We start from the raw sequence: 55,665 nt of genomic DNA, 5'->3' as shown, positions 1-55,665 counted from the left end.
CGGTGAAGTCGGCGCACCCCGGGACCGGGACGGCACGGAGGCGGGGGACGCGGACGGGGTGAACGCGGTGGGCCCGGCGGACGGCCGTCCGCTCTCGGCGCTCGCGCGTGCTGCCCTCGCCGGATTCGACGTGGAGGCCGCCGCGGCGGCCCAGCACCCGGCCTGCGCCCTGCTGCCCGCGGAGGCCGACGCGCACGGTGTCGCCACCTTCGTCTGGCGCCGGCACCGGCCGTTCCACCCGGAGCGGCTGTACGCGGCGCTGGAGGACGTGACCTGCGCCGCCGCCCGCAGCCGGGGACGGTTCTGGCTCGCCGACCGTCCCGACACGTTGCTGCACTGGGACGCGGCGGGCGGGGCCCTGTGCGTGGAGAGCACGGGGCCCTGGCTGGCCGCACTGCCCGACGCCGCCTGGGACATGATCCCGCCGGTGCGCCGTGCCGCCGCCGCGCTGGACTGGCACCCGGAGCACGGCGACCGCTGCCAGCACCTCGTCTTCACCTCCCCCGGACTCGACCGCGACGGACTGGCGCGGCTGCTGGAGTCCTGCCTGCTGACCGACGCCGAGTACGCCGCCGGGCGCGACGCCTGGAAGCGGCTGCCGCCCGCCTTCGACACCCTCCTGGAGGTCTGAACCGCCGTGCCCCGCAAGAGTGAGCGCAAGCCCGTCAAGAACCGGCCCAACCCGCTGGAGCAGGCCGGGATCGAGTACATCGACTACAAGGACACCGATCTGCTGCGCAGGTTCATCTCGGACCGCGGCAAGATCCGCAGCCGGCGTGTCACGCACGTCACCGTGCAGCAGCAGCGGCTCCTGGCCCGTGCGATCAAGAACGCCCGGGAGATGGCCCTGCTGCCCTACTCCAGCCGCTGAGAGTGCCCCCGGGTGCTGTGAGGCGCCCCACACAAACAGGTAGGAGGTTCCCTACGTTTGACGCGTAGGGAACCTCCTACCTATGGTCGGGCGCATGACCATCACACACGCCTCGTTCGTCACACTCCCCGTCGCCGACCAGGCCCGTGCCCTGCGCTTCTATACCGATGTGCTCGGTTTCCGGGTCACCGCCGACCTCGACACGCCCCAGGGCCGATGGCTCCAGGTCGCCCCCGAGGGTGCACAGACCGTCTTCACGCTCTCCGGGCCGGGGATGGGCGATTTCGAACCCGGTTCGAGCCGGGGGATCATGTTGGTGACGACCGATGTCGACGCCGACTGCGCGCGGCTCGCCGAGGCGGGCACCGCCGTGCAGGGCCCGGACGAGTTCCCGTGGGGCCGGATGGCCTCCTTCCGGGACCCGGACGGCAACGGTCTGATGCTGCTCACGGAGGCTCGGCACTAGGACTTGTCCGGCCGATGTCCTAGGCGGGAAGGAACGCATGACGACGACCTGGGCCCACGAGGACGCCGAGGACCGCGTCTTCGCCGCGCTCGCCAACGCCACCCGGCGCGAGGTGTTGCGGCTCCTGCGCGACGGCGGGCCGCAGCCCGTCCAGGCCCTGGCCGATCACTTCGCGATGCGGCGCCCCAGCCTCTCGGAGCACCTCAAGGTGCTCCGGGCGGCCGGCCTCGTCTCCGAGCAGCGCTCCGGTCGGCAGCGCATCTACCGCCTGGAGGCGGCGCCGCTCGCCGAGTTGCAGGACTGGCTCCATCCGTACGAGCGGTTCTGGCGCGACCGTCTGAAAGGGCTCGGCGAACTGCTCGACCGCATGCCCGACGATGACCGCTCATGAGCACCCACCCCCCAGAAGGCGACGCAGGCGACGCGGGCGGCCTCACCACCATCCGCGTCGACCAGTTCCTCCCGCATCCGCCCGCCAAGGTCTGGCGTGCCCTCACCGAGCCCGACCTGCTCGCGCAGTGGCAGATGCCCGGCGCGGAGCAGTTCCGGCTCAAGGTCGGCCACCGGTACCGGATGACCTCGGTCCCGCGTCCCAACTCCCGCTTCTCCGGCGTCGTCGACGTGCAGGTTCTCGCCTACGACGCCGAGCGGACGCTGTCGGTCCGGTGGGCGGACGCCGATCCGGCCAATCCCGCGGACTGGACCATCACGTGGACACTGGAACAGGAAGGGCGCGGCACGCGTCTGTTCCTAGTGCACGAGGGATTCGATCCGGACGACCCCGCACAGATGATGGCGTGGAAGATCATGGACGGGGGTTGGCGTACGCATGTCATGCCAAGCCTGGGGCAGACGCTTGAAGGGCTTCGGTAAAAGGGTCGTCAAAGCTGTAACCGGAGGAACACCCCGCGTGCACGTGCATCTGCCCATGCATCTGCACATGGACAGGGTTATGATCCCGATCAGTTGACCACTGCATCAATGGCCACACCAGCCAGTGCACCAGCGGGGAGCAACCTGTGAACCTCGACGTTGACGGCGGGTACGGGGGGTACGACGTGTACAACGGCATGGCTGCCACGCAGCTGGCCGGCGTGGCCTGGCAGAAGAGCCGGTACAGCAACTCCCAGGGCTCCTGCGTGGAGTTCGCCCGGCTGCCCGGCGGAGACGTGGCCGTCCGCAACTCCCGCTACCCCGACGGACCCGCGCTCGTCTACACGCGCGCGGAGATCGAGGCGATGCTGCTCGGGATCAAGGACGGCGAGTTCGACCACCTGATAACGAGCTGACGCCGACGCCCCGGGCAGGCGTCGGCGCGCCACCCCACGAGGCCGGGGGGACGCGCGTAGAACGCCGGCGTCGGACGGTGCCGTGCCGCGTCAGACGCCCGGCGGGAGCCGGAACAGGGCCCAGACGACCTTGCCGCTGAGGGTGCCCGCGAGCGGGTGCCAGCCCCAGCTGTCGCTGAAGGAGTCGACGAGGAACAGCCCGCGCCCCGACTCCGCGACATGGTCCTCGGCGGCATGGGCGACCGGGGTCTCGTGGCTGGGGTCGCGCACCGCGCACACCAGCCGCTCGGCCCAGCGCATCAGGTGCAGCCGCACCGCCGCGGACGGGTCGACGCCGCCGTCGCCCGGCAGCGCGTGCCGCAGGGCGTTGGTGACGAGTTCCGAGACGACCAGGCATATGTCGTCGAAGCGGTCGCCGACGTCCCACAGGTCGAGGGTGCCGCGGGTGAACCGCCGGGCCTCGCGCACCGCCTCGTACCGGGCGGGCAGGGCGCAGGAGGCGGCGCTGGACACGGCCGCGGGGTCCAGTGGCGGAAGGCCCTGCCGTAACGGCTTGAGCATGGTCGATCCATTCGTCCCCATGCGAGGCACTCCCGGGAATTCGCGGTCGTTGCGATGCAGCGGTGGCGCGGGACCATGGTTTCGGATGCGCACAGCAGATGCAAGGGCAGATGCACGTGCACGAGGCCGAATTGCTCCCTCCCGTACCACTTCTTGGTCATTTTTTCCGCCAACCTCGCGCCCGTGGCTCGCCGGTTCCCTGCTCCTTCCTGGCTCCTTCCTGCGGGAGAACTTTGGCGTCTTTCCGTTTCCGTAACCGGACGAGTACTGCTCGAAGTGTTTTAGTGGCAGACTTCGGCCCTTGAAGACGGTTGGGGAGGCTGGCGAACGTGAGCGCGGGAGAGCCCGGATCGGTGGTGCGACGCATGCTGCTCGGCTCGCAACTCAGGCGACTGCGTGAGTCTCGCGGCATCACGCGCGAGGCCGCGGGTTACTCGATCCGTGCCTCGGAGTCGAAGATCAGCCGGATGGAGCTGGGCCGGGTGAGCTTCAAGACGCGGGACGTGGAAGACCTGTTGACGCTGTACGGCATCACGGACGAGGCGGAGCGCGAGTCGCTGCTCTCGCTCGCCCGGGAGGCGAACGTGGCCGGCTGGTGGCACAGCTACTCCGACGTACTGCCCAGTTGGTTCCCCACCTATGTGGGCCTGGAAGGCGCCGCCTCCCTCATCAGGGTGTACGAGGTGCAGTTCGTGCATGGTCTGCTGCAGACCGAGGAGTACGCCCGTGCGGTCGTGCGGCGCGGCATGAAGGGCGCGAGCGTCGCCGACGTGGAGCGGCGCGTCACGCTGCGCCTCGAACGGCAGAAGTACCTCGTCGCCGAGAACGCACCCGAGTTCCACATCGTCCTGGACGAGGCCGCCCTGCGCCGCCCCTACGGCGACCGGGAAGTGATGCGCGGCCAGCTCCAGCACCTGATCGAGATCTCCGAGCGGCCCAACGTGCGGTTGCAGATCATGCCGTTCGGCTTCGGCGGGCACTCCGGAGAGAGCGGCGCCTTCACCATCCTCAGCTTCCCCGAGTCCGATCTGTCCGATGTGGTCTACCTGGAGCAGCTCACCAGCGCGCTGTATCTGGACAAACGCGAGGACGTCGCCCAGTACGAGCACGCGCTGAAGGAGTTGCAGCAGGACAGCCCCGGTCCTGACGAGAGCCGTGATCTGCTGCGGGGGCTGCTCCAGCTGTCCTGATCGCGCCCCTGTCCGGCGGGGCGGATCCGCGCCCACGGACATTCGTATCCCCAGGTGACACCCCAACTCACCGCCGACACAAGTACGATGACGCCTGATCAGCGTGATGAGACCGTGAGCGTGATCAGCCGTGAAGTTGATCGGGTTTCTGGCTGGCTGCCTCGGCAGCAAGGGGATCGAGGGATCACATGTCGTCCTGCTTCACCGACCTGGCCCAGCAGTACATCGACGGTGAGTGGCGCCCGGGCACCGGTTCCTGGGACATCATCGACTTCAACCCGTACGACGGCGAGAAACTGGCCTCGATCACCATAGCCACCGTCGACGAGGTCGATCTGGCCTACCGGGCCGCGGCCCGCGCCCAGCGCGAGTGGGCCGAGACCAATCCCTACGCCCGCCGCCTCCTGTTCGAGCGGGTCCTGCGCCTGGTCGAGGAGCGGGAACAGCAGATCACCGACATGATCGTCGCGGAACTGGGCGGCACACTCCTGAAGGCCCGCTTCGAGATCCACCTCGCCAAGGAGTTCCTGCGCGAGGCGGCCCAGTTGGCGCTGCGCTGCGAGGGCAGGCTCCTGCCGTCCCCGAGCGACAGCAAGGAGAACCGGGTCTACCGCGTCCCGGTCGGCGTGATCGGTGTCATCAGCGCCTTCAACTTCCCCTTCCTGCTGTCGATCAAGCCGGTCGCCTCGGCGCTCGCCCTGGGCAACGCCGTCGTCCTCAAGCCCCACCAGGACACCCCGATCTGCGGCGGCACGCTGCTCGCCCGGCTCTTCGAGGACGCGGGACTGCCGGCCGGGCTGCTGAACGTGGTGCTCACCGACATCGCCGAGATCGGTGACGCCTTCATCGAGCACCCGGTCCCCAACGTGATCTCCTTCACCGGTTCCGAGAAGGTGGGCCGGCACGTCGCCACCGTCTGCGCCGGCCAGCTCAAGCGGACGGTGCTGGAACTCGCCGGCAACAGCGCCCTGGTGGTCCTCGACGACGCCGACCTCGACTACGCGGTCGACGCGGCCGTCTTCAGCCGGTACGTCGACCAGGGCCAGGTCTGCATGGCCGCCAACCGGGTCCTGGTGGACCGTTCGGTCGCGGACGAGTTCACCGAGAAGTTCGTGGCCAAGGTCAGGACGCTGAAGACGGGCGACCCGAGCGACCCGCAGACGGTCATCGGGCCGGTCATCAACTCCCTCCAGGCGAACGCCATCTCGGCCGCCATCGAGCAGGCCGAGGCCGAGGGTGCCACCGTCCTGGTGCGCGGCACGACGACCGACAACCTGGTCGAGCCCTCCGTCCTGACGGACGTACCGCCCCGCTCCCCGCTGTTGCGCAAGGAGATTTTCGGCCCGGTCGCCCTGCTCGTACCGTTCGACGGCGAGGAGGAGGCGGTCCGCATCGTCAACGACACCCCGTACGGGCTGAGCGGCGCGGTGCACACGGCCGACATCGAACGGGGCGTGGCGTTCGCCAAGCGGGTCGACACGGGGATGTTCCACGTCAACGACGGCACGGTCCACGACGAGCCGCTGGTGCCCTTCGGCGGCGAGAAGCACTCCGGGATCGGCCGCCTGAACGGCGAGACGACGCTGGCCGCGTTCACGACCCTGAAGTGGATCTCGGTACAGCACGGCCGAACTTCTTTCCCGTTCTAGCGGCCCCGGAGAACGGCGATTCCCGAAGGGGCGGGGGCTCCTCCGGGGGCACTTCGGCGGCTGCCGGTGTCTGCGAGCGGGCGCCTCTCATGGGCGGGCGGCTTTGGCGGGTTGGCGGTGCCCGCACGCGGGGCGGTTTCTGTGCGTGGGGCGGTTTCTGTATGCGGGGCGCGTGGCCTGGTGATCTGGGGGTCATAACCTGGTTCGCATGTCAGCGATCCGTCTTCTCGTGTTGGGCGCCGTCCGCCAGCACGGGCGGGCCCACGGGTATCAGGTGCGCAACGACCTGGAGTACTGGGGCGCGCACGAGTGGTCCAACGCCAAGCCAGGCTCGATCTACCACGCCCTGAAGCAGATGGCCAAGCAGGGCCTGCTGCGCGCGCACGAGATCGCGCCGTCCACCGCCGGCGGCCCGCCGCGCACGGAGTACGAGATTACCGAGGCGGGCACCGAGGAGTACTTCCGGCTGGTGCGCGAGGCGCTGACCTCGTACGACCAGCGGATGGACGTCAAGTCGGCCGCCATCGGCTTCATCGTCGACCTGCCGCGGACCGAGGCGGTGGCGCTGCTGAAGGAGCGGATCCGGCGGATCGAGGAGTGGCGCTCCGCCGTCACCGAGGACTATGTGCCCGAGGAGGGTCCGGGGCAGTACGGACACATCGGCGAGATCATGAACCTCTGGCTCCACACGGCCGACGCGGAGGCCGAGTGGACGCGGGGGCTGATCGAGCGCATCGAGGCGGGCGCGTACACGTTCGCGGGGGAGGGCGCCCAGTTCATCGGGGTGCTCGGGGACGGCGAGCGGAACCCGTACGCGACGGGTGAGCCGCATCCCGGGGACAACCGCTAATCAAGTTTGACCAATCGGGTGGGGAGGAGTTAACTTCGGGTCTAGTAGTCAAGTTTGACTAACGAGGGAGCGGCAGTGACCGAAGCGGCGATCAGCGTCGACGCGGCACGCAAGACATACGGCGGCAGACCCGCGCTGGACGGGCTCGACCTCACGGTCGCCCGCGGCACGGTGCACGGGATCCTCGGCCCCAACGGCGCGGGCAAGACGACCCTGGTCCGGATCCTGTCCACCCTGCTCAGGCCCGACGGCGGCCGGATCGAGGTGGCCGGGCACGACGTGCTGACCCGGGCCCCAGCGGTGCGCCGCCGGATCGGGCTGCTGGGCCAGCACGCGGCCCTCGACGAGGAGCTGAGCGGCCGGCAGAACCTGGAGATGTTCGGCCGCCTCCACCACCTGGGCGCCCGCCACGCGCGCGTGCGTGCCGGCGAACTCCTGGAGCGATTCGGCCTCGCCGACACCGGCCGCCGGCCGGTCCGCGCCTACAGCGGCGGCATGCGCCGCCGTCTCGACCTCGCCGCCTCCCTGATCACCGAGCCCGACGTGCTGTTCCTGGACGAGCCGACCACCGGCCTCGACCCGCGGGGCCGGACCGAGGTGTGGACCTCGGTCCGCTCCCTGGTCGGCGGCGGTACGACGGTCCTGCTCACCACCCAGTACCTGGAGGAGGCCGACCAACTCGCCGACCGCATCTCGGTCGTCGACCACGGCCGGGTCGTCGCCGACGGCACCGCCGACGAACTGAAGGCACTCACCGGCGGCGACCGCATCGACGTCGTGCTGCGCGACGCCGGCCAACTGGACGCGGCGCTCGCCCTGTTGCCGCTGCGCGCCGCGGACGTCACCGTCGACACCGACCGCCGGCTGCTCAGCGCCCCGGTCACCGACCGGATGGCGGCGCTCTCCGGGGTCGTACGGGCCCTTGAGGGCTCGGGTATCGAGGCGGCGGACATCGCCTTGCGCCGGCCGACCCTGGACGAGGTGTTCCTGCACCTGACGGGGCGCAAGGACCGTACCGACCGGACCAAGGAGACCGTGTGAGCAGCCACGCCCTGACCGACTCATGGGCCATGACCCGCCGCGAACTCGCCCACTGGGCACGGCAGCCCGGGTCGTTGCTCGTCGCCCTGCTCTTCCCCGTGATGCTGCTGCTGATGTTCGGCTACCTGGTCGGCGGCGGCCGGGGCGTGCGCGGCGACTACGTCGACTACCTGGTGCCCGGCATGCTCGCGCTCACCATGGCCTTCGGGCTTGAGGGCACGATGCTTGCCGTCACCCAGGACCTCAACAAGGGCGTCATCGACCGCTTCCGCGCCATGCCGATGGCCAACGGGGCGGTGCTGGTGGGCCGTTCGGCCGCCGACATGCTCCAGTCGGCGGCCGGGCTCGTGCTGATGGCCGGGGTGGCCGGCGCGGTGGGCTGGCGGCCGCACGGCGGGGCGGGGGCCTTCCTCGCGGCCTTCGGCCTGTTGCTGCTCTTCCGCTTCGCGATGCTGTGGATCGGCATCTACCTCGCCCTGGTCGCCGGCCGGCCGGAGCTGGTCCAGGCCGTGCAGATCCTCGTCTGGCCGGTCGGCTTCCTGTCCAACGCCTTCGCCACGCCCGACGCCATGCCCGGCTGGCTGGGCACGGCCGTCCAGTGGAACCCGCTGTCCCACACCGCCACCGCCGTACGGGAGTTGCTCGGCGGGCAGGGGGGAGCGGGCGGGCAGATCTGGGCCGCGGTGATCTGGCCGGTCGCGCTGCTCGCGGTGTTCTTTCCGCTGGCGGTGCGGAAGTTCGCCCGCTAGGGCTCCGCCGGGTTGGCCGGTTTTCGTCTGCGGCGCCGTTGGGGCTTGGGGTGTGGTGGGTTGTCGGTTGGCTGCGGGTTTGTTGTGGCTGGTCGCGCAGTTCCCCGCGCCCCTTCGGGGCACGGTCCCCGTTGTGGCTGGGCGCGCCCGCGTGGCGGAGCCGCATGTTGATTCCGCCCCGCGCCCCTTCGGGGCGCTAGTGGTGGAAGCCGGTGGCTGCTTGTTTGTCCTGGGTCAGGGGGTGCGGCTGGCGGCGTAGTTCTGGCAGGAGGCGGGTCAGGTCTTCGACGAACAGGTCGGCGAGGTCGGTGGAGAAGCCGTTGCGGCACACGATCCGCAGTACGGACAGGTCCTCACGGTGCGGCGGGAAGGTGTACGCGGGAACCAGCCAGCCGCCCTCGCGCAGCCGCCGGGAGACGTCGAAGACGTCGAACGACGTCACGTCCGGTGCCGTGGTGAAGGCGAACACCGGCAGCTGGTCGCCCCGGGTCAGCAGCCGGAAGTCGCCGAGCGTCCCGATCCGTTCGGCGAGGGCGCGCGCCACGTCCCGGGTGGACTGCTGCACGGCCCGGTAGCCCTCGCGGCCCAGCCGCAGGAACGTGTAGTACTGCGCGACCACCTGCGCGCCGGGCCGGGAGAAGTTCAGCGCGAAGGTCGGCATGTCGCCGCCCAGGTAGTTGACCCGGAAGACCAGCTCTTCGGGCAGCGCCTCCTTGTCCCGCCACAGTGCCCAGCCGACACCGGGATAGACCAGGCCGTACTTGTGCCCCGAGGCGTTGATCGACGCCACTCGCGGGAGGCGGAAGTCCCACGCCAGGTCCTCGTCGAGGAACGGCGCGACCATGCCGCCCGACGCGCCGTCCACGTGCACCGGCACATCCAGGCCGGTGCGGTCCTGGAGGTCGTCCAGGGCCGCGCACAGGTCGGCGATCGGTTCGTACGATCCGTCGAAGGTGGAGCCGAGGATGCCGACGACCCCGATGGTGTTCTCGTCGCACAGCTCGGCCGCCGCCTGCGGGTCGAGGTGGTAGCGGTCGCCCTCCATCGGCACCTGGCGGGCCTCGACCTCCCAGAAGTTGCAGAACTTCTCCCAGCAGACCTGGACGTTCACGCCCATGACGAGGTTGGGGCGGACCCCGCTGGACGGGTAGCGGTCGGGGTTGCGGTGCATCCACCGCCGCTTGAGCGCCATCCCGGCCAGCATGCACGCCTCGCTTGACCCGGTCGTCGAACAGCCCACGGCGGCCGACGGGTCCGGCGCGTTCCACAGGTCGGCGAGCATCGCCACACAGCGCCGCTCCAGTTCGGCCGTGCGCGGGTACTCGTCCTTGTCGATCATGTTCTTGTCCTGGCACTCGGCCATCAGGACACCGGCCTGCGGTTCCATCCAGGTGGTGACGAAGGTGGCCAGGTTGAGCCGGGAGTTGCCGTCCAGCATCAGCTCGTCGTGCACCAGCTGGTACGCGGTCGACGGCGCGAGGGGTGCGCTCGGCAGCCGGTGGGTGGGCGGGGCCTCGGTCATGCCGCCGACCGGATTGGCCTCCCCGAAGAACGGGTTGACGGACAGCCGCCGGTGTTCGTGTTTCTGCGGACCTTCGTGCAGTGCCATGGAGGTGCCTTCCTGGGGGTCGGGGTGGCCGGCCGGTCAGCGCATCGCCGTACCGTCCGCACGCAACAGCATCTGCGGTCGCCCGGTCACCAGCAGCCAGGCCGGCAGTGAGGCGATGCACAGCAGGGCGAGGGCCGCGGGCGACGCCACGAGTACCGCGGCGGTGAACAGGCTCACCCAGGCCTGCCGGGTGATGGCCAGGAGCATGCCCAGCACGCCTGCGGCCACGCCCACCGCCGGCTGCACGGCGGGCACCAGGGCGTGGGCGCACAGGCCGAGGGCGGCGCCCACGAAGACGGTCGGGAAGATCCGGCCGCCCCGGAACCCGCAGGACGCGGCGACGAGCAGCGCGGCCAGCTTCACCACCGCCATCCCGGCGAACTGCCCGGCCGTCCAGCCCTCGGGACGGCGCGCCAGCTCACCGACCTCGTCGAGCCCCTTGAACAGCGTCAGATGGCCGCCCAGTGCGCCCAGTGCGCCCAGGACGACCCCGCCCGCCGGCAGCATCAGCATCGGGTGCCGCAGCCGTCGGAAGGCCCCGTGGACGTACGGGAAGCCGTATACGGCGCACAGGCCGAGCAGCGCGCCCGCGGCCGCGACGACGAGCGACGCGAGCACGTCGGCCAAGGCCGGGCGGCCGATCGGCGGCAGCCGCAGGTCGAAGGTCGGGTGGGCCACCAGGGTGGTCGTCAGGGCGCCCGCAGCGCCCGCCGTGAGCGGTGCGAAGACGTTGTCCCACAGCCGCCCCCTGATCGGCCGTCCGGCCAGTGCCTCCGAGATCACCAGGGCCGCCGCCACCGGCGTGCCGAACAGCGCGCCGATCGTCGCCGACTCCGCGAGCGCCGGCCACAGGCCGCCCGGCAGCCCCGGCGCCAGCCGGGTGCCCAGCCACAGCGCCAGCCCCACGTTCGCGGCGATGATCGGGTTCTCCGGGCCGAGGCTCGGCCCGCCCGCGAGCATCAGCGCGGTCGCCAGCAGCAGGCCCGGCAGCACCACCGGCGGCAGCGTGGGCGCGTCCAGGCCCAGGGTGGCCGGATCGGGCCCGGCGTGCCCCGGCACCTTCCACACCACGAGGCCGACGGCGATCCCGGTCGCGGTGAGCATGATGAAGATCCACGCCACGGAGTAACGGCCGATCCCCAGTGCGTCGGGCAGGTCCGTCCAGAGCACGCCCTGGAGCCGCTCGGCCGCCACGCTCACCCCGACGAAGAGCAGACTGGCCAGCACGCCCACCACGAGCGCGGGCAGCACCAAGGGCAGCAGGGCGCGTGCCGGGGTCGCCGGAGCGGTGGGCGCCTGCCGCGCCGTGTCCTGGGCCACGGGCTCACGATAAACGGACATAAGCGGGCGAACATCCCGAGGGATATGGGCTTGCACCTCACGTCACGTGAGGGGAGATCGTGGAGCGCGTACCGAGAGAAGGAGCGGAAGTGAGCTACTCCGTGGGACAGGTCGCCGGGTTCGCCGGGGTCACAGTGCGCACCCTGCACCACTACGACGAGATCGGCCTGCTCGTCCCGGGCGGGCGCAGCCAGGCGGGCCACCGGCGGTACAGCGACGCCGACCTCGACCGGCTGCAGCGGATCCTGTTCTACCGGGAGCTCGGCTTTCCGCTCGACGAGGTCGCGGTCCTGCTCGACGACCCGGACGCGGACCCGCGCGCGCACCTGCGCCGCCGGCATGAACTGCTGACCGCCCGGATCGAGAGGTTGCGGCGGATGGCCGAGGCCGTGGAGCACGCCATGGAGGCACGCAGAATGGGCATCAACCTCACGCCGGAGGAACGGTTCGAGGTCTTCGGGGACAAGGATCCCGAGCAGTACGCCGAGGAGGCGGAGGCGCGCTGGGGCGGCACGGACGCGTACGCCGAGTCGCAGCGCCGCGCCGCCCGCTACACCAAGGAGGACTGGAAGCGGCTGCAGGCCGAGGTCGACGACTGGAGCGAGCGGTACGGGGCGCTGGTGGACACGGGCGCGCCCCCGGCGGGCGAGCCGGCCATGGACATGGCCGAGGAGCACCGGCGGCACATCTCCCGGTGGTTCTACGAGTGCCCGCACGGCATGCACCGCTGCCTCGGTGAGATGTACGTCGCCGACGAGCGCTTCAAGGCCTTCTACGACGCGATGCGGCCGGGCCTGGCCGAGCATCTGAAGGAGGCGATCCTGGCCAACGCCGCCCGGCACACCGCGTAGACCGCACAGGGCGTCGGGGTCCGTCCGCCGGGGGCGGCGAGGCTCACCGGTTCGTCCCTTCGTACCGGCGGCGCGGCCCGGAGCCACCGGTGGAACCCGGGGCGGTCGCCTGGCGTTGATAGCTTTGTGCGGCCGCACCAGGACGCCCCCCGCCGCCCTCACCCCTCAGGAGCCCGGAACCGTGACGACGATTGCCCTCGGACCGAGCTGGCTGGACCCCAATTACCTGCTGGACACGTACAGCATCTGGGGCCTGCTCCTCATCGTCTTCGCCGAGTCCGGTCTGCTCATCGGCTTCTTCCTGCCGGGTGACTCGTTGCTGTTCACGGCCGGACTGCTGATCACCTCCGGTCAGCTGGACTTCCCGCTGTGGGGGGCCATCGCCCTGATCTGCGTCGCCGCGATCCTCGGCGACCAGGCGGGCTACATGTTCGGCAAGAAGGTCGGCCCGAGCCTCTTCAACCGCCCGGACTCCCGCCTCTTCAAGCAGGAGAACGTCACCAAGGCACACGAGTTCTTCGAGAAGTACGGCCCGAAGTCCCTGGTCCTGGCCCGCTTCGTGCCCATCGTGCGTACGTTCACGCCGATCATCGCCGGCGTCAGCGGCATGAAGTACCGCTCGTTCCTGGTCTTCAACGTCGTCGGCGGCGTCCTGTGGGGCGCGGGCGTCACGCTGCTCGGTTCCTGGCTGGGCAACATCGACTTCGTGAATGAGCACATCGAGATGATCCTCATCCTGATCGTCCTGATCTCGGTCGTGCCGATCATCATCGAGTTCCTGCGGGCCCGCTCCAAGAGCAAGGCCAACCCGCCCGCCGAGTCCACCCCGCAGCAGCCCTTCCAGCAGCAGCCCCCGGCCATGGACGACGCCACGACCCGGCTGCGCCGCATCGAGCCGGCCTACGAGCCGCAGGCCCAGCAGCAGCCCCAGCAGGCGCAGCAGCCCCAGGACCCCTACGGCAACTGGAACCAGGGCCAGGACGGCCGGGGCTACGACGACCAGGGTTACGGGAACCAGGGCTACGACAACCAGGGTTACGGGAACCAGGGTTACGGCGACCAGAACTACGGCGACCAGAACTACGGCGACGGTGGCGGCTACGGCCGGCAGCAGTACCCGTACGACTCCCGCCAGGGCAACTACCGTCCCTGACCTACGCGACGACCAGGGGTCCCGAGCCGCCGCCCGCTCGTACGGCCGCTCAAAAGCCCCTGGTCCGCTTGGCCGCCCGCCGCTTCCCGGCGGAGCCCACCCGCAGGAACAGCCGTGAGATCTCCGCGCCGAGGTTGACCCCGATCGCGATGGCCATGGCCAGGGACGCGGCCTTCGCCAGCGACACCAGCCCCTTGTCCACCTCGTTCTGCGCGATGGACAGCAGACCGAAGTAGGTGGCCGAACCCGGCAGCAGCGGCCCGATCGCGGCTGTCGTGTACGGCAGCGCGGACGCGAACCGGTAGCGCGACAGCAACTGCCCGAACAGGCCCACCAGACCGGCCGCCACCGCCGTGGAGGCGACCGGCGAGAGGTCGCCGACGTAGCGCATCGCGCCGTACACCGACCAGGCGACGCCCCCGTTGAGGGTGACGGGCAGCACCGTGGAGCGCTCCTGCTGGAGCAGCACGGCGAAGGTCAGCGACAGCAGCATCGCCGCCGCGATCTGCAGCAGCGGCCGCTTCTCGATGTTCAGCGCCGCCTCCGGGTTGAGCTGGCCGCCCACCTTCACCCCGAAGTACAGGACGACCAGCACCCCGATGACGATGCCGACGAAGAAGTACATGACCTCAAGCAGCCGCGCGGACGCGGTGATGTAGAAGCCCGTCAGGCCGTCCTGCACGCCCGCCACCAGCGCCCGCCCGGGCAGCAGCGCGAACAGCCCACCGGTGATCACGGCCGCCGCCCGCACGTCGACATGGGCCAGGGTGAGCGTCACCCCGATCGCGGCCGGCGGCATCGCGGCCACCGTGAACTGGTAGAACTCAGGCAGCCCGCGCCCCGCGCACAGCCAGGCGAGCCGGTCGCCGAGCATCGCGCCGAGGGCGGCGGCGAAGAACACGACCAGATCGCCGCCGACCAGGATGGAGGCGGCACCGGCCAGCAGCCCGCTCGCCACGGTCAGCGCCCAGCCCGGGTAGGGGTGCCGGTTGCGGCGGATCTCCGCGAGCCGCCGGTAGGCCTCCTCCAGGGAGACATGCGTCTCCGGGTCGGAGAGATCGTCCACGAGCTGGAAGACCGCCGACAGCCGCGTGTAGTCGGTGCCCCGCCTGCGTACCGTCCGCGAGGCCGTCACCGGGTCGTCCACCAGCGACGGCTGGTGGGAGATCGACAGCAGGGTGAAGGTGACGTTGGGCTCGCACCGGTCGAGCCCGTAGGAACGGCAGACCGCGAACATCGCGGCCTCCACGTCCTCGGCGTTCTCCCCGCCCGCCAGCAGCAGCTCGCCGATGCGCAGGGTCAGGTCGAGGACGCGCGGGACGGCCGGGCCGCCCTCCTCCGCCTTCGGCACCGGCTCCGGCGCCGGCCGCTCCGCCACCGGCATCCGCAGCATCGCGCGCATCCGGTCCTGCCACGGCGCGTCCTTGGTCAGGCTGACCGCCGGGACCCCGGTCGGCGGCGTGAACAGCGCCGGGGCGTGCTGGGCGCTGTAGGTGCTGGGCAGGCTGAACGCCGACCCCTCCGGCTCGGCACCCGCGGGCTGCGGTGCATCCAGGCCCTTGGGCACGGCGAACTCGGACGTCGTCTCCGACTCGACACCGGTCCTGGGGACCACGAGACCCTGGGGAACGGCGAACTCGGACGTGATCTCGGGGTCGTACGTGGTCCTCGCCTCGTCCGAGCGAGGCTTGCGGTCCTCGGCCTCCGTCACTCCTCAACGCTCCCTGAACGACACCTTCCCTCAGCCTCAGTATGCCCATGGACGCACGGACGGGCCGCACGCGTGCGCGTACGGCCCGTTTGTGCGGCAGCGGGCTCAGTGACCGCCCTGCTCCTTGGCGCGCTTGTAGGACCGCTCGATCTCCGCCTCGGCGTCCGTACGACCCACCCAGTTGGCACCCTCGACCGACTTGCCGGGCTCCAGGTCCTTGTAGACCTCGAAGAAGTGCTGGATCTCCAGGCGGTCGAACTCGGACACGTGGTGGATGTCACGCAGGTGCTCCACCCGCGGGTCGGTGGCCGGGACGCACAGCAGCTTGTCGTCGCCGCCCGCCTCGTCCGTCATGCGGAACATGCCGATCGCCCGGCAGCGGATCAGGCAGCCCGGGAACGTCGGCTCGTCCAGGATGACCAGCGCGTCCAACGGGTCGCCGTCCTCGCCGAGGGTGTTCTCGACGAAGCCGTAGTCGGTCGGGTAGGCGGTCGAGGTGAAGAGACGACGGTCCAGGCGGATACGACCGGTCTCGTGGTCCACCTCGTACTTGTTCCGCGAACCCTTCGGAATCTCGATCGTGACGTCGAACTCCACCGGTGGCTCCTCCATGATCAGCACATAGTTCTGGTGGTTAAGTGTCCCTCACGCAGGTGTGTGATCGCGAAAGGGGCTGGTGGTCATGCCAGAGCTGAGGCCGTGGCGCGCCGCGAGACCGCACATGGTGCGGATCGTGAACGCCGTACTACCACGTCTGGCAGGGGGCGCGGCGACCGCCCGGCCACGGGTCGCGCGGCTCGTACGGGCCGTGAAACCGCAGCTCACGCGGATCCCCGGGCCCGGGACAGCGCGGACCTGGCAGTTCACCGCGGGTGCCGCCACCGCCGGGCTGGCGCTGGCCGCCGGGGTGGTGACCGCCGCCGGTCCCTGGGACGCCGACGGTCAGCGTACGGCCGAGCGGGACCGGGCCGCCGCCCTGGAGCGGGCAGGTGGCGCAGATCACGGTGACGACTCCGGCACGGCCTCCGGAGTGCCCCGGCCGGCCCGGAGCGCGGCGCCCGTGCTGACCGGTCTCGGCGGCACCGCGAGCGTCGCCGACACCAAGGACACCAAGGACACCAGCGACACCACGGGCGCCGCGGGCACCGGAAAGCCCCTCGCGGACGTCCTCGGGCCGCTCCTGGACGCCCCGGCACTGGGCGGCTCCCACACGGCCGTGGTGGTGGACGCGGCGACCGGCAAACGGCTGTACGGAACCGGAGCCGACAAGGCGCTGACCCCCGCCTCCACCACGAAGATCGCCACCGCGGTCGCCGCGCTCTCCGCCCTCGGCCCCGACCACCGCCTCACCACCCGCGCCGTCCTGGAACCCGGCACCAAGAAACTCGTCCTCGTCGGCGGCGGCGACCCCACTCTCACCGCCCGGAAGAACCCCGACGGCTGGGCCGGCCTGCACACCCTCGCCACCGACACCGCGAAGGCACTGCGCGCCCGCGGCGTCCACGAGGTCACCCTCTCCTACGACACCAGCCTGTACTCCGGCCCCGACCTGCACCCCATCGGTGTGAACGACAACCTCTCCCGGGTCAGCGCCCTGATGGCCGACGAGGGCCGCGCCGACGCCACCACGAGCGGCCCGGCGCCCCGGGTGCCCGATCCGGCGGCGGGCGCGGCCCGCACCTTCGCCGACCTCCTCGGGAAGGCCGGCATCAAGACGACGGCCCCCGGCCCCGGCAAGGCCACCGGCCGGGCCACCGCCCTCGCCTCCGTCGCCTCGCCGCCGCTGTCCGCCCTGGTCGAACGCATGCTGACCGAGAGCGACAACGACATCGCCGAGGCGCTGGCCCGGCAGACCGCCGTCGCGACCGGCGGGCGGGCCGACTTCGACGGCGGCGCCCGGGCCATCGCCGCCCAGCTGACGAAGCTGGGCCTGCCGACGGCCGGGTCCGTCTTCCACGACGGCAGCGGCCTGAACCGCGACGACCGGCTGACGGCGAACCTGCTCACCGCCCTCCTGGCCAAGGCCGCCTCGCCCGCCCGGCCCGACCTGCGTCCGGTCCTCACCGGCCTCCCGGTGGCCGGCTTCACCGGCACCCTCAGCGACCGCTACGCGAACGGCGCGGCGGGTGTCGTACGGGCCAAGACGGGCACCCTCACGGGGGTCAACTCGCTGGCCGGCACCGTGGCCGACCGGGACGGCCGACTGCTGGCCTTCGCCTTCCTGGCGTCCGACACGACGAACGCCGTCGAGGCCCAGGCGGCGCTGGACGCCACGGCTTCGGCGCTGGCGGATTGCGGCTGCTGAGCGCTCCGCTGGGTGGGGCGGAGTGGGGCGTCTGTCTGGTGCGGCTGTGTTGTGGTTGTTGGGTGGGCTGTTCGCGGGTGGCTGTGTTGGTGGTCGGTGCGGCTGCGTCGTGGTTGTTCGCGCAGTTCCTCGCGCTCCTTTGGGGCGCTGGTCTGGGTGCGGTGGGTTGGGTGGTTGCTCGCGCAGTTCCCCGCGCGCCTTTGGGGCGCTTGGTCTGGTGCGGCTGGGTTGTGGTTGTTCGCGTAGTTCCTCGCGCTCCTTTGGGGCGCTGGTCTGGTGTGGCTGGGTTGGGGGTGGGTGTGTAGTTCCCCGGGCACCTTTGGGGCGTTGGGTAGGGGGCGTATCTGTATGGACTGCCTCAAGGCGGGGAGCTCACGTACCGTTGATGCATGACGAGCATCGGCGGTGCCGCTTCTTCTGGGTTGGTCGACTGGAATCTCGCGGTCGCGACCGCGACCCGGCTCGTGCGGCCGGGCCCCGAGGTGAGCCGCGACGAGGCCCGGGCCGTCGTCGCGGAGCTGCGCCGGCACGCGAAGTCCTCGGAGGCGCACGTCCGGGGCTTCACCCGTTTGGGCACCGAGGAGATCCACGACACCCCGGTCCTCGTCGTCGACCGCCCCGGCTGGGTCCGGGCGAACGTCGCCGGGTTCCGGGAGGTCCTCAAACCGCTGCTCGACAAGATGCAGGAGCGGCGCGGCAGCACCCCGGGCGGCGCGGTCCTCGGCGCGGTCGGCGGCAAGGTCACCGGCGTCGAACTCGGCATGCTGCTGTCCTTCCTGGCCTCCCGCGTCCTCGGCCAGTACGAGACCTTCGCCCCCGCCACCCGGGACCTCCCGGCGGGCGAGAACGGCGGCGGCCGACTGCTGCTGGTCGCGCCGAACATCGTCCACGTGGAGCGGGAACTCGACGTCCGGCCGCACGACTTCCGGCTGTGGGTGTGCCTGCACGAGGAGACCCACCGCACGCAGTTCTCCGCGGTGCCCTGGCTGCGCGACCATCTGGAGGGCGAGATCCAGTCGTTCCTCGCGGAGACCGACGTCGACCCCATGACCGTCCTGGAGCGTATCCGCGAGGCCGCCCAGTCGCTGGCCGGCGGGCGGCCCGAGGCCGAGGAGGACGACGGCGGCCGGTCCTTCGTGGAACTCGTGCAGACCCCGGCGCAGCGGGAGATCCTGGGCCGGCTCACCGCCGTGATGTCCCTGCTGGAGGGGCACGCCGACTTCGTGATGGACGGGGTCGGCCCGGACATCGTGCCGACCGTCGCCGAGATCCGGGAGAAGTTCCAGCAGCGCCGCGCCAAGGGCGCATCCCGGCTGGACATGGCCCTGCGCAAACTGCTCGGTCTGGATGCCAAACTCAGGCAGTACCGGGACGGCGAACGCTTCGTGCGAGCCGTCGTCGACCAGGTCGGCATGGACGGCTTCAACCGGGTGTGGACCTCCCCGAACACCCTGCCGACCAAGACGGAGATCGCCAAACCGGCGGACTGGATCGCGCGGGTGCATCGCAGGCCGGAGTCGTGAACGGTACGCGGTCGTCGTGAATGGAATCCGGTCTACGGCAGGCGAACGCCCCTTCAATCACTCGTCCGAGGGACCGTGTGCCAGGGGTAGGCGTGCAATGCTCGGGGAACGGCCCGTTTCTGTCACCATCTACACACTCTGAGTGACCGAACCTCGGGTTCAGCCCCCCGAAGACTTCATGAAGGGAACCGGACATGGGTCCCCATCCTGCGGTCGCGGCGATACGCCTGGCGGTACGCCGCGTCCTCCACGACATCCTCACCGACCACACATCCTCGACCCCGCAGGCCGCCCCACGGCGCGCGGGACCGCGCACCGGCGGCCACGGCGCCGGGCACGAGCGTTCCCCCTCCCCGCTCGTACTCGTGGCGTGCTCCGGCGGCGCCGACTCCATGGCACTCGCCTCCGCCCTCGCCTTCGAAGCCCCCAAACTCGGCATCCGCGCCGGCGGCGTCACCGTCGACCACGGTCTCCAACCCGGCTCCGGCGCCCGTGCCGATGAGGTCGTGCTGCGGCTGCGTGAGCTGGGCCTCGACCCCGTGGAGGGCGTCGCGGTGAGCGTCGGCCGCGCCGGCGGACCCGAGGCGGCCGCCCGAGATGCCCGCTACGCCGCCCTCGACGCCGCCGCCGACCGCCACGGCGCGTCCGCGATCCTGCTCGGCCACACCCGCGACGACCAGGCAGAAACCGTCCTGCTGGGGCTCGCCCGGGGGTCCGGCATCCGCTCCCTGTCCGGAATGGCCGCGGTCTCGGGGGCCGGCGGCCGTTACCGACGTCCCTTCCTCCGGCTCGACCGGCAGACCGCCCGCAAGGCCTGCATGGTCCAGTCCCTGCCGGTCTGGGACGACCCGCACAACGCGGACCCGGCGTACACCCGCTCGCGGCTCCGCCACGAGGGCCTGCCCGCCCTGGAGAAGGCCCTCGGCAAGGGCGTCGTCGAAGCCCTCGCCCGCACCGCGCAGCTGTCCCGCGACGACGCCGACGCCCTCGACGCCTGGGCCGTCCAGGCCGCGACCGCCGTGCGCGACGCCACCGGAGTCCTGGAGTGCGCCAAGCTCTACGCGCTGCCGTCCGCCGTCCGCCGCCGTGTGCTGCGCCATGCCGCCATCGAGGCCGGCGCACCGGCCGGCTCGCTGTTCGCCCGCCACATCGAGGAAGTCGACCGCCTGATCACGGGCTGGCGCGGCCAGGGAGCCATCAACCTCCCGGGCAAAGTCGTCGCCCAGCGCCAGGGTGGCAGACTGGTGATCCGGCAAGGCTGAATCTCACTCCTCTGTGCGGGGGACCGGACGGGCCGGTGCCGTAACTGCGGGACGACCGAAAGTGATGCGGGTGGACGCGAAAGACATGGGTGCCGACCTCCAGCAGGTGCTCATCACCAAGGAAGAGATCGACGCGAAGCTGGCCGAGCTGGCCGCGAAGATCGACGCGGAGTACGCGGGCAAGGACCTGTTGATCGTCGGAGTCCTCAAGGGCGCCGTGATGGTCATGGCGGACCTCGCCCGGGCACTGTCCACCCCCGTCACCATGGACTGGATGGCCGTGTCCTCCTACGGCGCGGGCACCCAGTCCTCCGGCGTCGTGCGGATCCTCAAGGACCTCGACACCGACATCAAGGGCAAGCACGTCCTCGTCGTCGAGGACATCATCGACTCCGGTCTGACCCTGTCCTGGCTGATCTCCAACCTCGGCTCCCGGGAGCCGGCCACCCTCAAGGTGTGCACGCTGCTGCGCAAGCCCGAGGCCGCGAAGGTCGCCATCGACGTGGAGTGGGTCGGCTTTGACATCCCCAACGAGTTCGTCGTCGGTTATGGGCTCGACTACGCCGAGAAGTACCGCAATCTCCCGTTCGTCGGTACGCTCGCGCCTCACGTCTACGGCGGCTGAGCCCCAGCGGGGCCATTCTCGTAAGACGATCGGGAACCCCAGCGGGTTTCGCGCCGTTGGAGCATGCAGAGACGGGAATGCCAGCCGTCCGTGCCACTTCGGGCAACAATGCTGGGGTACCGTCAGAAGAACTGTCTTATCAAACTCACTATGGCAGGAGGGACGGGGCGGCACCGCTCCGTATGGATGGACGTGAAGCGATACTTCCGTGGGCCGGTCATGTGGATCGTGCTGGCCGTCCTTGCCGTGGTCGTGTTGATGCAGGTCGTCGGCTCGTCCGGCGGCTACAAGACGGTGGACACCGGCCAGGTCGTGGCAGCGATCAACGACAACCGGGTGCAGTCGGCCAAGCTCACCACCGGTGACGAGCAGAGCGTCAAGGTCACGCTGAAGGACGGCCAGAAGGTCGACGGCAGCTCGAAGATCCAGGCGAGCTACATCGGCGACCAGGGCGTGACCATTGCCAACACGCTGCAGACCAAGTACCAGGACAAGCAGATCCCCGACGGCTACACCGTGTCGCCGTCCAAGCAGAACCCGTTCGTGGGCGTGCTGCTCTCGCTGCTGCCCTTCGTCCTGATCGTGGTCGTCTTCCTGTTCCTGATGAACCAGATGCAGGGCGGCGGCTCCCGGGTCATGAACTTCGGGAAGTCCAAGGCCAAGCTCATCACCAAGGACACCCCGAAGACGACCTTCGCCGACGTCGCGGGCTCGGACGAGGCGGTCGAGGAACTCCACGAGATCAAGGAGTTCCTCCAGGAGCCGGCCAAGTTCCAGGCCGTCGGCGCCAAGATCCCCAAGGGCGTGCTGCTCTACGGCCCGCCCGGCACCGGCAAGACGCTGCTCGCGCGTGCCGTGGCCGGCGAGGCAGGGGTTCCCTTCTACTCGATCTCCGGTTCCGACTTCGTCGAGATGTTCGTCGGTGTCGGTGCCTCCCGGGTCCGTGACCTGTTCGAGCAGGCCAAGGCCAACGCGCCCGCGATCGTCTTCGTCGACGAGATCGACGCGGTCGGCCGCCACCGCGGCGCCGGCCTCGGCGGCGGTCACGACGAGCGTGAGCAGACGCTGAACCAGCTGCTGGTCGAGATGGACGGCTTTGACGTCAAGGGCGGTGTGATCCTCATCGCCGCGACGAACCGTCCGGACATCCTCGACCCGGCCCTGCTGCGCCCCGGCCGCTTCGACCGCCAGATCGCGGTCGACCGCCCGGACATGCAGGGCCGCCTGGAGATCCTCAAGGTCCACCAGAAGGGCAAGCCGGTCGCCCCGGACGTCGACCTCTCGGCCGTCGCCCGCCGCACCCCCGGCTTCACCGGCGCCGACCTGTCGAACGTGCTGAACGAGGCGGCGCTGCTCACGGCCCGCAGCGACAGGAAGCTGATCGACAACCAGATGCTGGACGAGGCGATCGACCGTGTGGTCGCGGGCCCGCAGAAGCGGACCCGGATCATGTCGGACAAGGAGAAGAAGATCACCGCGTACCACGAGGGCGGACACGCCCTGGTCGCGGCGGCCTCACCGAACTCCGACCCGGTCCACAAGATCACCATCCTGTCCCGCGGCCGGGCGCTCGGCTACACGATGGTCCTCCCGGAGGAGGACAAGTACTCCACGACCCGCAACGAGATGCTGGACCAGCTCGCCTACATGCTGGGCGGTCGCGCGGCCGAGGAACTGGTCTTCCACGACCCGACCACGGGCGCCGCGAACGACATCGAGAAGGCCACCACCACCGCCCGCGCGATGGTCACCCAGTACGGCATGACCGAGCGGCTGGGCGCGATCAAGTTCGGCGGCGACAACACCGAGCCCTTCCTCGGACGTGAGATGGCCCACCAGCGCGACTACTCGGAAGAGGTCGCCGCCCTGGTGGACGAGGAAGTCAAGAAGCTCATCGAGAACGCGCACAACGAGGCCTGGGAGATCCTGGTCGAGAACCGCGACGTCCTCGACAACCTGGTGCTGGCCCTCCTGGAGAAGGAGACGCTGGGCAAGGAGGAGATCGCCGAGATCTTCGCGCCGATCGTCAAGCGGCCGCCGCGGCCCGCCTGGACCGGCTCCTCCCGGCGTACGCCGTCCACCCGCCCGCCGGTGCTCTCCCCCAAGGAGCTGGCACTGACCAACGGGGCGAACGGCGCGACGCCGGCGATCAGCACGGCCAAGTCGACGGCGGCGGAGTCCGCCCCGGTGGCCGAGCCGACCCCGGAGGACCGCCCGGAGAGCTGATCCCCCCGCCGGCGGTGTGGCCCCGGTGGCCACACCAACCCCGGAATGAATGCCGCGCCCCCCACGGTTCTAGCCTTGGGGGGCGCGGCATTTGCGCATGTCCGCACGTGAGCGATAGGAACGAGGCACCCAATGACCGACCCCGTGACCTTGGACGGCGAGGGAACCGTCGGCGAGTTCGACGAGAAACGCGCCGAGAACGCCGTACGTGAACTCCTCATCGCGGTCGGCGAAGACCCGGACCGCGAGGGCCTCAGGGAGACACCGGCACGGGTGGCACGGGCCTATCGCGAACTGCTGGCAGGGCTGCAGCAGGAGCCCGAGGATGTTCTGACGACGACGTTCGACCTGGGCCATGACGAGATGGTCCTGGTGAAGGACATCGAGATCGTGTCGCTCTGCGAACATCATCTGCTGCCGTTTCACGGCGTGGCGCACGTCGGGTACATTCCGGCAGAAAGCGGCAAGATCACCGGTTTGTCGAAGCTGGCCCGCCTCGTTGAGGTGTTTGCGCGTCGGCTGCAGGTGCAGGAACGACTCACCACGCAGATCGCCGACTCCCTCATGCGGATCCTTGAGGCCCGGGGCGTGATCGTCGTCGTCGAGGCGGAGCATATGTGCATGTCCGTGCGCGGCATCCGCAAGCCCGGCGCCAAGACGACGACGTCGGCCGTGCGCGGTCAGCTCAGGGACGCCACGACCCGCGCCGAGGCCATGAGCCTGATACTGGCCCGCTGAACGGCCCACCCCCGTCCCGGGACGGTCGCGTCAGGCCACCGGTTCCGCGCCCGAGTTGTCGTGGTCGTCGTCTTCGGGGAGCTTGCAGACGCGTTCCAGGAAGAGGGCCGCCGCTATGACGGCGATGCCGGCCAGGACGCAGAAGCCGGCATAGAAGGCCTGGTCGCGGCGGGCGGGAATGTCGAGGATCTCCAGGAGGAAGACGCCCGTGCCGCCGTACATCCCGGCGACGAATGCGGCGACCAGGGCGCTGGCCTGGCCGAAGACGACCGCGCGGGCGGCCATCAGCGGGTCGACGCCCTTGGCACCGGGACGCCGTTCCCGCTGGGCCTTGAGGCGGGCGCGCAGCGACAGCGCCGTGGACAGCAGAACCGCCGCGATCAGGGCGAGGACGATGGGGGCGGCCAGCGGCACGCTCGGCAGCGTCCCCACCGAGTTCCACAGGCGGGCGCCCGCCCAGGACAGCACTCCGGCGACGACGAACACGCCGACCAGCACCCTGATGCGCAGCTCTCTCACGGCGTTCGTTCAGCTCCCCCGGACGTGGTCGTGGGCGGCCCACCTCAGTGTGTCCGTCCCGTGGTCGTCTCGACCTTAACGACTACTCGGGCAGTCGGAGTTCCAGGTCCGGGCGCGCTTCGATGCCGCTGCGGGTGACGGCGCCGAGGAGGTCGGCGACGGCGCCGCGGCCGGGGAGCTTGGCGTCGGGGTCCAGATCGTGCCAGGGCGCCAGCACGAAGGCGCGTTCGTGGGCGCGCGGGTGAGGCAGGGTGAGCTGCGGGTCGGCGGAGACGATGTCGGCGTACGCCACGATGTCCACGTCGAGGGTGCGCGGGCCCCAGTGCTCGTCCCGCACTCGGTGGAAGGCCTCCTCGACCGCGTGCGCCCGCTCCAGCAGGGAGGACGGCGGGAGGGTGGTCTTCAGCACCACCACCGCGTTGAAGTATGAGGGCTGGCTGCCGGGCTGCACGCCCCACGGCTCGGTCTCGTACACCGGCGAGACCGCCTTGATGCGGACGCCCGGGGTGTCCTCCAGGGCGTCGACGGCGCCTTGAAGGGTCTCCAGACGGTTGCCGAGGTTGGAGCCGAGGGAGATCACCGCGCGTTTGGGGTTCTGCAGGGTGGTGTCGGCGGCGTCGACCTGCTCGACGACGGAGGCGGGCACCGGCTGTACGGTCGGGTCGCTCGGACCGTGCGTGAAGAATGCGGTCATACTCGGCTCCGGGTGATGGTGACGGTCACGTCGTCGAAGGGAACCGTGATCGGCGCGTCCGGTTTGTGGACGCAGACCTCGATCTCCTCGACCCCTGCGTGCTTCAGGCAGGTCTGGGCGATGCGCTCGGCCAGGGTCTCGATCAGGTTCACCGGTTCGCCCTCGACCACGGCCACGACCTCCTCGGCCACGATGCCGTAGTGCACGGTCTTCGCCAGATCGTCGTCGGCGGCGGCCGGCCGGGTGTCCAGGCCGAGGACCAGGTCCACGATGAAGGTCTGGCCCTCCTCGCGTTCCCTGGGGAACACACCGTGGTGCCCGCGGGCCTTCAGGCCGCGCAACGCGACACGATCCACGCGAATCACTCCTGCAATCGTCGGTGACGGCCGGTCCGTACCGAGTGCGGGCGGCACTCCGGCCTCACCCGAATCTACCTGCGGGCACTGACAGCACCGGGCCACGGGGGTGTGCGCCCGGCCGGGAACCGGGAGGTTTCACCGCATGTTTCCCCTGGGGAACCCGGCGGCTCACGGGCCGGTGGCCCGACCTGCCCGCCGGTTCGTGATTCCGGCCACTTCTCGGTCCCTGGCAGGCCCCTACCCGCTCAGGCCGGTGAGGCGTCGTCCTCGTCCTCGTCGTTTTCGGCCAGAACCGGTGAGGCGTGGTGTGACCAGAGCTTCCAGCCGTCGGATGTGCGCCGGAACACATTCGTGGCGACGACGAGTTGGCCGACCAGGGGGCCCAGCTCCGCGCCGGCCTCGGGGGCGGGACCGCCGCTGAGGATGTTCTCGGTGCAGGTGACCAGGGCGGTGTCACCGGTGACGGAGACATGCACGTCCGTGAGGAAGAACTGGATGTAGTCGGTGTTCGCCATGATCAGCGCGTACGACCTGAGGACCTCGCCGCGGCCGGTGAGCACCGGCCAGCCCGGGTGCACGCAGGAGACCACGCCGGTGTCCGCCGGGTCGTGGTACTCCTCGTCGACACCCAGGTCGGACGGGGCGAGCCAGAGCGAGGACAACTCTTCGAAGTCGCCTCGTTCCAGCGCCTCGTAGAAGGCGGCGTTGGCCTGTTCGACGTGTTCGACGTCCGTGTGGGCGGCGCTCACCGGGCGTCACCGGGACCGTGTGCGCCGTTCGCGCCCGGCGCGCTTCCCGTCGGATTCGCTGGCGTGCGCGCTCCCTCCACGGCGCGCGCCACCCGTACGGCGTCCGCCGTGGCGCGTACCTCGTGGACGCGTACGGCCCAGGCGCCGGCCTGTGCGGCGAGCGCGGAGACGGCGGCCGTGGCGGCGTCGCGCTCCCGGGCGGGCGGCGGGGACCCGGCCGGGCCCGCCAGGACCCGGCCGAGGAACCGTTTGCGGGAGGCGGCCACGAGCAGGGGGTGGCCAAGGGTGTGCAGGCGGTCGAGGTGGGCGAGGAGGGTGAGGTCGTGCTCGGCCTCCTTGGAGAAGCCGAGGCCCGGGTCGACGACGATGCGGTCGGCGGCGACGCCGCCCGCCAGGACGGCCTCCACACGCGCGTGCATCTCGTCGACGACTTCGGTGACGACGTCCTCGTACACGCCGGGGACGTTGCCGCCGTGCAGGAAGCCGCGCCAGTGCATGACGACGAAGGGCGCGTCCGCCGCGGCCACCACCGGGATCATCGCGGGGTCGGCGAGCCCGCCGCTGACGTCGTTGACGAGCGTGGCGCCGACCGCGAGGGACTGCTCGGCGACCGAGGCGCGCATGGTGTCGACGGAGACGGTGACGCCCTCGGCGGCGAGGCCGCGCACGACCGGGACGACGCGCCTCAGCTCCTCGGCCTCGTCGACGCGGGGGGCGCCCGGGCGGGTGGACTCGCCGCCGACGTCGATCAGGTCGGCCCCCTCGGCGACCAGGTCGAGGCCGTGTTTGACGGCGGCGGTCGTGTCGAAGTAGCGGCCGCCGTCGGAGAAGGAGTCGGGGGTTACGTTCACGACGCCCATGACCGCGCAGCGGTCCCATGCCGGAAGGCCCGCCACTCGGCCGCGCCCGCTCTGGTTGCTCATACGTTCAGCGTAGGCCCCGGGCGGGACGGACCGGCTCGTCGGCCGGGGCCGACGCGGCCGGGTCGGCGGGCCCCGGCAGGAGTCGGACCCCCGGCCGTGGAGGTCGGGAGCCGGTGTGGGTCAGGCGGCTCGTATGTCGCGTTCCCCGAGGCCGTGGGCGCACGGGTGGGCGGCGGGCGAGCGGCGTCGCAGGAAGCGGGGCAGCGGCAGGGCGAGGTCGACGAAGCCCTCCGCCTGCATGGCGGCGAAGCCGATGCGGGGCAGATCGCCGGAAGCGCGGTAGACGACGAACCGCGGCTCCCAGCGGGGCCGGAACTTGGCGTTGAACTTGTACAGCGACTCGATCTGGAACCACCGCGAGAGGAAGACCAGCAGCCCGCGCCAGGCGCGCAGCACCGGGCCTGCGCCGATCTTCTCGCCGCGGGCCAGGGCCGAGCGGAACATCGCGAAGTTGAGCGAGATCCGTGTGATGCCGAACTTCGGCGCCGCCTGGAGCGCGGCGACGATCAGCAGTTCGTTCATGCCGGGGTCGGCCGCGCGGTCGCGGCGCATCAGGTCCAGGGACACGCCGTCGTCGCCCCAGGGCACGAAGTGCAGGATGGCCTTCAGGTCGCCGTACGGGCCCGGCTGGTCCTCGGCCCGGCCGTCGCCCGCCGGGGCCCGGCCAGGGGCGCCGGCCGCCGCCCCGTCGACCCGGTGGGCGGTGGCGATCAGGCAGTCGCCGTCGGCCGGGTCGCCGATGCGGCCGAGCGCCATGGAGAAGCCGCGCTCGGTGTCGGTGCCGCGCCAGTCCTCCGCGGCCCGCCGGATGCGTTCGAGTTCGCCTTCGCCGAGGTCACGGATGCGCCGTACCCGGGTTTCGTAACCGGCTCGTTCGATGCGCTTGACCATCTGCCGGACGTTGCGCATCGCGCGTCCGGCGAGCGAGAAATCCGCGACGTCCACCACCGCCTCGTCGCCGAGTTCGAGCGCGTCCAGGCCGGTCTCCCGGGTCCAGACCTCGCCGCCGGTCTCCGAACAGCCCATCACGGCGGGCGTCCAGGAGTGCGCCCTGGCCTCGTCCATGAAGCGCTCGATGGCGCCGGGCCAGGCCTCGACGTCGCCGATCGGGTCGCCGCTGGCGAGCATCACGCCGGAGACGACGCGGTAGGTCACGGCCGCCTTGCCGCTGGGCGAGAACACGACCGCCTTGTCGCGGCGCAGCGCGAAGTGCCCGAGGGAGTCGCGCCCGCCGTGCTGGGCGAGGAGGGCGCGCAGCCTGGCCTCGTCCTCCTCCGTCAGCCGCGCGGCCGGGTGTTCGGGGCGGAAGGCGAGGTAGATGGTGGTGACCGCGGTGAGCAGGCCGAGGGCGCCGAGTGAGAAGGCGACCGTCCAGGAGGTGCTGCCCCGGTAGTTGACCGGTCCCTCGATGCCGAACAGGCCGTACAGGACGTGGGTGAGACGGTCGGCCACGCTCGGGTCGCCGATCGTGCGCTTCGGGTGGACGCTGACGATGACCAGCCCGAGGGCGAGCGAACCGGCGCCCATGAGGACGAAGTTGGCGAGCGCCCGCCACCGGCTGCGCGGATCGGGCAGGGCCGCGAACTCGCCGCGGTGGCGCAGCAGCGGTACGAGCAGGGCCAGCGAGATGAGCGCCCCGATGACCGAGTGCCGGTACGCGAACTGTGCGACCGCGCCCGCCGGCAGCAGGGCGACCGCGGCCCGCCAGGCCCGTCGCTTGCGCCGTTTGAGACCGTGCGCGAGCAACAGCAACAGCACGCCGGTGCTGAGTGAGAGTGCGGCGGCGAACGGGCCGAGCGCGCCGGGCAGCACCTCGGCGAGCGCGTGCATACGGCTGTGCCTGAAGCGGGGGAAGACGCCCGCGGCGATGTCCAGGACGCCCACGAGGGCGCTCGCCCGGCCGGTCAGGGCGGGGACGGCCTCGGGGCGCGGGCCGCGGAGTATCCGGCGCGCCACGCTTGCTCGACTCGGAACCTTGCCCGACATATCCCCATCTATCCTGACAGACACATCGCATCCCGTAGTTCTGCGAGAGACCTTCGACCCGGTGCCGATTCGGGCATCCGGCGACATTGCGCCCTCTAGGACGGTGTCCAGGGGGGAGAGGTTCATTGCTCACCGGAAAGCCGGTTCAAAGGCCACGGAAAGCCCAGGGCAAGCCCCACGCGGCGCACGCGTCGGCGGGCCGTGGGCGGAAAGCGCAGGCAGGAAACAGCCCATGGGTCTGACGAGCGACAAAGTGCTGGCACTGGCGGTCGGGTTCGCCGTACTCCTGTTCGCCGGCACGGTGTGGGTGTGGCCGCGGCTGGCCCGCACGACCTGGCGGGCCGTCAGCGGCCGGATCGCCCTGCTCCTGGCCACCCAGGTGGCGCTGTTCGCCTCCTTGGGCATCGGCGCCAACCAGGCGTTCGGCTTCTACGCCGGCTGGGCGGACCTGTTCGGCCAGGAGACCGACCAGGGCGTCGTCGTCGACCACGCAGCCGGCGGCGCCCAGGGCCCGCTCCGGGTGGTCGGCACCGCGCGCGTGCCGGGGGTCGGCGGCTCGCTGCCGCAGACCGCCGGGGAGGTGCAGCGGGTCTACGTCGTGGGGCGTACGACCCGCATCGCCACACCCGCGTACGTGTATCTGCCGCCCGAGTACTTCCAGCCGCGCTACCGCACGCGTACGTTCCCTGCGGCCGTCGTCCTCACCGGGTACCCCGGTACGGCGCGCGCTCTGGTGGACAAGCTGCACTACCCGCGTACCGCACAGCAACTCGCCAAGGACGGGCGCATGCGGCCGATGATCCTGGTGATGCTGCGGCCGACGGTGGCGCCGCCGCGCGACACGGAGTGCGTGGACGTCCCGGGCGGCCCGCGCACCGAGACGTTCTTCGCCCGGGACCTGCCCGATGCCGTGCTCGCCCACTACCGGGTGGGCGGAAAACCGGGCAGTTGGGGAATCGTCGGTGATTCCACCGGCGGTTACTGCGCCCTGAAGCTCGCAATGCACCATCCGGATGTGTATGCGGCGGGCGCGGGCCTGTCCCCGTACTACAAGGCGCCTGCCGATCCCACCACCGGCGATCTCTTCCACGGCGACAAGAACCTGCGCAAACGCGCCGATCTGCGCTGGTTCCTCGATCACGAGGCCGCGCCGGACACCTCACTGCTCGTCAGCAGCAGCAAGGCCGGCGAGTCCAACTACAAGGCCACGCTGGAATTCATCAACCGGGTGGTGGCCACGCGCCGGACCCGGATCTCGTCGATCATCCTCGACAGCGGCGGACACAACTTCAACACTTGGCGGCGCGAGATCCCGGGAACGTTGCAGTGGCTGAGCCGGAGATTGACCGACCACTGAAAACGATCTTGATGAATTCGGTGGCCCGGTTCGTCGACGCCGTTCCCTATGTTGCGAGAAGGCTTCGGTATGGCTGTGTTTTTACGGGCCGGGCCACCACGATTCGCCTACGCGCGGTAAGTTTCTGGCCATGCCACGTGGACGTCATCGCCATTCCCCCCCTTTGCACAGGCTGTTGCCGCCCTCGGTGATCGCCGGCGTCTCCCTCGTCTGCGCGCTGGGCCCCTGGGTGTCCTCCGATCCGATGGTGCTCCGCCTGGTCGCCGCGGTCGCCGCGGCGACCGCGTTCGTGGGCGCGGCCGTGATGCGCCGCTGGGACGCGCAGGCGGGCAAGCAGGTCGCCGACCTCACGCGCGCGCGTGCCGGTGAGGAGTGGCGCCACGAGGAGCGGGTCGCGGAACTGGAGACCGACCTGGAGGAGTCGCGCGAACTGCGCGTCAAGCTGGAGCAGCGGCTGCGCGCCAAGCGCGCCGAACTGACGGGGCTGCGCAACGAGCACGCCGCGCTGCTGCGGCGCTACGCCACGGCGGAGACCGAGCGCGCCACCGCCCTGGAGGGCCGTCGGCTGCTGGAGATAGAGGCCGCGCCCTCGCCCGCGCTGCCGCCCGCGCCGACCGGGGCGCAGCCGGAGCCCGCACGGGCGGACGCCGTCATGTCCGGGGCCGGCCGGCCCGACGCCGGCAGGGCGGCCGGCGAGCCCGGGGCGCGCGAGGCTTCCGAGGCGAAGGCGGCGGACGAGAAGAACGAGGGCGGCGAGGGGAAGCCGGCGGCTGCCGGGGTGTTCTCGCCCGAGGGGTCCCAGCTGTTCCTGCGGGCCCAGGCGGCGCTGTCCCGCCTGGCCGACGGTGACGCCTTGGCCGAGGGTGACGCCGACGGTGACGGGGTGGCCGCGGCCGACGAGGCATCTGCTGACGAGGCCGCCGTGACTGACGAGGCGTCCGTGGCTGACCAGGCGTCCGTGGCCGGATCCGCCGCCGAGTCCGCCCCGGAGCCCGCCGCCGGATCGGCGCCCGGTTCCGGCCCCGACGTCGCCTCGGCGCCCGCGTCCCCCTCCGCGCCGGCACCGCGGCAGGCCCCAAAGTCCGCTCCCAAAGGAGGGAAGCAGAGGCGCGCGGGCGTGACGGACGCGGGCGTGACGGACGAGGCCGCCGAGGCGCGGCCGAGCGGCGGCGACGCGGAGCACGTCAGGGAGCCCGCCGCGGGGCCCGTCCCGGAGGACGAGGACCAGGGGCAGCCCGAGGCGGTCGCCGGGCACGAGCACGGGACCGCCGTCAACACCCCTGAGCCCACCGGGTCCGCCATGCCCGCGCGGCAGCCCTCGGGGCACTTCACCGTGCCGACCGCGGTGGCCGTCGTACCGGCCGCGCCCGCGCGACGGCAGGCGGTCGAGGGCGGGTTCGACTTCTTCGGCACCCAGAAGGGCACGCCGTCGGCCCCCTTGGACGCCGTGCAGAACGAGGACCTGGCCGACGTGGTCGGCCAGGAGGCGCTCGCGATCCACAAGGCCGAGTCCGAGGGCGGGTTCAAGTCCGCGGACAAGAAGGCGGACGATGCCGGCGAGGTCATCGACCTGACGGCGCACGACGAGACGGAACAGCTCGACCTGCACGGGCTGCGCAGCGCGGCCTCCTGATCCCGCCGACGCGCTCGGACCGGCGAGCAGGCGCGGTCCGCCGGCGCGTCAAGGCTGGCCACCGGGCGGTGCCTGCGTTCGCGCGCGGCGCCGCGGGTCCGGGCCTGCCGTCGGCCGGTGCCCGTGGCCACGTGCGAGGGCGCACGTCCGGGCCGTCGGCCGATCCGGTGGGGCGCGTTCGGCCAACTCCTGACCTGCCGGGCTTGTTCGGATCAACGCCCCGGTCCGCCAGGCGCGTTGAGGTCATCCATCGCCGCTGTCCGCCAGGCGCGTTGAGGTCATCCGTCGGTCCGGTCGGGCGCGTTCTGGCCGATTCCTCGATCTGCGGGGCTTGTTCGGGTCAACGCTGTGGTTTGTCGGGGGCGTTCAGGTCATCCACCGGTCCGGTGGGGCGTCCCTGCGGCCCGTCCGTGACCGCTCGGCCTGGGCGCGCAGCAGCTCCGCCGCCTCCCGGGCGTCCCGCAGACGGGCCGTGACGGTCCCGTCGGCCCCGGTGTCCACATGGACGTTCGCGAGGCGCCACAGGCGCCCCCAGGGGCCCTGCGTGAGCCGTACGCTCTGGACCTTGGCGTGCGGCACCAGCGACAGGCTCCGGCGCAGCAGCCCGTGCCGGGCGGCGAACACCGTGTCGGTGACCGCGATGCCGTGCCCGCGCCACCACACCGGCAGGCACCGCCAGGCGCGCCGCGGCGGGCGCTGCACCGACCGCGGCACGGCCACGCCGGGCAGCACGCGCGCGATGACCGACTCGGCGGCCTGGCGCGGAGCGACCGGCACCAGCACGGAGTTCGACGACCCGGCGACGTCCAGTTCCACCCGCACCCAGCCGCGCCGGCGCCACAGCAGCGGCTCCACGATCCGCACCGTCTGCACCCGCCCCGGCGGCACCGTCTCGTGCGCGCGGTCGAGCAGCCCGTGGTCGATCCGCAGCCCGTCCGGGGACTCGGCCACCGTCCAGTCGTACTCGGCGACGAACCGGCCCACGCTGCTCGCGCCCGCCGCGCCGAGCAGCGGCAGCCCGGTGGCGAGGACCGTCCACACGCTGTGGGTGGCCAGCCACAGCACGGGCGGCACGACGAGCGCCGCCACCAGGGAGCCCCAGGTGGCGCCCGTCAGCACCAGGGAGACCGCGAGATCCCGCGCGGGCAGCCGCAGCAGTTCGTGCGCCGGGGCCTCGCCGACCTCGTGCGCCGTCTCGGGCGCGAAACCGGCGGCGCGCGCGAGCAGTTCCGCGCGCAGGGCGCGCGCCTCGTCCTCCCCCAGGAAGGCGAGTTCGTCCTTCTTGTCGGCCCCGACGACGTCGATCCGCAGCTTGGCGACGCCCGCCACGCGCGCGAGGAGGGGACGCGTCACGTCGACGGCCTGGATACGCTCCAGACGGATGTGCGCCGTGCGCCGGAACAACAGGCCGGTGCGTATGCGCAGTTCGCTGTCGGTCACCGAGAAGTGGGTGAACCACCAGGACAGGAAGCCGTAGAGGGCGGCGGCCGGGACCAGCACGGCGAGCCCGGTCAGCAGCCATGCCGTGGTCAGCCTGGTCAGCTGCTCCTGCGCCTGGTTCGGATCGTGCATCGCCCATCCGGCGAGCACGGCGACCGGCGCCCACGCCCGCCGGAACGGCGTCACCGGGTGCAGCCGCCGCTCGGTCACGGCCCGCCGCGGTCGTACGCCGTCCTCGACGCCCGGGGCGGTCACAGGCCGGCCGATCGGGCCTCGCCCAGCTCGGTGAGCCGGTCGCGCAGCCGCTCCGCCTCGGCCGGATCGAGGCCCGGGATGGTGGCGTCGGTGGCCGCGGCGGCGGTGTGCAGCTGGACGCTGGCCAGCCCGAAGTGCCGCTCCACGGGCCCGGACGTCACCTCGACGAGCTGCATGCGCCCGTAGGGCACCACGGTCTCCTCGCGCCACAGGACGCCGCGGCTGATCAGCAGGTCGTCGGCGCGCTCGGCGTACCGCCAGGAGCGCCAGTTGCGACCCAGCATCACCCAGCCCCATGCCAGCAGGGCGAGCGGCAGCAGCGCGAACGCGGCCCAGGGCGGCCCGGCGAGCAGGCCGGGCAGCAGACCCGCGGCGAGGGCGGCCAGGCCCAGCCACAGCGACAGCAGCAGTCGCCGCATCCGCAGCAGCCCCGGCGGCAGCCCGGTCCACGCCGGCCCGGTCCCCGCCGTCCCCGTCGCGCCCGCTGTCCCCGTACCCTCGGCGCTCCCCTCCGCTCCCGCCTCGCGCGGGCTCCCCGTCTCCATACGGCCAGCCTACGTAGGGGAGACTGGGTGCATGACTCCTACGTCGGAGACCACGGTCGGGATCGGCGGCGCGGCGGAGAGCACCGACATGGTGCTCAACATCGGCCCGCAGCACCCTTCCACGCACGGCGTGCTGCGGCTGCGGCTCGTGCTGGACGGCGAGCGCATCGTGCGCGCGGAACCCGTGATCGGCTACATGCACCGGGGGGCGGAGAAGCTCTTCGAGGCGCGCGACTACCGCCAGATCATCATGCTCGCCAACCGCCACGACTGGCTGTCGGCGTTCTCCAACGAGCTGGGCGTGGTGCTCGCCGTGGAGCGGATGCTCGGCATGGAGGTCCCCACGCGCGCGGTGTGGACGCGCACGCTGCTCGCCGAGCTGAACCGGGTGCTCAACCACCTGATGTTCCTGGGCTCCTACCCGCTGGAGTTGGGCGGCATCACCCCCGTGTTCTACGCGTTCCGGGAGCGGGAGGTGCTGCAGAACGTCATGGAGGAGGTCTCCGGCGGGCGCATGCACTACATGTTCAACCGGGTCGGCGGCCTCAAGGAGGATCTGCCGGCCGGCTGGACGGCACGCGCGCGTGCCGCCGTCGCCGCGGTGCGCTCGCGCATGGACGTCTTCGACGACCTGGTCCTCGGCAACGAGATCTTCCGCGGGCGCACCCGGGGCGTGGGGACGCTCGCGCCGGAGACCGTGCACGCCTACGGCGTGAGCGGGCCCGTCGCACGGGCGGCCGGCGTGGACTTCGACCTGCGGCGCGACGAGCCGTATCTGGCGTACGGGGAGCTGCGGGACACCCTGCGGGTGGTGACCCGGCAGGAGGGCGACTGCCTCGCCCGCTTCGAGTGCCTGCTGGAGCAGACGCACAACGCCCTGGCGCTGGCCGACGCCTGTCTCGACCGGCTCACGGAGCTGCCGCCCGGCCCGATCAACCAGCGGCTGCCGAAGGTCCTGAAGGCACCCGAGGGGCACACGTACGCGTGGACCGAGAACCCGCTCGGGATCAACGGCTACTACCTGGTCAGCAAGGGGGAGAAGACCCCGTACCGGCTCAAGCTGCGCTCCGCCTCGTACAACAACATCCAGGCGCTCACCGAGCTGCTTCCGGGGACGCTGGTCGCGGACATGGTGGCGATCCTGGGATCGATGTTCTTCGTGGTCGGGGACATCGACAAGTAACCGGCCGCGCAGGCCCGCCGGAAGCCGGCGAGCGGCCTGGGGGCGCCTCAGGCGCGGGCGGGGTCCGGGGCGAGCGGGTGCGGGATGCCGACCGGCTGGAGCAGCCAGCCGAAGTCGCCCAGGCCACCGGCCGCGGTGATTTCCGCGGCCTCGCCGGCGCTCGCGAGGGCGCGGAGATACGCCTGGGGGTCCGTGGAGGCGAGCGCGAGCGGGGGGCGCGTGCCGGCGACGCCCAGGGCGCGCAGCGCATCGCGTTGTGCGAGCAGGCGCGCGGCCGGGAGTGCCCGCGCCGCGCGGAGGCTTGTACCGGCGGCCGGACCGGCGCGCACGCCCGCGCCTGCCTCGGCATCCAACACCCTGGAGGTGTCCGACGGCGTATCGGTGTGACGGGCCCTGTCGGCGTCCGGCGGCCCATCGGCGTCCGGCGGCTCATCGGCCTCCGGCGCCGCAGACGCACCTCGCGCCGCGCGCTCGTCCGGTGCCGCCGACGCGTCCCGTGCCGCAGACGCACCCCGTGCCGCGTGTGCGTCCCGCGCCGCAGACGGGTCCGGCGCCGCAGATGGGTCCCGCGCCGCGGACGGGTCCGGCGCCGCGGACGGCTCCAGTGCCGCGCATGCGTCCAGTGCTACGTGCGCCGTGATGTCGCACGATCCGTCCGGTACGGGCACCGTCTCGCGGCCCTCCCGGAACCCGGTGAGCGTCCCGAACGGAGGCCGTGACCGCGCCGTGTGCGCGTAGTCGACGGCCACCGCGAGCCCCCGCTCGACGCATGCGACGGCGGACGCCCACGCGGCGTCCCGCGGCAGCCCGATCTCCGCGCGCAGCCCCTCCTCGGGCGGCAGCGGCCACCAGCGCGCGAGCCACGCCGCCTCCGGCCCCGCCACGGGCTCTCCGAGCCGTTCGGCGCCGTCCTCCCGTACGAGCACCAGCCGGGGCACGCCCGCGTGGTCCACCTCGGCGACGTCCAGCGGCACGTTGTCCAGCCACTCGTTGGCGAACAGCAGCCCGGTGATCCCGGCAGGGGGCTCGCTCAGCCAGGTGATCCGCTCGTCGAGCCGCGCCGGACGGGCGGCGATCTCCACGGCGTACCCGCGCGCGCGTGCGGCCACCTCTTCGGGCAGCGCGGCGAGCACACCGGTGACCAGTTCGCCCCGCCCGGCTGCCATGTCCACGAAGTCCAGTGCCTCGGGCCGTCCGAGCGCGTCGTCGACCCGGCACAGCAGCCTCGCCACGGCCGCGGCGAACAGCGGCGACGCGTGCACGGACGTACGGAAGTGCCCGGCGGGCCCCTCGGGACGCCGGTAGAAGCCGCCGGGTCCGTAGAGCGCCGCCTCGGTGGCAGCCCGCCAGCCGCGCCACGCGCCCGGCTCCGAATCCCGCTCCGCGCCGCCCGTTCCGCCCGCGGATCCGCCGGTGGTACCGCGCGTCGTCCCGTCCGTCATCGGACCAGACTAGGCGCACAGATGATCACGGTCTCCACCTTGCGGAGTATGTGCGTCAGGCGCGGATCGGCCCTCCGGTTGACCCCTGCACACATCACACTTCCCTACTCTGGGTTACGTGCAGCGCCTCTACGACTTCCTTCGCAGACACCCGACGTGGGTCGACACCTTCTGGGCCGTCGTCCTGTTCGGGATCTCCTGCGTGGGGGTCGTCGGCGTCCACCGGGCGTCGGGCCACCACGGATCGGTCGCCTCGGGGCTGGCCGTGTCCGCCGTGCTGTGTGTCGTCACCGCGCTGCGCCGCCGGCTGCCGGAGCCGATGCTGCTGCTGGCCGCCGCGACCGGAGTGGCCCAGCTCGTCCTGGACGTCGAGACGACCATCGCCGACTTCGCCATGCTGGTGATCATCTACACGGTCGCCGCGACCGGCGCGCGCTGGGCCTCCTGGTTCGCCCTGGGCACCGGCCTGTGCGCGGCGACCCTCGCGGAGATCCGGTGGCCGACCGAGCAGGCGGGCTTCGCGGGGCAGATCGCGATAGCGGTCTTCCAGACGGTGCCGTTCGCCCTCGCGTGGGTGCTCGGCGACTCCATGCGCACACGCCGCGCCTACTTCGCCCAGCTGGAGGAGCGGGCCGCCCGCCTGGAGAGGGAACGGGAGGCGCAGGCCAAGGTGGCGGTCGCCGCCGAGCGCGCCCGGATCGCGCGCGAGCTGCATGACGTCGTCGCGCACAACGTGTCGGTGATGGTGGTGCAGGCGGACGGCGCCGCCTACGTCCTCGACGCCGCGCCCGACCAGGCGAAGAAGGCCCTGGAGACGATCTCCTCCACCGGCCGCCAGGCGCTCGCCGAGATGCGCCGCCTGCTCGGCGTGCTGCGCACCGGCGAGCACAAGGAAGCCGGCGAGTACGTCCCGCAGCCCGACGTGGAGCAGATCGACGAGCTGATCGAGCAGTGCCGCAGCTCCGGGCTGCCCGTCGACTTCAAGGTCGAGGGCACCCCGCGCCCGCTGCCCAGCGGCGTCGAGCTGACCGCGTACCGCATCGTGCAGGAGGCCCTGACCAACACCCGCAAGCACGGCGGGCCGAACGCGGGCGCCAGCGTGCGCCTCGTCTACTTCGACGACGGGCTCGGCCTGCTCGTCGAGGACGACGGCAAGGGCGCCCCGCACGAGCTGTACGAGGAGGGCGGCGCCGACGGCGGGGGCCACGGCCTCATCGGCATGCGCGAGCGGGTCGGCATGGTCGGCGGCACTCTCGACGCGGGGCCCCGTCCGGGCGGAGGATTCCGCATCAGTGCCCTGCTCCCGCTCAAACCAGTGCATTGACGCCGACGCGCACCCCCTGTTGACAGCTGTCACGCCCCGCGGCAGACCCAAGAGCCGAAAGTCGAAAAGAGGCCCCGATGACGATCCGCGTGATGCTCGTCGATGACCAGGTGCTGCTGCGCACCGGCTTCCGGATGGTGCTCGCCGCCCAGCCGGACATGGAGGTCGTCGCGGAAGCGGGTGACGGCGTCGAGGCCCTTCAGGTGCTGCGCTCCACCGCCGTCGACGTCGTCCTGATGGACGTCCGCATGCCGAAGCTGGACGGTGTGGAGGCCACCCGCCGCATCTGCTCGGAGCCCGACCCGCCGAAGGTGCTGATCCTGACCACCTTCGACCTCGACGAGTACGCCTTCTCCGGGCTGAAGGCGGGCGCCTCCGGTTTCATGCTGAAGGACGTGCCGCCCGCCGAACTGCTGACCGCCATCCGCTCTGTGCACAGCGGCGATGCCGTCGTCGCCCCCTCCACCACCCGGCGCCTGCTCGACCGCTTCGCGCCGATGCTGCCCGCCGCCGGCCGGGAGCCGCAGCACAAGGAGCTGGACCGGCTCACGGACCGCGAGCGCGAGGTCATGGTGCTGGTGGCCCAGGGCCTGTCGAACGGCGAGATCGCGGCCCGGCTGGTGCTGTCCGAGGCGACGGTCAAGACCCACGTCGGCCGCATCCTGACCAAGCTGGGGCTGCGGGACCGGGTGCAGGTGGTGGTCCTCGCGTACGAGACGGGCCTGGTGCGGGCGGGCGGACACGGCTGATGCCCGCGCCGGGGCATCGATAGGGTCTGCGCATGCTCCTGTGGATCAACGGCCCCTTCGGGGGCGGCAAGACACAGACCGCGCACGAGATCCAGCGCCGCCTGCCCGGCAGCGTGATCTGCGACCCCGAGCACCCCGGCTTCGGGCTGAATCGCATGCTCCCGCCCGAACTGCGCGGAGACTTCCAGGACCTGGCCTCCTGGCGGCAGGGCGTCGTCGAGGTGCTCGATCTCACCCTGGCCAAGCACGACGGCGTGGTGATCGCGCCCATGACGGTCACCGACACGGGCCACTTCGCCGAGACCGTCGGCCGGCTGCGTGAACTCGGCCACGACGTACAGCACTTCACACTCCTTGCCGAGCGCGAGACGGTGCTGCGGCGGCTGCGCGAGCGGGGCCTCGGGCATCTGCTGCGGCTCCCCGCAGGCAAGAAGACGGTTCCGCGCAGGGAGAGCTGGGCCGTTCAGCAGCTCGACCGCTGCCTGGAGCGGCTGCGCGAGCCGGAGTTCGCCGAGCAGCTGTGGACCGACCACTCGACCGTGCCCAAGACGGCGGACCGGATCGCCGTGCTGGCCGGGCTGACGCTGCTGCCCAACACCGAGGGCGCCCTGCGCACGCGGATCAGACAGGCCGGCGTCGGGCTGCGGCACATCCGCCTCGACTGACCCCGCCCGCGCCGCCCCGACCGACCGGGCCCGGCAGCGCCCCGAAGGGGCTGCGGGGCTGTATCACCTTGCGGCTCCGCCGCGGTGGGGGACCTCTCTGTTTGAGCGAAGCCGAGAACTTGGGGGAGCGACCCGCCACGATGCCGCCGCGGCCGACTGACGGCGCATCACGGCCCGGCCCGCGGAGCGCTCAGCGCAGCAGCCCCTCCAGGAGGTCGCCGCCCAGCCGGGCGACGACCGTCACGTCCAGTTGGTGCAGCACATAGCGGCCGCGGCGGCGGGTGGTGACCAGGCCCGCCTTCTTCAGCACGCCCAGATGCCGGGACACCTCGGGTGCGGTCAGGCCGTGCACCTGGGCCAGCTCGCTCGTGGTGTACGCGCTGCGCGCCAGATGGCGGCATATGCGCATGCGCACCGGATGGGACAGCGCGGTCATCCGCAGCGTGAGCTGCTCCACCGACGGGGGCGAGGCCGGCTCGGGGGAGGCGACCGGGTAGTGCAGGGCGGGCTGCCATCCGTAGCGGTGCAGCACGCTCAGGTGCGGGCGGCCCAGGTTCGTCGGTATGAGGAGCAGGCCGCCGCCCGCGGTGACCGTGCGGCCCTCGGTGAGCTTGTCCACGGTGATCCGCGCGGCGGACTCGTCCAGTGTCACGGCCGGGGAGACGGCGGCCAGCGCCTCGGCCAGCCCCTTGCGGCGCAGCAACTCGCCCTTGTGCCGGGCGTCCGCCGTGAGCTGGTGGCGCAGCCGGTCCCAGGTGTCGGCGAAGAAAGCCTCGTCGCAGTCCTCCAGGAACCGCCGCAGCCAGGCCCGGACGCTCGGCGGGTCGTCCAGCAGCCGCTGGGTGAACCGCACCTGCCGCGGCCCGCGCGAGGCGGCCGCCTCCAGCGCGCGGCGGCGCACCCCGGCGTTCGACAGGATGTCCGGGGCCTGGGTGTCGTACGTGAGCATGCACGTGAACTCCAGGGCCGCGTCCACGAAATCCTCGTCCGCCAGCTTGTCCAGCAGGTCCATGTCCTCGGCGAGGGTGCTGCCCGGGACCGCGCCGGGCAGGCCCGCGAACGGCATGAACAGGTCCGAGAACGTCGTCCGCCACAGGAAGTCCGCGTCGCACATACGGTCGGCGAGGTGCGCGTCCAGCCGGGCGGTCACGTCCGCCGCCCAGCCGCGCAGGCCCGGATGGTGCCCGGGCTCCGACAGCGCGTGCAGCGCCATGCCCAGCTCGGCCAGGGGCGAGGGCACGACGACGACCCGCTCCGGCCGCAGCCCCGCGATGTCGATGCGCACGCTCATGCCCCCATGGTGCACGCCGCCACTGACAACGGCCGTCTCGCTTGACGGCGGCCGTCAAACGACGGGACTTCCCGGTGCAATCGGCGCCACCTGGGACCACCGGGACGGCCGTGGAGCCCGACGCCGCGATGCGCACGCCCCGGACCGGTGGTGGCACGCCCGGCCCCTGTAGCGCGCGGCGCGGGGAGCGGGCCGGGAGTGGCCCGAGCGGGGCGGGAGCGGCCGGTGGTGGCTAGGGCTTCTCCGGCAGCCGGGCGGTGAACTCGGCCACGGCCGCCCTCACGTCCTGCGCCGTCCACTCCAGGCCGGCCGCCCCGACGGTGACCTCCGTCATGGCGAGGCCGGGGCCGCCGGACTGCCAGGCGCCCGCGAAGAGGGCGACGGAGGTCTCCTCGGCCTGGCGCACCGCCGCCTCCGCGGCCACGTCCGGCTCGTACGGCAGCCAGACCTGGAACTGGTGGGTGTGCGGCTCCTCGGGGTGCACGCTCGCCCACGGCAGCCCGGCCGCGGTGAACCCCTCGCGCAGCGCGCCGGCCACCACGCGCGCGTGCCGCACGTACTCCGGCAGCCGGGGCAGTTCGCGCTCCAGTCCGACGAGCGCCGACAGCGCGGCCGGGAACTGCTGGAACAGCGTGCCGCCGTACCGGTGCCGCCAGACCTTGGCGTCCTCGACCAGCCCCCTGCCGCCGGCGAGCGCGGCGCCGCTCAGGCCGTCGAGGGACTTGTAGAACGACACGTAGACGCTGTCGGCCAGGCCGGCGATCTCGTCCAGGGAGCGGCCGAAATGGGCGGTCGACTCCCACAGCCGGGCCCCGTCGAAGTGCACCACGGCGTCCCGTTCCCGGGCGGCCGCCACGACCTCGGTCAGCTCCTGCCAGGTGGGCAGCACGAAACCGGCGTCCCGGAGGGGCAACTCCAGCATCAGGGTGCCGAAGGGCTCCGCGAGGGCGTGTATCTCCCCGGCCGTGGGGAGCCGGGTCGCGGTGGTCACATGGACCGGGCGCAGGCCGCTGACCTGGCTGAGCGCATGCCGCTCGTGCACCTCGGGATGCGACAGCGGGTGCAGCGCGACCGACGTGTTGCCGGTGCGGGCCGCCCAGCAGCGCAGGGCCACCTGCTGGGCCATCGTGCCCGTCGGGAAGAACGCGGCGGCCTCCGTGCCGAGCAGTGCGGCGACCCGGTCCTCCAGGGCCGTCACGATCCGGTCGCCGTACATGTCCGCCGGTTCGTCGAGGTCGTACACCTGGGATCCGGCATCCCGCAGCAGCTCCAGCCGTTCGCGGATCGTGGCCCGCATGCCGGGACGGGCCAGTACGTGCCGCGCCTTCCGGTGCGCCGCCGTCCGCCGCTCCCGCAGCCGCTCCGACGGCTCTTCGCCTCGCTCAGCGTTGTCGCTCATGCCCCGGATCATGCCGCGCCGCCATCCCCGAAGGCAGCCCCATTTCCGAGAGCCGGCACCCCGGGCGACCCATAGGCGGCGCACAACGGTGCGGTGAGCCGCGTGGCGGGTGGTTCAAGCGGCGCCGGGGCCGCACGCGGGGACGGCATGCGATGCAGGTGCTGTGCCGTGGGCCCGAGCCGTGGCCGGGGAAACCCACAGGCTGTGGACAAGCGGTCGGGCTCTGGGCCGATCGCGTTAACATGACGAGAAATCGTCCGGTACCCAGAGCGGACTGGAACGGGAAGGCCACCATCGCGTGAGTACAGACCAACAGCCAGACCTCAAGGACCGCCCCGCGCGGCTCACCGTGGGCGTCGTCGGCGCGGGCCGGGTGGGCCCCGCCCTGGCCGCGTCCCTGCAACTCGCCGGGCACCGGCCGGTGGCCGTCTCCGCGGTCTCCGACGCCTCCAGGAGGCGGGCCGAACTGCTGCTGCCCGACGTGCCGGTCATGCCGCCCGCCGAAGTCCTCCAGCGGGCCGACCTGGTCCTGCTCACCGTCCCGGACGACACCCTGCCGGGCCTGGTGACGGGCCTCGCCGAGACCGGCGCCGTACGGCCGGGTCAGCTGCTCGTGCACACCTCGGGGCGGTACGGCGCGCGGGTCCTGGACCCGGCGCTGCGCGCGGGCGCGCTGCCGCTCGCGCTGCACCCCGTGATGACCTTCACCGGCACCCCCGTGGACGTCCAGCGGCTGGCCGGCTGCTCCTTCGGCGTCACCGCCCCCGACGAGCTGCGGCTGGCCGCCGAGGCCCTGGTCATCGAGATGGGCGGCGAGCCCGAGTGGATCGCCGAGGAGAACCGCCCGCTGTACCACGCGGCCCTCGCCCTGGGCTCCAACCACCTGGTGACCCTGGTCGCGCAGTCCATGGAGCTGCTGCGCGCGGCCGGCGTCGCGGCGCCCGACCGGATGCTCGGCCCGCTGCTCGGCGCCGCCCTGGACAACGCCCTGCGCTCCGGTGACGCGGCGCTGACCGGGCCGGTCGCGCGCGGGGACGCGGGCACGGTCGCGGCGCACGTCACCGAGTTGCGCAAGCACGCCCCCCAGAGCGTCGCCGGCTATCTGGCGATGGCCCGCGCGACCGCCGACCGGGCGCTGGCGCACGGGCTGCTGAAGCCGGAACTGGCCGAGGACCTGCTCGGAGTGCTCGCCACGGGTACGGACCTGCCCGAGAACGGGGAAGACCGATGAGCCGCCGTCGCCTCGAACTCGTCCCCACGGCCGAGGACCTGACGCAGCTCCGTGACCGTTTCGCGGTACCGGGACGCACCGCCGTCGTCATGACCATGGGTGCCCTGCACGAAGGCCACGCCACCTTGGTCCGGGCCGCGCGCGAGCGCGTCGGCGACGCCGGGTTCGTGATTGTCACTGTCTTCGTCAACCCGCTCCAGTTCGGCGCGGGAGAGGACCTCGACCGCTATCCGCGCACCCTCGAAGCCGACCTGAAGATCGCCGAACAGTCGGGCGCCGACGCGGTGTTCGCGCCGTCGGCGGACGAGGTCTACCCCGGCGGCCGGCCCCAGGTGCGCGTCTCCGCGGGCCCCATGGGCGAGCGCCTGGAAGGCGCCGCGCGCCCCGGGCACTTCGACGGCGTGCTCACGATCGTCGGCAAGATGTTCCACCTCACCCACCCCGACCTGGCCCTGTTCGGGCAGAAGGACGCCCAGCAGCTGGCCCTGGTCCGGCGCATGGTGCGGGACCTGAACTTCGGCGTCGACATCGTCGCCGTGCCGACCGTGCGCGAACCCGACGGCCTGGCCCTGTCCAGCCGCAACCGCTATCTCTCGCCCGCCGAGCGGCGCACCGCGCTCGCCCTGTCCCGGGCCCTGTTCGCGGGCCACGACCGGCATGCCGCCCAGGAGGCGCTGCGCGCGCGTGCCCTCGAAGTGCCCTCCACGCATGCGCGTGCCGAGGCGCTGAGCGCGATCGGGGAGTCCCGGGCGGCGGCCGACGCGCATGCCGTCGCCAAGGCCGTGCCGGGAGCCGCGGCGGCCGTCCGCGCCGCCGCCCGCACCGTCCTGGACGAGGCGGCGCGCTACGACCCGCCGCTGGAGCTCGACTACGTCGCCCTCGTCGACCCGGCGGACTTCACCGAGATCGACGACGACTTCACCGGCGAGGCCGTCCTCGCGGTGGCCGCCCGGGTCGGCACGACCCGGCTGATCGACAACCTCCCCCTCACCTTCGGAACCCTCGGAGCCGCCTCGTGACCAGCACAGGCATACGACTGCACGCGCCCGCTCCCGGGTGGTCCATCGACGCGGACGTGGTCGTCGTCGGCTCCGGTGTGGCCGGACTCACCGCGGCCCTGCGCTGCGAGGCGGCCGGTCTGCGCACCGTCGTCGTCACCAAGGCCCGCCTCGACGACGGCTCCACCCGCTGGGCGCAGGGCGGCATCGCGGCGGCCCTCGGCGAGGGCGACAGCCCCGAGCAGCACCTGGACGACACCCTGGTGGCGGGCGCGGGCCTGTGCGACGAGGAGGCCGTACGGATCCTCGTCACCGAGGGTCCCGACGCGGTGCGGCGGCTGATCTCCACCGGCGCCCACTTCGACACCGACGACGAGGGCGACATCGAGCTGACCCGGGAGGGCGGCCACCACCGCCGTCGCATCGCGCACGCCGGCGGCGACGCCACCGGCGCGGAGGTCTCCCGGGCGCTCGTGGAGGCCGTACACGCGCGTGGACTGCGCACCATCGAGAACGCGCTCGTGCTGGACCTGCTGACGGGCGCGGACGGCCGGACCGCGGGCGTGACCCTGCACGTCATGGGTGAGGGCCAGCACGACGGCGTGGGCGCCGTGCACGCGCCCGCCGTGGTGCTGGCGACCGGCGGCATGGGCCAGGTGTTCTCGGCGACCACCAACCCGTCGGTGTCGACGGGTGACGGCGTCGCGCTCGCCCTCCGCGCGGGCGCGGAGGTCTCCGACCTGGAGTTCGTGCAGTTCCATCCGACCGTGCTGTTCCTCGGCGCGGACGCGGAGGGCCAGCAGCCGCTGGTCTCCGAGGCGGTGCGCGGAGAGGGCGCCCACCTGGTCGACGGCGGCGGCGTGCGCTTCATGCTCGGGCAGCACGAACTGGCCGAGCTGGCGCCCCGGGACATCGTCGCCAAGGCCATCATGCGGCGGATGCAGGAGCAGGACGCCGGGCATATGTTCCTGGACGCCCGGCACTTCGGCGCCGCCATGTGGGAGCACCGATTCCCGACGATCCTGGCCGCCTGCCGCTCCCACGGCATCGACCCGGTCGAGGAGCCCATCCCGATCGCCCCGGCCGCCCACTACGCCTCCGGCGGCGTCCGCACCGACTCCCGGGGCCGTACGACGGTCCCCGGGCTGTACGCGTGCGGCGAGGTCGCCTGCACCGGCGTGCACGGCGCCAACCGGCTCGCCTCCAACTCCCTCCTGGAGGGACTGGTCTACGCCGAGCGGATCGCCGCCGACATCGCGGCGCGCCGGGCGGAGCACGGCCTGCCCGCCGGCGCACCGGACCCGGTCGGGCAGCCGGGCCGGCCCGCGCACCCGCTGCTCGGCCCCGAGGCCCGGTTCGCGATCCAGCGGATCATGACCGACGGCGCGGGCGTCCTGCGCTCGGAGGAGTCCCTGGCCAAGGCCGCCGACCAGCTTCAGCGGCTGGACATCGAGGCCCGCGACGCCCTCGAAGAGAACGGCAAGACCGCCGAGCCGGGCGTGGACACCTGGGAGGCCACCAACCTCCTGTGCGTGGCCCGTGTCCTGGTCGCCGCCGCCCGGCTGCGCGAGGAGACCCGCGGCTGCCACTGGCGCGAGGACCGGCCCGCCCGCGACGACGCGGCCTGGCGGCGCCACATCGTCGTACGGCTGAATCCGGACCGCACGCTGGCCGTGCGCACCACGGACACCGCAGACTTCCCCCCGACCCGGCAGCACCGTCCCCAGGAGCAGTGACAGAAGTGAGCACCCCCGACCTTCCCCTTGCCTCGACCGGTGGCTGCGGCGACGGCTGCGCCTGCGGTGCCGAGGGCGACGAGGCATACCTGGAGTGCGGGCTCGACCCCGCGCTCGCCCAGCTCCTGGCCGACGCCGGGCTCGACCCCATGGAGATCGAGGACATCGCGAACGTCGCCGTCCAGGAGGACCTGGCGGGCGGCGTGGACGTGACGACCGTGGCGACCATCCCCGAGGAGGCCGTGGCCACCGGCGACTTCATCGCGCGCGAGGCGGGCGTGGTGGCGGGCCTGCGGGTCGCCGAGGCGGTGCTCTCGGTGGTCTGCACGGACGAGTTCGAGGTCGAGCGGCACCTGGCGGACGGCGACCGGGTGGCGGCGGGGCAGCGGCTGCTGTCGGTCACCACGCGCACGCGTGACCTGCTGACGGCCGAGCGCAGCGCGCTGAACCTGCTGTGCCGCCTGTCGGGCATCGCGACGGCCACGCGCGCGTGGGCGGACGTTCTCGGGGACACCCGGACGAAGGTCCGTGACACCCGCAAGACGACGCCGGGCCTCAGGGCGCTGGAGAAGTACGCGGTGCGCTGCGGCGGCGGGGTCAACCACCGCATGTCGCTGTCGGACGCGGCGCTGGTCAAGGACAACCACGTGGTCGCCGCGGGCGGCGTCGCCCGGGCCTTCGAGTCCGTGCGGGCGGCGTTCCCCGACGTGCCGATCGAGGTCGAGGTGGACACCCTGCATCAGCTGCGCGAGGTCGTCGACGCGGGCGCCGACCTGGTCCTGCTGGACAACTTCACGCCCGGGGAGTGCGAGGAGGCGGTGGCCATCGCGCACGGGCGAGCGCTGCTGGAGGCGTCGGGCCGGCTGACCCTGGAGAACGCCAGGGCCTACGCGGACACCGGCGTGGACTTCCTGGCCGTCGGTGCCCTCACCCACTCGTCGCCGATCCTGGACATCGGCCTCGACCTGCGTGAGGCGGAGTAGGGCCATGCTCCTCACGATCGACGTGGGCAACACGCACACCGTGCTGGGTCTGTTCGACGGTGACGACATCGTCGAGCACTGGCGCATCTCCACGGACGCCCGGCGCACGGCGGACGAGCTGGCGGTGCTGCTGCAGGGGCTGATGGGCATGCACCCGCTGCTCGGCGATGAACTCGGGGACGGCATCGACGGCATCGCGATCTGCGCGACCGTGCCGTCGGTGCTGCACGAGCTGCGGGAGGTGACGCGGCGGTACTACGGGGACGTGCCCGCGGTGCTGGTGGAGCCCGGGGTGAAGACCGGCGTGCCGATCCTGACCGACAACCCCAAGGAGGTCGGCGCCGACCGGATCATCAACTCGGTCGCGGCCGTCGAGCTGTACGGGGGCCCGGCGATCGTCGTGGACTTCGGCACGGCGACCACGTTCGACGCGGTCAGCGCGCGCGGGGAGTACGTCGGCGGGGTCATCGCGCCGGGCATCGAGATCTCGGTCGACGCGCTCGGGGTCAAGGGCGCGCAGCTGCGGAAGATCGAGGTGGCCCGGCCGCGCAGCGTCATCGGCAAGAACACCGTGGAGGCGATGCAGGCGGGGATCGTGTACGGGTTCGCCGGCCAGGTCGACGGCGTGGTGACCCGGATGGCCCGGGAGCTGGCCGACGACCCGGACGACGTGACGGTGATCGCCACGGGTGGGCTGGCGCCGATGGTGCTGGGCGAGTCGTCGGTCATCGACGAGCACGAGCCGTGGCTGACGCTGATCGGGCTGCGGCTGGTGTACGAGCGGAACGTGTCCCGTCCCTGACCCGGGCTCGTCTCCGACCCTTACCCGTCCTGATCCCGACTCGTCCCTGACCCTGGCCCGTCTCTGATCCTGGCCTGTTTCTGACCCGGCGCGGGGTGGGGCGCGGACGTCCAGGTGGGTGGGCTGCGCGCGCCACGCGCGCCCCTTGCGCCAAATTTGTCTGATTAGTGCGTATCGTCGGTGCATGCCCACGCCATACGGATCCCGCGGCGGCATGGCGTTCGGTGCGGAGGAGCTGCGTGTGCTCCGCCGTGCTCTCGCCCTCGCCCTTCACCCTTGCCCCGCCTCGGCCGAGGACGTCCAGGACTGTCTCCGGCTCGCCGAGTCGCTCGACGAGGCGATGCGTGAGGGGGCCCGGTTGCGCGCCTTCCTGGTGGCGGACCTCGCCCGGTACCGCGCCGCCCTGCCCGGCACCGTCGTCGGCTATCTCGCGCTCCTGGAGGAAACGCTGGCCGCCGGGTACCGGCCGACGGACGACGACCTCGCCGCGCTGCGGGCGCTGCGCGGCAATCCCGTCGCGGCGGCCCTGCTGCACCGCTGCACGGGCGGATGGAGTGCCGGTCTGCCGAGTGTGCCCGCCTCCCGCCGGAGCACGCGGCTGCTGGCCCTGCCGGGAGGTGCGGGCGAGGAGCAGGGCAAGAAGCCCGCGGAGCGCCCGAAGGACCGTCCCGGCGAGCGGCCCGGGCAGCGGCCGACCCCCGCCCCGTCGAAGCCGTCGCGGCCCATTCCGACGCCCGGCGAGGTCTTCCCCCGCCGCAAGCCGCCCACGCCTCCCGCCAACCCCGGCCCCCCTCAGCAGCGGCTCGCGGCCGGCTGAGGGGCGGTCCGTCCGCGGCACGGGCACGTGGCTACCCTGGGGGCATGGACTACGTCTCCGCGCTCGTGCCCCCCGTCGTCATGGCGGCGTTCTTCATCGGTGTGGTCAGGGTGATCGTGAAGACCCAGGGCGGCGCCGCCAAGACCAAGGAGGACGCCGCCGTCGACGCCGCCCTGACCCGCTCGGAGACCCCACACCAAACCCCCGCCAACTCCGACGCCTGACCCACCCGGCCCGCGTCTGAGGCGCGCGCCGCACGAGGGCGTCCGCCCGCTCCCTCAAGCGGCCCGCCACGACTGCGCATGCCCGTGGCGCATCCCGACCCACGGTACGAGTCCGCGCCCACGGCACCTCCCGGAGCGCTTGCCCCACGGCGACCACCGCGGCCCACGGCGCCCGCCCCGGCCCAGCATCTGAGGGCCGCGGTCCCGCACCATGGCCCCACCTCGACACCTGAGGCACCCGCCCCGGTCCGCCGCACCCGCCCCGGTCCGCCGCACGCGCCGCGGTTGAGACGCGCGCCGCGCCCCAGGACGTCTGCCCGCGCCCAAGGCGCCCACCCCGGCCCACAGCGCCTGCTCGCGCCCGGGGCCCCTGCTCCCGAACCACGCCGCCGCCACCGAACCACGCCGCCACCACCGAACCGCGTCGCGCGCGTCCGACTGCGGCGTCCGCTCCGGATCACGGTGTCTGCCCGCGTCCGCGGTCCCGCTCCAGTCGGCGGCGATCCGAGGTCTGAAGCGCGTCCCGGATCCCGACCCCAGCTCGTGCCCGCGGCGCATCCCGCCCCACAGCACCCGCCCGCGCCCCAGGCGCGCGCCATGGCGTCTGCCCGCTCCCCCAAGCACCCGTCCTCGGTCCACGTGCCTGTCCGCGCCCACGGCGCCCGCCCGCGCGGTGCCCGCCGAACTACGGCGCCCGCCTGTAGCGCCCCGGCTCGCGCCCTCCTGCGGTGCCCATCCCAGCCCGCGGCGCCCGCTTGTGCTCGTGGCGCGCGCCCCGCACCACGGCGTCTGCCCGCTCCCAAAGCGCCTGTCCCAGCCCGCGGTGCCTCTCACGCCGTGGCGCATCCCGCCCCCACAGCACCCGCCCGCGTCCGAGTCCCGCGCCCCGCGCCACAGTGCCCGCCTCGAACCACGGCGCCCGACTGCGTCCGTGGTGCGTGTTCCGTAGGTGTGGGGTGTCGAGTCGGGGTCCCTTTTGTTCGGGTTGTTGGCGTTCGGTGCGCGGTTGGCTGGTTCTACCACTATTGTTCTGAGTTGTGCCTCGCCCATTGGGAGAACTCGAAGACGCGGTCATGACGCGGGTGTGGAAGTGGAACCGCCCGGTGACCGTTCGAGAAGTCCTGGAAGACCTTCAGCGGGAACGGTCGATCGCGTATACCACGGTCATGACCGTATTGGACAATCTCCATCAGAAGGGCTGGGTGCGCCGCGAGGCCGAGGGCCGGGCCTATCGATATGCGGCCGTCTCCACCAGGGCCGCCTACGCCGCCGCCCTGATGAACGAGGCATGGTCGCGCAGTGACAACCCGGCGGCGGCTCTGGTCGCCTTCTTCGGCATGATGAGCGACGAACAGCGCCGGGCCCTCAGGGACGCCGTCCGCATCGTCCAGGGCCCGGAAACCTCCGATACGGTCCCCGATACCGGCGCCGAGAACCCCGGCTCCGCACAGGACGGCGGCGGGCGATAGCGTCCGCTCATGTCAGCAGAGCGCCCCGAAGTCACCGCAAAAGCCATCACCGTCCGGCGGGCCCGGACCAGCGATGTCCCGGCCGTGCGCCGCCTCCTTGACGTGTACGTCCGTGAGCGCATCCTGCTCGACAAAGCGACCGTCACGCTTTACGAGGACATCCAGGAGTTCTGGGTCGCCGAACGCGACGACAACGCCGAGGTGGTCGGCTGCGGCGCGCTGCACGTCATGTGGGAAGACCTCGCGGAAGTGCGCACTCTCGCGGTCAAGCCCGGACTGAAGGGTGCCGGCGTCGGCCACCAGTTGCTGGAGAAGTTGCTGCACACCGCCCGTTGGCTCGGTGTTCGACGCGTTTTCTGCCTGACCTTCGAAGTGGACTTCTTCGGGAAGCACGGCTTCGTGGAGATCGGCGAGACACCCGTCGACACCGATGTCTACGCGGAGCTGTTGCGTTCCTATGACGAGGGCGTCGCCGAGTTCCTGGGTCTCGAACGAGTGAAACCGAACACCTTGGGCAACAGTCGGATGCTTCTGCATCTGTGATCGCCGGGGGCTTGACCCGGTATTCCGGCCGCCGACCCTGCCCACGCTCCCTATGTCCGAAACGCGCATGTTTCCGGACTGGTGCGCCCCCAGAGCCTCTCCCGGGGGTTTGTGTTTTTCCGGCAAAAGCGGTTTGCTTTCCGACGTACTGCAGTACTGCATATAACAGGGGGCGGCGAAACGGCGGATGCCGCGGGCCCCGAGCCCTCAAGTTATCGATGAAAGGAAATCCGGTGGCACAGAAGGTTCAGGTCCTTCTTGTCGATGACCTCGACGGTGGCGAGGCGGACGAGACCGTGACGTTCGCGCTGGACGGCAAGACGTACGAGATCGATCTCACGACCGCCAACGCGGACAAGCTGCGCGGACTTCTCGACCCCTATGTGAAGGGCGGTCGGCGTACCGGTGGCCGTGCTTCGGGCGGACGTGGAAAGGCCCGCGCCGCCTCCGGTGGCAGCCAGGACACCGCGCAGATCCGCGCCTGGGCGAAGGAGAACGGCTACGAGGTCAACGACCGTGGCCGTGTTCCCGCGTCCATCCGCGAGGCCTACGAGAAGGCCAACGGCTGAACGGCCGACGGCCCGGCGCATACGCGCCGCAGCCGGATCCGGTGGCAGCAAGTCGCCACCGTGTCCACCAGCCGTACGAGATCGGGGGCGCCCCCACCGCCCCCCACGGCCGACAGGGTCGGCAGCGAGGCCTCGACCTCGCGCCCCGGCTCGGGGGGTCGCAGCCACACGGCGGCCCCCTGCGCGGGACGAGCAGACCGCGCGGAACGCGGCGCGGGGACCGCGCGCGCGTGCAGCGCGGGACCGGAGCGGCCCGGGAGCGGCGGCCACGGTCCGCCGGCGCCGGGACCCGGAGGCACCGGCGCGTCCAGCCGCCCGCCCGCGCCCAGTGCGATCAGATCGAGCGGCAGCGAACCCCACTCCAGCCAGTCCAGCAGCCCGGGTAGTTCCTCCGCGCTGCCCGCGGCCACCAGAAGCCGCATCCGCTCGCCCTGCAGGGCCACCGGAGAGCCCGGCGCCAGGTGCCGGAGCGCCGCGGCGCCCGCCGCGGCCGGGACGTCCAGGACGTCGAAGCGCCCGCCCGTGAGCAGCCGCAGCGGCTCGCCGGGCGCCATGGCCCAGCCCAGCTCGTTCTCGTACCAGTCCCGGGCCCGTGCGTCCGGCGCGACAGGCCGACGGGGGAGCGGAATCATGGGAACGGTGCCAACCATGCCAGGCGCAACAGTGGAACCTCGCCGAGAGTTACGCTTGGTGTATCGATGACTGCGCAGAGTGCCGGACGAGGGGCGCGTGGGGCCCGAGCAGGCGCAAGGTTGTTCGCCCATAGCGGAGGGAACCGGGGCGCCCGGCATGGAGTGTCAGTCCGTACGGGTAAGACATCCCTAGTGGGAGGGGGCGACACGCAGAACAGACCGTCTCACGTTCGCCATCGGCGTACTGATGGTGGGGGTAACTGTCTGGCCTGCGGGAACATCGTCTCGCACCATCGGGTTGGAGCAGATGTCGGCGTTCGGGGTCAGGAGGCAGCAGCTTGTCTCCGCGAGAGCGGAGGTGATCCGGACGGTGTCGGCAGTTGGAATGAGCGGTCCCCGCTTGCGGGACTAAGCTGCGGAAGGACAGAGAGGGGAGCGTCCCCTTACTGCCTGACCGCTCTGAGGAGCGATTAACGATGTTCGAGAGGTTCACCGACCGCGCGCGGCGGGTTGTCGTCCTGGCTCAGGAAGAAGCCCGGATGCTCAACCACAACTACATCGGCACCGAGCACATCCTCCTGGGCCTGATCCACGAGGGTGAGGGTGTCGCCGCCAAGGCCCTGGAGAGCCTCGGCATTTCGCTTGAGGCGGTCCGCCAGCAGGTGGAGGAGATCATCGGCCAGGGCCAGCAGGCCCCGTCCGGGCACATCCCCTTCACCCCCCGTGCCAAGAAGGTCCTGGAGCTGTCGCTCCGCGAGGCCCTTCAGCTGGGGCACAACTACATCGGCACGGAGCACATCCTGCTCGGTCTGATCCGTGAGGGCGAGGGCGTCGCCGCCCAGGTCCTGGTCAAGCTGGGCGCCGATCTCAACCGTGTCCGCCAGCAGGTCATCCAGCTGCTGTCGGGCTACCAGGGCAAGGAGACCGCCACCGCCGGCGGCCCTGCCGAGGGCACTCCCTCGACGTCCCTGGTCCTCGACCAGTTCGGCCGGAACCTCACCCAGGCGGCTCGCGAGTCCAAGCTCGACCCGGTCATCGGGCGCGAGAAGGAGATCGAGCGGGTCATGCAGGTGCTGTCCCGCCGTACCAAGAACAACCCGGTCCTGATCGGTGAGCCCGGCGTCGGCAAGACCGCCGTCGTCGAGGGCCTGGCCCAGGCCATCGTCAAGGGTGAGGTGCCCGAGACGCTCAAGGACAAGCACCTCTACACCCTGGACCTCGGCGCGCTGGTCGCCGGCTCCCGCTACCGCGGTGACTTCGAGGAGCGCCTGAAGAAGGTGCTCAAGGAGATCCGCACCCGCGGCGACATCATCCTGTTCATCGACGAGCTGCACACGCTGGTCGGTGCGGGTGCCGCCGAGGGCGCCATCGACGCCGCTTCGATCCTGAAGCCGATGCTGGCCCGCGGTGAGCTGCAGACCATCGGTGCGACCACGCTGGACGAGTACCGCAAGCACCTGGAGAAGGACGCGGCCCTGGAGCGCCGCTTCCAGCCCATCCAGGTCGCCGAGCCGTCCCTGCCGCACACGATCGAGATCCTCAAGGGCCTGCGCGACCGCTACGAGGCCCACCACCGGGTCTCCATCACGGACGAGGCGCTGGTCCAGGCCGCCACCCTGGCCGACCGCTACATCTCGGACCGCTTCCTGCCGGACAAGGCGATCGACCTGATCGACGAGGCCGGTTCCCGGATGCGTATCCGCCGGATGACGGCTCCGCCGGACCTGCGCGAGTTCGACGAGAAGATCGCCGCGGTCCGCCGGGACAAGGAGTCCGCGATCGACTCGCAGGACTTCGAGAAGGCCGCCTCCCTGCGCGACAAGGAGAAGCAGCTCCTGGCCGCCAAGGCCAAGCGGGAGAAGGAATGGAAGGCCGGAGACATGGACGTCGTCGCCGAGGTCGACGGCGAGCTGATCGCCGAGGTCCTCGCCACGGCCACCGGCATCCCGGTCTTCAAGCTGACCGAGGAGGAGTCCAGCCGCCTGCTCCGCATGGAGGACGAGCTGCACAAGCGGGTCATCGGCCAGGTCGACGCCGTCAAGGCGCTGTCGAAGGCGATCCGCCGTACGCGCGCGGGGCTGAAGGACCCGAAGCGTCCGGGTGGCTCGTTCATCTTCGCCGGCCCGTCGGGTGTCGGTAAGACCGAGCTGTCCAAGGCGCTGGCGGAGTTCCTGTTCGGTGACGAGGACGCGCTGATCTCCCTCGACATGTCGGAGTTCAGCGAGAAGCACACGGTCTCGCGTCTCTTCGGTTCGCCCCCCGGCTACGTGGGCTACGAGGAGGGCGGTCAGCTGACCGAGAAGGTCCGCCGCAAGCCGTTCTCCGTCGTCCTGTTCGACGAGGTCGAGAAGGCCCACCCGGACATCTTCAACTCGCTGCTGCAGATCCTGGAGGACGGTCGGCTGACCGACTCCCAGGGCCGGGTCGTGGACTTCAAGAACACGGTCATCATCATGACGACCAACCTCGGCACCCGGGACATCTCCAAGGGCTTCAACCTGGGCTTCGCGGCCTCGGGTGACACGAAGACCAACTACGAGCGCATGAAGAACAAGGTCTCGGACGAGCTGAAGCAGCACTTCCGGCCCGAGTTCCTGAACCGCGTCGACGACGTGGTCGTCTTCCCGCAGCTGACGCAGGAGGACATCCTGCGGATCGTCGACCTGATGATCAGCAAGGTGGACGAGCGCCTGAAGGACCGGGACATGGGCATCGAGCTGTCCCAGTCCGCCAAGGAACTGCTGTCCAAGAAGGGCTACGACCCGGTGCTGGGTGCCCGGCCGCTGCGCCGCACGATCCAGCGCGAGATCGAGGACACGCTCTCGGAGAAGATCCTCTTCGGTGAGCTGCGTCCCGGTCACATCGTGGTCGTGGACACCGAGGGCGAGGGCGAGACCAAGACCTTCACCTTCCGGGGCGAGGAGAAGTCCGCACTGCCGGACGCCCCGCCGATCGAGCAGGCGGCCGGCGGAGCCGGTCCGAACCTGAGCAAGGAGGCGTAAGCCTCCGGCGGATTGGCCGAACCGAAGGGGCCGGTGCCTTGCCTTGGGTTCTAGGAGTCGTTGCAACACCCCAGTTCAAGGGGTGCGATGGACTTCGAGATCCGTAAGGACCGGACAAGGCCTCAGGGCAGGAAGA

53 protein-coding genes (1 of these 53 only partly in view) are annotated in these 55,665 nt (G+C 71.8%); 36 read left to right on the top strand and 17 right to left on the bottom strand.

Annotated elements, in window-relative coordinates; all coding sequences use genetic code 11:
* From ACFYTE_RS36210 to ACFYTE_RS36185, 6 genes are all read left to right on the top strand, one after another.
* Positions 1-631, top strand: partial view of a CobW family GTP-binding protein gene (locus tag ACFYTE_RS36210; protein ID WP_388719847.1) — the 3' portion only. The gene continues 641 nt to the left of window position 1, outside the view; only the last 631 of its 1,272 coding nucleotides appear in the window; its start codon lies off the left edge, out of view; the stop codon is at positions 629-631.
* 6 nt (positions 632-637) lie between these two features.
* On the top strand, positions 638-871 hold the full coding sequence (gene rpsR / locus ACFYTE_RS36205) for a 30S ribosomal protein S18 (RefSeq protein ID WP_388719844.1): 234 nt from the start codon (positions 638-640) through the stop codon (positions 869-871).
* A gap of 94 nt (positions 872-965) precedes the next feature.
* Positions 966-1,337 carry a VOC family protein gene (locus ACFYTE_RS36200; protein WP_388719841.1) on the top strand — a complete coding sequence of 124 codons (372 nt, stop codon included), beginning with the start codon at positions 966-968 and terminating at the stop codon, positions 1,335-1,337.
* 37 nt (positions 1,338-1,374) lie between these two features.
* Positions 1,375-1,728: an ArsR/SmtB family transcription factor gene (locus tag ACFYTE_RS36195; RefSeq protein ID WP_388719838.1), complete on the top strand. Its 354-nt coding sequence runs from the start codon at positions 1,375-1,377 to the stop codon at positions 1,726-1,728.
* On the top strand, positions 1,725-2,210 hold the full coding sequence (locus ACFYTE_RS36190) for an SRPBCC domain-containing protein (protein WP_388719835.1): 486 nt from the start codon (positions 1,725-1,727) through the stop codon (positions 2,208-2,210). Before ACFYTE_RS36195 ends, ACFYTE_RS36190 begins: the two co-directional genes overlap by 4 nt.
* Positions 2,211-2,407: 197 nt before the next feature.
* On the top strand, positions 2,408-2,626 hold the full coding sequence (locus ACFYTE_RS36185; protein WP_388719932.1) for a DUF397 domain-containing protein: 219 nt from the start codon (positions 2,408-2,410) through the stop codon (positions 2,624-2,626).
* 90 nt (positions 2,627-2,716) lie between these two features.
* On the opposite strand, the gene ACFYTE_RS36180 is transcribed toward ACFYTE_RS36185, so the two are convergent.
* Positions 2,717-3,187 (bottom strand): ATP-binding protein, encoded by a 471-nt coding sequence (locus ACFYTE_RS36180; RefSeq protein ID WP_388719832.1) that lies wholly within the window; start codon positions 3,185-3,187, stop codon positions 2,717-2,719.
* Positions 3,188-3,552: 365 nt separating this feature from the next.
* Between ACFYTE_RS36180 and ACFYTE_RS36175 the strand changes: the two genes are divergently transcribed.
* From ACFYTE_RS36175 to ACFYTE_RS36155, 5 genes are all read left to right on the top strand, one after another.
* The gene (locus ACFYTE_RS36175) at positions 3,553-4,377 is read left to right on the top strand and encodes a helix-turn-helix domain-containing protein (protein ID WP_388719929.1); all 825 of its coding nucleotides are present in this window, start codon (positions 3,553-3,555) and stop codon (positions 4,375-4,377) included.
* 188 nt (positions 4,378-4,565) lie between these two features.
* On the top strand, positions 4,566-6,026 hold the full coding sequence (locus tag ACFYTE_RS36170) for an aldehyde dehydrogenase family protein (protein ID WP_388719829.1): 1,461 nt from the start codon (positions 4,566-4,568) through the stop codon (positions 6,024-6,026).
* Between the two features lie 208 nt (positions 6,027-6,234).
* Positions 6,235-6,876, top strand: a complete 642-nt coding sequence (locus tag ACFYTE_RS36165) for a PadR family transcriptional regulator (RefSeq protein WP_388719825.1) — start codon at positions 6,235-6,237, stop codon at positions 6,874-6,876.
* Between the two features lie 75 nt (positions 6,877-6,951).
* The gene (locus ACFYTE_RS36160) at positions 6,952-7,917 is read left to right on the top strand and encodes an ATP-binding cassette domain-containing protein (protein WP_388719821.1); all 966 of its coding nucleotides are present in this window, start codon (positions 6,952-6,954) and stop codon (positions 7,915-7,917) included.
* Positions 7,914-8,666, top strand: coding sequence for an ABC transporter permease (locus tag ACFYTE_RS36155; RefSeq protein ID WP_388719818.1), 753 nt, complete (start codon positions 7,914-7,916; stop codon positions 8,664-8,666). Before ACFYTE_RS36160 ends, ACFYTE_RS36155 begins: the two co-directional genes overlap by 4 nt.
* 196 nt (positions 8,667-8,862) lie before the next feature.
* Here the strand turns inward: ACFYTE_RS36155 and ACFYTE_RS36150 are convergent, their stop codons facing one another.
* Both ACFYTE_RS36150 and ACFYTE_RS36145 read right to left on the bottom strand, forming a co-directional pair.
* Entirely contained in the window at positions 8,863-10,275 is a 1,413-nt protein-coding gene (locus ACFYTE_RS36150; RefSeq protein ID WP_388719815.1) for a glutamate decarboxylase, read from the bottom strand.
* A 36-nt stretch (positions 10,276-10,311) separates the two neighbouring features.
* Positions 10,312-11,595 carry an ion channel protein gene (locus ACFYTE_RS36145; RefSeq protein ID WP_388719812.1) on the bottom strand — a complete coding sequence of 428 codons (1,284 nt, stop codon included), beginning with the start codon at positions 11,593-11,595 and terminating at the stop codon, positions 10,312-10,314.
* Positions 11,596-11,705: 110 nt separating this feature from the next.
* Between ACFYTE_RS36145 and ACFYTE_RS36140 the strand changes: the two genes are divergently transcribed.
* Positions 11,706-12,467, top strand: coding sequence for a MerR family transcriptional regulator (locus ACFYTE_RS36140; protein ID WP_388719809.1), 762 nt, complete (start codon positions 11,706-11,708; stop codon positions 12,465-12,467).
* 181 nt (positions 12,468-12,648) lie between these two features.
* Positions 12,649-13,620, top strand: a complete 972-nt coding sequence (locus tag ACFYTE_RS36135; RefSeq protein ID WP_388719807.1) for a DedA family protein — start codon at positions 12,649-12,651, stop codon at positions 13,618-13,620.
* A gap of 49 nt (positions 13,621-13,669) precedes the next feature.
* Here the strand turns inward: ACFYTE_RS36135 and ACFYTE_RS36130 are convergent, their stop codons facing one another.
* Positions 13,670-15,331, bottom strand: coding sequence for a threonine/serine exporter ThrE family protein (locus ACFYTE_RS36130; RefSeq protein ID WP_388719804.1), 1,662 nt, complete (start codon positions 15,329-15,331; stop codon positions 13,670-13,672).
* Between the two features lie 105 nt (positions 15,332-15,436).
* Entirely contained in the window at positions 15,437-15,928 is a 492-nt protein-coding gene (locus ACFYTE_RS36125) for an inorganic diphosphatase (protein ID WP_351736096.1), read from the bottom strand.
* Between the two features lie 85 nt (positions 15,929-16,013).
* On the opposite strand from ACFYTE_RS36125, the gene dacB reads away from it, so the two are divergent.
* The 6 genes from dacB to folE all read left to right on the top strand — a co-directional run bounded on the left by dacB (position 16,014) and on the right by folE (position 24,010).
* Positions 16,014-17,636, top strand: a complete 1,623-nt coding sequence (gene dacB / locus ACFYTE_RS36120; RefSeq protein ID WP_388719801.1) for a D-alanyl-D-alanine carboxypeptidase/D-alanyl-D-alanine-endopeptidase — start codon at positions 16,014-16,016, stop codon at positions 17,634-17,636.
* Positions 17,637-18,025: 389 nt separating this feature from the next.
* Entirely contained in the window at positions 18,026-19,159 is a 1,134-nt protein-coding gene (locus ACFYTE_RS36115; RefSeq protein WP_388719798.1) for a zinc-dependent metalloprotease, read from the top strand.
* A 194-nt stretch (positions 19,160-19,353) separates the two neighbouring features.
* Positions 19,354-20,421 (top strand): tRNA lysidine(34) synthetase TilS, encoded by a 1,068-nt coding sequence (tilS, locus tag ACFYTE_RS36110; protein WP_388719795.1) that lies wholly within the window; start codon positions 19,354-19,356, stop codon positions 20,419-20,421.
* Positions 20,422-20,485: 64 nt separating this feature from the next.
* On the top strand, positions 20,486-21,046 hold the full coding sequence (hpt, locus tag ACFYTE_RS36105) for a hypoxanthine phosphoribosyltransferase (RefSeq protein ID WP_351736104.1): 561 nt from the start codon (positions 20,486-20,488) through the stop codon (positions 21,044-21,046).
* Positions 21,047-21,232: 186 nt separating this feature from the next.
* Positions 21,233-23,272 (top strand): ATP-dependent zinc metalloprotease FtsH, encoded by a 2,040-nt coding sequence (gene ftsH, locus ACFYTE_RS36100; RefSeq protein ID WP_388719926.1) that lies wholly within the window; start codon positions 21,233-21,235, stop codon positions 23,270-23,272.
* 132 nt (positions 23,273-23,404) lie between these two features.
* Positions 23,405-24,010 (top strand): GTP cyclohydrolase I FolE, encoded by a 606-nt coding sequence (gene folE / locus ACFYTE_RS36095; protein WP_388719791.1) that lies wholly within the window; start codon positions 23,405-23,407, stop codon positions 24,008-24,010.
* Positions 24,011-24,040: 30 nt separating this feature from the next.
* Here folE and ACFYTE_RS36090 read toward each other — a convergent pair whose 3' ends face one another.
* The 6 genes from ACFYTE_RS36090 to ACFYTE_RS36065 form a co-directional block, all read right to left on the bottom strand.
* Positions 24,041-24,529, bottom strand: coding sequence for a DUF3180 domain-containing protein (locus tag ACFYTE_RS36090; protein WP_388719788.1), 489 nt, complete (start codon positions 24,527-24,529; stop codon positions 24,041-24,043).
* Between the two features lie 82 nt (positions 24,530-24,611).
* Entirely contained in the window at positions 24,612-25,223 is a 612-nt protein-coding gene (folK, locus tag ACFYTE_RS36085) for a 2-amino-4-hydroxy-6-hydroxymethyldihydropteridine diphosphokinase (RefSeq protein WP_388719785.1), read from the bottom strand.
* Entirely contained in the window at positions 25,220-25,579 is a 360-nt protein-coding gene (gene folB / locus ACFYTE_RS36080) for a dihydroneopterin aldolase (protein WP_388719782.1), read from the bottom strand. The genes folK and folB overlap by 4 nt, the downstream gene beginning before the upstream one ends.
* 248 nt (positions 25,580-25,827) lie before the next feature.
* A complete protein-coding gene (locus tag ACFYTE_RS36075; RefSeq protein WP_388719779.1) occupies positions 25,828-26,331 on the bottom strand; it encodes a nuclear transport factor 2 family protein in 504 nt (167 codons plus the stop codon).
* Positions 26,328-27,254 (bottom strand): dihydropteroate synthase, encoded by a 927-nt coding sequence (gene folP, locus ACFYTE_RS36070; protein ID WP_388719776.1) that lies wholly within the window; start codon positions 27,252-27,254, stop codon positions 26,328-26,330. The genes ACFYTE_RS36075 and folP overlap by 4 nt, the downstream gene beginning before the upstream one ends.
* A 120-nt stretch (positions 27,255-27,374) precedes the next feature.
* On the bottom strand, positions 27,375-29,240 hold the full coding sequence (locus ACFYTE_RS36065) for a phosphatidylglycerol lysyltransferase domain-containing protein (RefSeq protein WP_388719773.1): 1,866 nt from the start codon (positions 29,238-29,240) through the stop codon (positions 27,375-27,377).
* A gap of 232 nt (positions 29,241-29,472) precedes the next feature.
* On the opposite strand from ACFYTE_RS36065, the gene ACFYTE_RS36060 reads away from it, so the two are divergent.
* Complete coding sequence (locus tag ACFYTE_RS36060; protein WP_388719770.1) at positions 29,473-30,597, top strand: alpha/beta hydrolase; 1,125 nt, start codon at positions 29,473-29,475, stop codon at positions 30,595-30,597.
* A 130-nt stretch (positions 30,598-30,727) separates the two neighbouring features.
* The gene (locus tag ACFYTE_RS36055; protein WP_388719767.1) at positions 30,728-32,230 is read left to right on the top strand and encodes a hypothetical protein; all 1,503 of its coding nucleotides are present in this window, start codon (positions 30,728-30,730) and stop codon (positions 32,228-32,230) included.
* Positions 32,231-32,596: 366 nt separating this feature from the next.
* On the opposite strand, the gene ACFYTE_RS36050 is transcribed toward ACFYTE_RS36055, so the two are convergent.
* Together ACFYTE_RS36050 and ACFYTE_RS36045 are read right to left on the bottom strand one after the other, a co-directional pair.
* Positions 32,597-33,925 carry a PH domain-containing protein gene (locus ACFYTE_RS36050; protein WP_388719764.1) on the bottom strand — a complete coding sequence of 443 codons (1,329 nt, stop codon included), beginning with the start codon at positions 33,923-33,925 and terminating at the stop codon, positions 32,597-32,599.
* Positions 33,922-34,470 carry a PH domain-containing protein gene (locus ACFYTE_RS36045; RefSeq protein WP_388719761.1) on the bottom strand — a complete coding sequence of 183 codons (549 nt, stop codon included), beginning with the start codon at positions 34,468-34,470 and terminating at the stop codon, positions 33,922-33,924. Before ACFYTE_RS36045 ends, ACFYTE_RS36050 begins: the two co-directional genes overlap by 4 nt.
* 31 nt (positions 34,471-34,501) lie before the next feature.
* On the opposite strand from ACFYTE_RS36045, the gene ACFYTE_RS36040 reads away from it, so the two are divergent.
* Positions 34,502-35,653, top strand: coding sequence for an NADH-quinone oxidoreductase subunit D (locus ACFYTE_RS36040; protein WP_388719758.1), 1,152 nt, complete (start codon positions 34,502-34,504; stop codon positions 35,651-35,653).
* Between the two features lie 47 nt (positions 35,654-35,700).
* On the opposite strand, the gene ACFYTE_RS36035 is transcribed toward ACFYTE_RS36040, so the two are convergent.
* On the bottom strand, positions 35,701-37,095 hold the full coding sequence (locus ACFYTE_RS36035; RefSeq protein ID WP_388719756.1) for an SAM-dependent methyltransferase: 1,395 nt from the start codon (positions 37,093-37,095) through the stop codon (positions 35,701-35,703).
* A gap of 118 nt (positions 37,096-37,213) precedes the next feature.
* Here ACFYTE_RS36035 and ACFYTE_RS36030 point away from each other — a divergent pair, with 118 nt between their 5' ends.
* From ACFYTE_RS36030 to ACFYTE_RS36020, 3 genes are all read left to right on the top strand, one after another.
* Positions 37,214-38,419 (top strand): sensor histidine kinase, encoded by a 1,206-nt coding sequence (locus tag ACFYTE_RS36030; RefSeq protein ID WP_388719753.1) that lies wholly within the window; start codon positions 37,214-37,216, stop codon positions 38,417-38,419.
* Between the two features lie 77 nt (positions 38,420-38,496).
* On the top strand, positions 38,497-39,168 hold the full coding sequence (locus ACFYTE_RS36025) for a response regulator (protein WP_388719750.1): 672 nt from the start codon (positions 38,497-38,499) through the stop codon (positions 39,166-39,168).
* Positions 39,169-39,200: 32 nt separating this feature from the next.
* A complete protein-coding gene (locus tag ACFYTE_RS36020) occupies positions 39,201-39,833 on the top strand; it encodes an AAA family ATPase (RefSeq protein WP_388719747.1) in 633 nt (210 codons plus the stop codon).
* Positions 39,834-40,023: 190 nt separating this feature from the next.
* Here ACFYTE_RS36020 and ACFYTE_RS36015 read toward each other — a convergent pair whose 3' ends face one another.
* Entirely contained in the window at positions 40,024-41,124 is a 1,101-nt protein-coding gene (locus ACFYTE_RS36015; protein WP_388719744.1) for a DUF5937 family protein, read from the bottom strand.
* Positions 41,125-41,356: 232 nt separating this feature from the next.
* Positions 41,357-42,523 (bottom strand): threonine aldolase family protein, encoded by a 1,167-nt coding sequence (locus tag ACFYTE_RS36010; RefSeq protein WP_388719741.1) that lies wholly within the window; start codon positions 42,521-42,523, stop codon positions 41,357-41,359.
* Positions 42,524-42,821: 298 nt separating this feature from the next.
* Here ACFYTE_RS36010 and ACFYTE_RS36005 point away from each other — a divergent pair, with 298 nt between their 5' ends.
* The 10 genes from ACFYTE_RS36005 (at position 42,822) to ACFYTE_RS35960 (ending at position 51,895) form a co-directional block, all read left to right on the top strand.
* The gene (locus ACFYTE_RS36005; protein ID WP_388719738.1) at positions 42,822-43,754 is read left to right on the top strand and encodes a Rossmann-like and DUF2520 domain-containing protein; all 933 of its coding nucleotides are present in this window, start codon (positions 42,822-42,824) and stop codon (positions 43,752-43,754) included.
* On the top strand, positions 43,751-44,773 hold the full coding sequence (gene panC / locus ACFYTE_RS36000; protein ID WP_388719735.1) for a pantoate--beta-alanine ligase: 1,023 nt from the start codon (positions 43,751-43,753) through the stop codon (positions 44,771-44,773). Before ACFYTE_RS36005 ends, panC begins: the two co-directional genes overlap by 4 nt.
* Positions 44,770-46,488: an L-aspartate oxidase gene (locus ACFYTE_RS35995; RefSeq protein WP_388719732.1), complete on the top strand. Its 1,719-nt coding sequence runs from the start codon at positions 44,770-44,772 to the stop codon at positions 46,486-46,488. The genes panC and ACFYTE_RS35995 overlap by 4 nt, the downstream gene beginning before the upstream one ends.
* A 5-nt stretch (positions 46,489-46,493) precedes the next feature.
* Complete coding sequence (gene nadC, locus ACFYTE_RS35990) at positions 46,494-47,471, top strand: carboxylating nicotinate-nucleotide diphosphorylase (RefSeq protein ID WP_388719729.1); 978 nt, start codon at positions 46,494-46,496, stop codon at positions 47,469-47,471.
* 4 nt (positions 47,472-47,475) lie between these two features.
* On the top strand, positions 47,476-48,273 hold the full coding sequence (locus ACFYTE_RS35985; RefSeq protein ID WP_388719726.1) for a type III pantothenate kinase: 798 nt from the start codon (positions 47,476-47,478) through the stop codon (positions 48,271-48,273).
* Positions 48,274-48,457: 184 nt separating this feature from the next.
* Positions 48,458-49,090 (top strand): hypothetical protein, encoded by a 633-nt coding sequence (locus tag ACFYTE_RS35980; protein WP_388719724.1) that lies wholly within the window; start codon positions 48,458-48,460, stop codon positions 49,088-49,090.
* 44 nt (positions 49,091-49,134) lie between these two features.
* Complete coding sequence (locus ACFYTE_RS35975) at positions 49,135-49,314, top strand: hypothetical protein (protein WP_388719721.1); 180 nt, start codon at positions 49,135-49,137, stop codon at positions 49,312-49,314.
* A 1,073-nt stretch (positions 49,315-50,387) separates the two neighbouring features.
* Complete coding sequence (locus tag ACFYTE_RS35970) at positions 50,388-50,783, top strand: BlaI/MecI/CopY family transcriptional regulator (RefSeq protein ID WP_388719719.1); 396 nt, start codon at positions 50,388-50,390, stop codon at positions 50,781-50,783.
* A gap of 9 nt (positions 50,784-50,792) precedes the next feature.
* The gene (locus ACFYTE_RS35965) at positions 50,793-51,326 is read left to right on the top strand and encodes an amino-acid N-acetyltransferase (protein WP_388719716.1); all 534 of its coding nucleotides are present in this window, start codon (positions 50,793-50,795) and stop codon (positions 51,324-51,326) included.
* A 233-nt stretch (positions 51,327-51,559) separates the two neighbouring features.
* Positions 51,560-51,895 carry an Lsr2 family protein gene (locus ACFYTE_RS35960; protein ID WP_149512141.1) on the top strand — a complete coding sequence of 112 codons (336 nt, stop codon included), beginning with the start codon at positions 51,560-51,562 and terminating at the stop codon, positions 51,893-51,895.
* Here ACFYTE_RS35960 and ACFYTE_RS35955 read toward each other — a convergent pair.
* Complete coding sequence (locus ACFYTE_RS35955; protein ID WP_388719713.1) at positions 51,874-52,545, bottom strand: SCO3374 family protein; 672 nt, start codon at positions 52,543-52,545, stop codon at positions 51,874-51,876. The two genes, ACFYTE_RS35960 and ACFYTE_RS35955, sit on opposite strands and share 22 nt — an antisense overlap.
* Before the next feature lie 458 nt (positions 52,546-53,003).
* On the opposite strand from ACFYTE_RS35955, the gene ACFYTE_RS35950 reads away from it, so the two are divergent.
* The gene (locus ACFYTE_RS35950; RefSeq protein ID WP_388719710.1) at positions 53,004-55,529 is read left to right on the top strand and encodes an ATP-dependent Clp protease ATP-binding subunit; all 2,526 of its coding nucleotides are present in this window, start codon (positions 53,004-53,006) and stop codon (positions 55,527-55,529) included.
* Positions 55,530-55,665: the final 136 nt, after the last annotated feature.

Source organism: Streptomyces sp. NPDC004629 (assembly GCF_042873595.1).
GTDB lineage: Bacteria > Actinomycetota > Actinomycetes > Streptomycetales > Streptomycetaceae > Streptomyces.
Note: the sequence above shows the minus strand (reverse complement) of the source record. Positions and strands in the feature narration are given on the sequence as shown.

What these genes read in the sequence shown, in the direction of transcription:
- ACFYTE_RS35975 (WP_388719721.1), top strand. Translation starts at nt 49,135, where the DNA reads ATGGACTACGTCTCCGCGCTCGTGCCCCCCGTCGTCATGGCGGCGTTC.
- ACFYTE_RS36055 (WP_388719767.1), top strand. Translation starts at nt 30,728, where the DNA reads ATGCCACGTGGACGTCATCGCCATTCCCCCCCTTTGCACAGGCTGTTG.
- ACFYTE_RS35955 (WP_388719713.1), bottom strand. Translation starts at nt 52,545, where the DNA reads ATGGTTGGCACCGTTCCCATGATTCCGCTCCCCCGTCGGCCTGTCGCG.
- ACFYTE_RS35970 (WP_388719719.1), top strand. Translation starts at nt 50,388, where the DNA reads ATGACGCGGGTGTGGAAGTGGAACCGCCCGGTGACCGTTCGAGAAGTC.
- ACFYTE_RS36020 (WP_388719747.1), top strand. Translation starts at nt 39,201, where the DNA reads ATGCTCCTGTGGATCAACGGCCCCTTCGGGGGCGGCAAGACACAGACC.
- ACFYTE_RS36165 (WP_388719825.1), top strand. Translation starts at nt 6,235, where the DNA reads ATGTCAGCGATCCGTCTTCTCGTGTTGGGCGCCGTCCGCCAGCACGGG.
- folK (WP_388719785.1), bottom strand. Translation starts at nt 25,223, where the DNA reads ATGACCGCATTCTTCACGCACGGTCCGAGCGACCCGACCGTACAGCCG.
- tilS (WP_388719795.1), top strand. Translation starts at nt 19,354, where the DNA reads ATGGGTCCCCATCCTGCGGTCGCGGCGATACGCCTGGCGGTACGCCGC.
- ACFYTE_RS36180 (WP_388719832.1), bottom strand. Translation starts at nt 3,187, where the DNA reads ATGCTCAAGCCGTTACGGCAGGGCCTTCCGCCACTGGACCCCGCGGCC.
- ACFYTE_RS36185 (WP_388719932.1), top strand. Translation starts at nt 2,408, where the DNA reads ATGGCTGCCACGCAGCTGGCCGGCGTGGCCTGGCAGAAGAGCCGGTAC.
- ACFYTE_RS36170 (WP_388719829.1), top strand. Translation starts at nt 4,566, where the DNA reads ATGTCGTCCTGCTTCACCGACCTGGCCCAGCAGTACATCGACGGTGAG.
- ACFYTE_RS36060 (WP_388719770.1), top strand. Translation starts at nt 29,473, where the DNA reads ATGGGTCTGACGAGCGACAAAGTGCTGGCACTGGCGGTCGGGTTCGCC.
- ACFYTE_RS36045 (WP_388719761.1), bottom strand. Translation starts at nt 34,470, where the DNA reads ATGGAGACGGGGAGCCCGCGCGAGGCGGGAGCGGAGGGGAGCGCCGAG.
- ACFYTE_RS35985 (WP_388719726.1), top strand. Translation starts at nt 47,476, where the DNA reads ATGCTCCTCACGATCGACGTGGGCAACACGCACACCGTGCTGGGTCTG.
- ACFYTE_RS35950 (WP_388719710.1), top strand. Translation starts at nt 53,004, where the DNA reads ATGTTCGAGAGGTTCACCGACCGCGCGCGGCGGGTTGTCGTCCTGGCT.
- ACFYTE_RS35965 (WP_388719716.1), top strand. Translation starts at nt 50,793, where the DNA reads ATGTCAGCAGAGCGCCCCGAAGTCACCGCAAAAGCCATCACCGTCCGG.
- ACFYTE_RS36035 (WP_388719756.1), bottom strand. Translation starts at nt 37,095, where the DNA reads ATGACGGACGGGACGACGCGCGGTACCACCGGCGGATCCGCGGGCGGA.
- folP (WP_388719776.1), bottom strand. Translation starts at nt 27,254, where the DNA reads ATGAGCAACCAGAGCGGGCGCGGCCGAGTGGCGGGCCTTCCGGCATGG.
- ACFYTE_RS36200 (WP_388719841.1), top strand. Translation starts at nt 966, where the DNA reads ATGACCATCACACACGCCTCGTTCGTCACACTCCCCGTCGCCGACCAG.
- ACFYTE_RS35980 (WP_388719724.1), top strand. Translation starts at nt 48,458, where the DNA reads ATGCCCACGCCATACGGATCCCGCGGCGGCATGGCGTTCGGTGCGGAG.
- ftsH (WP_388719926.1), top strand. Translation starts at nt 21,233, where the DNA reads ATGGACGTGAAGCGATACTTCCGTGGGCCGGTCATGTGGATCGTGCTG.
- dacB (WP_388719801.1), top strand. Translation starts at nt 16,014, where the DNA reads ATGCCAGAGCTGAGGCCGTGGCGCGCCGCGAGACCGCACATGGTGCGG.
- ACFYTE_RS36195 (WP_388719838.1), top strand. Translation starts at nt 1,375, where the DNA reads ATGACGACGACCTGGGCCCACGAGGACGCCGAGGACCGCGTCTTCGCC.
- ACFYTE_RS36065 (WP_388719773.1), bottom strand. Translation starts at nt 29,240, where the DNA reads ATGTCGGGCAAGGTTCCGAGTCGAGCAAGCGTGGCGCGCCGGATACTC.
- ACFYTE_RS36150 (WP_388719815.1), bottom strand. Translation starts at nt 10,275, where the DNA reads ATGGCACTGCACGAAGGTCCGCAGAAACACGAACACCGGCGGCTGTCC.
- ACFYTE_RS36015 (WP_388719744.1), bottom strand. Translation starts at nt 41,124, where the DNA reads ATGAGCGTGCGCATCGACATCGCGGGGCTGCGGCCGGAGCGGGTCGTC.
- panC (WP_388719735.1), top strand. Translation starts at nt 43,751, where the DNA reads ATGAGCCGCCGTCGCCTCGAACTCGTCCCCACGGCCGAGGACCTGACG.
- ACFYTE_RS36115 (WP_388719798.1), top strand. Translation starts at nt 18,026, where the DNA reads ATGACGAGCATCGGCGGTGCCGCTTCTTCTGGGTTGGTCGACTGGAAT.
- ACFYTE_RS36025 (WP_388719750.1), top strand. Translation starts at nt 38,497, where the DNA reads ATGACGATCCGCGTGATGCTCGTCGATGACCAGGTGCTGCTGCGCACC.
- ACFYTE_RS36190 (WP_388719835.1), top strand. Translation starts at nt 1,725, where the DNA reads ATGAGCACCCACCCCCCAGAAGGCGACGCAGGCGACGCGGGCGGCCTC.
- ACFYTE_RS36010 (WP_388719741.1), bottom strand. Translation starts at nt 42,523, where the DNA reads ATGAGCGACAACGCTGAGCGAGGCGAAGAGCCGTCGGAGCGGCTGCGG.
- hpt (WP_351736104.1), top strand. Translation starts at nt 20,486, where the DNA reads ATGCGGGTGGACGCGAAAGACATGGGTGCCGACCTCCAGCAGGTGCTC.
- ACFYTE_RS36040 (WP_388719758.1), top strand. Translation starts at nt 34,502, where the DNA reads ATGACTCCTACGTCGGAGACCACGGTCGGGATCGGCGGCGCGGCGGAG.
- ACFYTE_RS36175 (WP_388719929.1), top strand. Translation starts at nt 3,553, where the DNA reads ATGCTGCTCGGCTCGCAACTCAGGCGACTGCGTGAGTCTCGCGGCATC.
- folE (WP_388719791.1), top strand. Translation starts at nt 23,405, where the DNA reads ATGACCGACCCCGTGACCTTGGACGGCGAGGGAACCGTCGGCGAGTTC.